This window comes from Roseateles sp. UC29_93 (assembly GCF_042695725.1).
GTDB lineage: Bacteria > Pseudomonadota > Gammaproteobacteria > Burkholderiales > Burkholderiaceae_C > Roseateles > Roseateles noduli_A.
On sequence record NZ_CP170545.1, the window covers coordinates 3,237,716 to 3,293,405 of the forward strand.

The 55,690-nt window shown below is 68.6% G+C and carries 53 protein-coding genes and 3 pseudogenes (2 of these 56 cut by a window edge); 16 read left to right on the top strand and 40 right to left on the bottom strand.

The genetic code is table 11. The annotated features are described in order from the left end of the window. The 7 genes and pseudogenes from ACFJIX_RS15040 to ACFJIX_RS15070 form a co-directional block, all read right to left on the bottom strand. Positions 1-414 carry the 5' portion of a GGDEF domain-containing protein gene (locus ACFJIX_RS15040; protein WP_377161371.1) on the bottom strand. Its footprint begins 333 nt before the window's first position, so only the first 414 of its 747 coding nucleotides appear in the window; its start codon is at positions 412-414; its stop codon lies beyond the left edge, outside the window. 8 nt (positions 415-422) lie between these two features. Continuing rightward, positions 423-1,643: a hypothetical protein gene (locus ACFJIX_RS15045; RefSeq protein WP_377161373.1), complete on the bottom strand. Its 1,221-nt coding sequence runs from the start codon at positions 1,641-1,643 to the stop codon at positions 423-425. A 57-nt stretch (positions 1,644-1,700) separates the two neighbouring features. After that, positions 1,701-2,477 carry a putative bifunctional diguanylate cyclase/phosphodiesterase gene (locus tag ACFJIX_RS15050; protein ID WP_377161375.1) on the bottom strand — a complete coding sequence of 259 codons (777 nt, stop codon included), beginning with the start codon at positions 2,475-2,477 and terminating at the stop codon, positions 1,701-1,703. A 145-nt stretch (positions 2,478-2,622) separates the two neighbouring features. Further along, a pseudogene (locus ACFJIX_RS15055) lies at positions 2,623-3,054 on the bottom strand (diguanylate cyclase domain-containing protein); the annotation flags it as partial. Beyond that, on the bottom strand, positions 3,005-3,340 hold the full coding sequence (locus tag ACFJIX_RS15060; protein ID WP_377161377.1) for a PAS domain-containing protein: 336 nt from the start codon (positions 3,338-3,340) through the stop codon (positions 3,005-3,007). The gene ACFJIX_RS15060 and the pseudogene ACFJIX_RS15055, both read right to left, overlap by 50 nt. Further along, on the bottom strand, positions 3,337-3,906 hold the full coding sequence (locus ACFJIX_RS15065; protein ID WP_377161379.1) for a PleD family two-component system response regulator: 570 nt from the start codon (positions 3,904-3,906) through the stop codon (positions 3,337-3,339). The genes ACFJIX_RS15060 and ACFJIX_RS15065 overlap by 4 nt, the downstream gene beginning before the upstream one ends. Further along, a complete protein-coding gene (locus ACFJIX_RS15070; protein WP_377161381.1) occupies positions 3,903-4,286 on the bottom strand; it encodes an Hpt domain-containing protein in 384 nt (127 codons plus the stop codon). Before ACFJIX_RS15070 ends, ACFJIX_RS15065 begins: the two co-directional genes overlap by 4 nt. A gap of 1,276 nt (positions 4,287-5,562) precedes the next feature. Between ACFJIX_RS15070 and ACFJIX_RS15075 the strand changes: the two are divergent. Together ACFJIX_RS15075 and ACFJIX_RS15080 are read left to right on the top strand one after the other, a co-directional pair. Next, positions 5,563-5,730 (top strand): annotated as a pseudogene (locus ACFJIX_RS15075) (PAS domain-containing sensor histidine kinase); the annotation flags it as partial. 179 nt (positions 5,731-5,909) lie between these two features. After that, positions 5,910-6,251, top strand: a complete 342-nt coding sequence (locus ACFJIX_RS15080) for an ATP-binding protein (protein WP_377161789.1) — start codon at positions 5,910-5,912, stop codon at positions 6,249-6,251. A gap of 45 nt (positions 6,252-6,296) precedes the next feature. On the opposite strand, the gene ACFJIX_RS15085 is transcribed toward ACFJIX_RS15080, so the two are convergent. The 20 genes and pseudogenes from ACFJIX_RS15085 to flgB form a co-directional block, all read right to left on the bottom strand. After that, entirely contained in the window at positions 6,297-6,905 is a 609-nt protein-coding gene (locus ACFJIX_RS15085) for a response regulator (RefSeq protein WP_377161383.1), read from the bottom strand. Positions 6,906-7,016: 111 nt separating this feature from the next. After that, positions 7,017-8,306 (bottom strand): type II toxin-antitoxin system HipA family toxin, encoded by a 1,290-nt coding sequence (locus ACFJIX_RS15090; RefSeq protein ID WP_377161385.1) that lies wholly within the window; start codon positions 8,304-8,306, stop codon positions 7,017-7,019. Next, positions 8,296-8,628, bottom strand: coding sequence for a helix-turn-helix domain-containing protein (locus ACFJIX_RS15095; RefSeq protein ID WP_377161387.1), 333 nt, complete (start codon positions 8,626-8,628; stop codon positions 8,296-8,298). The genes ACFJIX_RS15090 and ACFJIX_RS15095 overlap by 11 nt, the downstream gene beginning before the upstream one ends. An 80-nt stretch (positions 8,629-8,708) precedes the next feature. Further along, a complete protein-coding gene (locus ACFJIX_RS15100) occupies positions 8,709-9,155 on the bottom strand; it encodes an ATP-binding protein (protein ID WP_377161389.1) in 447 nt (148 codons plus the stop codon). A 16-nt stretch (positions 9,156-9,171) separates the two neighbouring features. Beyond that, complete coding sequence (locus ACFJIX_RS15105; protein ID WP_377161791.1) at positions 9,172-9,378, bottom strand: histidine kinase dimerization/phosphoacceptor domain -containing protein; 207 nt, start codon at positions 9,376-9,378, stop codon at positions 9,172-9,174. 76 nt (positions 9,379-9,454) lie between these two features. After that, positions 9,455-10,870 (bottom strand): annotated as a pseudogene (locus tag ACFJIX_RS15110) (PAS domain-containing protein); the annotation flags it as partial. 163 nt (positions 10,871-11,033) lie between these two features. Further along, positions 11,034-11,237 (bottom strand): hypothetical protein, encoded by a 204-nt coding sequence (locus ACFJIX_RS15115; protein WP_377161391.1) that lies wholly within the window; start codon positions 11,235-11,237, stop codon positions 11,034-11,036. A 215-nt stretch (positions 11,238-11,452) separates the two neighbouring features. Continuing rightward, positions 11,453-12,598, bottom strand: coding sequence for an EAL and HDOD domain-containing protein (locus ACFJIX_RS15120; protein ID WP_377161393.1), 1,146 nt, complete (start codon positions 12,596-12,598; stop codon positions 11,453-11,455). 120 nt (positions 12,599-12,718) lie between these two features. Beyond that, on the bottom strand, positions 12,719-13,858 hold the full coding sequence (gene flgL, locus ACFJIX_RS15125; RefSeq protein WP_377161395.1) for a flagellar hook-associated protein FlgL: 1,140 nt from the start codon (positions 13,856-13,858) through the stop codon (positions 12,719-12,721). A gap of 54 nt (positions 13,859-13,912) precedes the next feature. Beyond that, the gene (locus ACFJIX_RS15130) at positions 13,913-14,347 is read right to left on the bottom strand and encodes a flagellar basal body rod C-terminal domain-containing protein (RefSeq protein ID WP_377161397.1); all 435 of its coding nucleotides are present in this window, start codon (positions 14,345-14,347) and stop codon (positions 13,913-13,915) included. Next, positions 14,304-15,890, bottom strand: coding sequence for a flagellar hook-associated protein FlgK (gene flgK, locus ACFJIX_RS15135; protein WP_377161399.1), 1,587 nt, complete (start codon positions 15,888-15,890; stop codon positions 14,304-14,306). The genes ACFJIX_RS15130 and flgK overlap by 44 nt, the downstream gene beginning before the upstream one ends. Before the next feature lie 62 nt (positions 15,891-15,952). Further along, on the bottom strand, positions 15,953-16,840 hold the full coding sequence (gene flgJ, locus ACFJIX_RS15140; RefSeq protein WP_377161402.1) for a flagellar assembly peptidoglycan hydrolase FlgJ: 888 nt from the start codon (positions 16,838-16,840) through the stop codon (positions 15,953-15,955). A 1-nt stretch (position 16,841) separates the two neighbouring features. Then, the gene (locus ACFJIX_RS15145; protein WP_377161404.1) at positions 16,842-17,987 is read right to left on the bottom strand and encodes a flagellar basal body P-ring protein FlgI; all 1,146 of its coding nucleotides are present in this window, start codon (positions 17,985-17,987) and stop codon (positions 16,842-16,844) included. Between the two features lie 45 nt (positions 17,988-18,032). Beyond that, positions 18,033-18,761, bottom strand: a complete 729-nt coding sequence (locus ACFJIX_RS15150; RefSeq protein WP_377161406.1) for a flagellar basal body L-ring protein FlgH — start codon at positions 18,759-18,761, stop codon at positions 18,033-18,035. Positions 18,762-18,911: 150 nt separating this feature from the next. Next, positions 18,912-19,694 (bottom strand): flagellar basal-body rod protein FlgG, encoded by a 783-nt coding sequence (gene flgG / locus ACFJIX_RS15155; protein ID WP_377161408.1) that lies wholly within the window; start codon positions 19,692-19,694, stop codon positions 18,912-18,914. A 61-nt stretch (positions 19,695-19,755) separates the two neighbouring features. After that, positions 19,756-20,484: a flagellar basal-body rod protein FlgF gene (flgF, locus tag ACFJIX_RS15160; RefSeq protein ID WP_377161410.1), complete on the bottom strand. Its 729-nt coding sequence runs from the start codon at positions 20,482-20,484 to the stop codon at positions 19,756-19,758. A gap of 52 nt (positions 20,485-20,536) precedes the next feature. Beyond that, positions 20,537-21,940: a flagellar hook protein FlgE gene (flgE, locus tag ACFJIX_RS15165; RefSeq protein ID WP_377161412.1), complete on the bottom strand. Its 1,404-nt coding sequence runs from the start codon at positions 21,938-21,940 to the stop codon at positions 20,537-20,539. A 77-nt stretch (positions 21,941-22,017) separates the two neighbouring features. Beyond that, entirely contained in the window at positions 22,018-22,677 is a 660-nt protein-coding gene (locus ACFJIX_RS15170) for a flagellar hook assembly protein FlgD (RefSeq protein WP_377161414.1), read from the bottom strand. Positions 22,678-22,716: 39 nt separating this feature from the next. Continuing rightward, positions 22,717-23,133 carry a flagellar basal body rod protein FlgC gene (flgC, locus tag ACFJIX_RS15175; protein WP_067276020.1) on the bottom strand — a complete coding sequence of 139 codons (417 nt, stop codon included), beginning with the start codon at positions 23,131-23,133 and terminating at the stop codon, positions 22,717-22,719. 26 nt (positions 23,134-23,159) lie between these two features. Further along, positions 23,160-23,549: a flagellar basal body rod protein FlgB gene (gene flgB, locus ACFJIX_RS15180; RefSeq protein ID WP_377161416.1), complete on the bottom strand. Its 390-nt coding sequence runs from the start codon at positions 23,547-23,549 to the stop codon at positions 23,160-23,162. Between the two features lie 177 nt (positions 23,550-23,726). Here flgB and flgA point away from each other — a divergent pair, with 177 nt between their 5' ends. From flgA to ACFJIX_RS15195, 3 genes are all read left to right on the top strand, one after another. Next, positions 23,727-24,551, top strand: a complete 825-nt coding sequence (gene flgA, locus ACFJIX_RS15185) for a flagellar basal body P-ring formation chaperone FlgA (RefSeq protein ID WP_377161418.1) — start codon at positions 23,727-23,729, stop codon at positions 24,549-24,551. 120 nt (positions 24,552-24,671) lie between these two features. Further along, positions 24,672-24,995 (top strand): flagellar biosynthesis anti-sigma factor FlgM, encoded by a 324-nt coding sequence (flgM, locus tag ACFJIX_RS15190; RefSeq protein WP_377161421.1) that lies wholly within the window; start codon positions 24,672-24,674, stop codon positions 24,993-24,995. Positions 24,996-25,058: 63 nt separating this feature from the next. Further along, complete coding sequence (locus tag ACFJIX_RS15195) at positions 25,059-25,448, top strand: hypothetical protein (protein WP_377161423.1); 390 nt, start codon at positions 25,059-25,061, stop codon at positions 25,446-25,448. A gap of 209 nt (positions 25,449-25,657) precedes the next feature. Here ACFJIX_RS15195 and ACFJIX_RS15200 read toward each other — a convergent pair whose 3' ends face one another. From ACFJIX_RS15200 to ACFJIX_RS15235, 8 genes are all read right to left on the bottom strand, one after another. Next, positions 25,658-26,098, bottom strand: coding sequence for a DUF1841 family protein (locus tag ACFJIX_RS15200; protein ID WP_377161425.1), 441 nt, complete (start codon positions 26,096-26,098; stop codon positions 25,658-25,660). Between the two features lie 25 nt (positions 26,099-26,123). Continuing rightward, positions 26,124-28,088 carry a glutathione-regulated potassium-efflux system protein KefC gene (gene kefC, locus ACFJIX_RS15205; RefSeq protein ID WP_377161427.1) on the bottom strand — a complete coding sequence of 655 codons (1,965 nt, stop codon included), beginning with the start codon at positions 28,086-28,088 and terminating at the stop codon, positions 26,124-26,126. Next, entirely contained in the window at positions 28,088-28,750 is a 663-nt protein-coding gene (locus tag ACFJIX_RS15210; protein ID WP_377161429.1) for an NAD(P)H-dependent oxidoreductase, read from the bottom strand. The genes kefC and ACFJIX_RS15210 overlap by 1 nt, the downstream gene beginning before the upstream one ends. A gap of 67 nt (positions 28,751-28,817) precedes the next feature. Then, on the bottom strand, positions 28,818-29,648 hold the full coding sequence (locus tag ACFJIX_RS15215; protein ID WP_377161431.1) for a hypothetical protein: 831 nt from the start codon (positions 29,646-29,648) through the stop codon (positions 28,818-28,820). Then, positions 29,638-30,309: a hypothetical protein gene (locus ACFJIX_RS15220; protein WP_377161433.1), complete on the bottom strand. Its 672-nt coding sequence runs from the start codon at positions 30,307-30,309 to the stop codon at positions 29,638-29,640. The genes ACFJIX_RS15215 and ACFJIX_RS15220 overlap by 11 nt, the downstream gene beginning before the upstream one ends. Before the next feature lie 9 nt (positions 30,310-30,318). Beyond that, positions 30,319-31,191, bottom strand: a complete 873-nt coding sequence (locus ACFJIX_RS15225) for a calcium-binding protein (protein ID WP_377161435.1) — start codon at positions 31,189-31,191, stop codon at positions 30,319-30,321. A gap of 59 nt (positions 31,192-31,250) precedes the next feature. Beyond that, positions 31,251-36,167, bottom strand: a complete 4,917-nt coding sequence (locus ACFJIX_RS15230; protein ID WP_377161437.1) for an Ig-like domain-containing protein — start codon at positions 36,165-36,167, stop codon at positions 31,251-31,253. A 25-nt stretch (positions 36,168-36,192) separates the two neighbouring features. Continuing rightward, positions 36,193-37,464 (bottom strand): hypothetical protein, encoded by a 1,272-nt coding sequence (locus tag ACFJIX_RS15235; protein WP_377161439.1) that lies wholly within the window; start codon positions 37,462-37,464, stop codon positions 36,193-36,195. A 444-nt stretch (positions 37,465-37,908) separates the two neighbouring features. Here ACFJIX_RS15235 and ACFJIX_RS15240 point away from each other — a divergent pair, with 444 nt between their 5' ends. The 3 genes from ACFJIX_RS15240 to ACFJIX_RS15250 all read left to right on the top strand — a co-directional run bounded on the left by ACFJIX_RS15240 (position 37,909) and on the right by ACFJIX_RS15250 (position 40,172). Then, positions 37,909-38,574 (top strand): ParA family protein, encoded by a 666-nt coding sequence (locus ACFJIX_RS15240; protein ID WP_377161441.1) that lies wholly within the window; start codon positions 37,909-37,911, stop codon positions 38,572-38,574. A gap of 63 nt (positions 38,575-38,637) precedes the next feature. Continuing rightward, positions 38,638-39,090: a MaoC family dehydratase gene (locus tag ACFJIX_RS15245; protein WP_377161443.1), complete on the top strand. Its 453-nt coding sequence runs from the start codon at positions 38,638-38,640 to the stop codon at positions 39,088-39,090. A 341-nt stretch (positions 39,091-39,431) separates the two neighbouring features. Then, complete coding sequence (locus tag ACFJIX_RS15250) at positions 39,432-40,172, top strand: response regulator (RefSeq protein WP_377161445.1); 741 nt, start codon at positions 39,432-39,434, stop codon at positions 40,170-40,172. 103 nt (positions 40,173-40,275) lie between these two features. Here the strand turns inward: ACFJIX_RS15250 and ACFJIX_RS15255 are convergent, their stop codons facing one another. The 4 genes from ACFJIX_RS15255 to ACFJIX_RS15270 all read right to left on the bottom strand — a co-directional run bounded on the left by ACFJIX_RS15255 (position 40,276) and on the right by ACFJIX_RS15270 (position 44,662). After that, on the bottom strand, positions 40,276-41,151 hold the full coding sequence (locus ACFJIX_RS15255) for a segregation and condensation protein A (protein WP_377161447.1): 876 nt from the start codon (positions 41,149-41,151) through the stop codon (positions 40,276-40,278). 49 nt (positions 41,152-41,200) lie between these two features. Then, entirely contained in the window at positions 41,201-41,404 is a 204-nt protein-coding gene (locus tag ACFJIX_RS15260) for a DUF3460 family protein (protein WP_377161449.1), read from the bottom strand. A 126-nt stretch (positions 41,405-41,530) separates the two neighbouring features. Then, positions 41,531-43,576 (bottom strand): methionine--tRNA ligase, encoded by a 2,046-nt coding sequence (metG, locus tag ACFJIX_RS15265; protein WP_377161451.1) that lies wholly within the window; start codon positions 43,574-43,576, stop codon positions 41,531-41,533. A 93-nt stretch (positions 43,577-43,669) separates the two neighbouring features. After that, positions 43,670-44,662: a bile acid:sodium symporter family protein gene (locus ACFJIX_RS15270; RefSeq protein ID WP_377161453.1), complete on the bottom strand. Its 993-nt coding sequence runs from the start codon at positions 44,660-44,662 to the stop codon at positions 43,670-43,672. A 969-nt stretch (positions 44,663-45,631) separates the two neighbouring features. Between ACFJIX_RS15270 and minC the strand changes: the two genes are divergently transcribed. From minC to minE, 3 genes are read left to right on the top strand one after another with little or no spacing between them, the layout of a single operon-like run. Beyond that, positions 45,632-46,564, top strand: a complete 933-nt coding sequence (gene minC, locus ACFJIX_RS15275; protein ID WP_377161455.1) for a septum site-determining protein MinC — start codon at positions 45,632-45,634, stop codon at positions 46,562-46,564. Between the two features lie 49 nt (positions 46,565-46,613). Then, a complete protein-coding gene (gene minD / locus ACFJIX_RS15280) occupies positions 46,614-47,426 on the top strand; it encodes a septum site-determining protein MinD (protein WP_297526444.1) in 813 nt (270 codons plus the stop codon). Between the two features lie 17 nt (positions 47,427-47,443). Continuing rightward, positions 47,444-47,707 carry a cell division topological specificity factor MinE gene (gene minE, locus ACFJIX_RS15285; RefSeq protein ID WP_088403459.1) on the top strand — a complete coding sequence of 88 codons (264 nt, stop codon included), beginning with the start codon at positions 47,444-47,446 and terminating at the stop codon, positions 47,705-47,707. Between the two features lie 3 nt (positions 47,708-47,710). Here minE and ACFJIX_RS15290 read toward each other — a convergent pair whose 3' ends face one another. After that, on the bottom strand, positions 47,711-49,252 hold the full coding sequence (locus tag ACFJIX_RS15290; protein ID WP_377161458.1) for a methyl-accepting chemotaxis protein: 1,542 nt from the start codon (positions 49,250-49,252) through the stop codon (positions 47,711-47,713). 279 nt (positions 49,253-49,531) lie between these two features. On the opposite strand from ACFJIX_RS15290, the gene ACFJIX_RS15295 reads away from it, so the two are divergent. From ACFJIX_RS15295 to ACFJIX_RS15315, 5 genes are all read left to right on the top strand, one after another. Continuing rightward, positions 49,532-51,202, top strand: coding sequence for a 3-(methylthio)propionyl-CoA ligase (locus ACFJIX_RS15295; RefSeq protein ID WP_377161460.1), 1,671 nt, complete (start codon positions 49,532-49,534; stop codon positions 51,200-51,202). Positions 51,203-51,362: 160 nt separating this feature from the next. Next, positions 51,363-52,565: a branched-chain amino acid ABC transporter substrate-binding protein gene (locus ACFJIX_RS15300; RefSeq protein WP_377161793.1), complete on the top strand. Its 1,203-nt coding sequence runs from the start codon at positions 51,363-51,365 to the stop codon at positions 52,563-52,565. Positions 52,566-52,760: 195 nt separating this feature from the next. After that, positions 52,761-53,705, top strand: coding sequence for a branched-chain amino acid ABC transporter permease (locus tag ACFJIX_RS15305; protein WP_377161795.1), 945 nt, complete (start codon positions 52,761-52,763; stop codon positions 53,703-53,705). 15 nt (positions 53,706-53,720) lie between these two features. Next, positions 53,721-55,115, top strand: coding sequence for a branched-chain amino acid ABC transporter permease (locus ACFJIX_RS15310; RefSeq protein ID WP_377161462.1), 1,395 nt, complete (start codon positions 53,721-53,723; stop codon positions 55,113-55,115). 8 nt (positions 55,116-55,123) lie between these two features. Further along, positions 55,124-55,690: the 5' portion of an ABC transporter ATP-binding protein gene (locus ACFJIX_RS15315; RefSeq protein ID WP_377161464.1), read on the top strand. 222 nt of this gene lie beyond the right edge of the window; only the first 567 of its 789 coding nucleotides appear in the window; the start codon lies at positions 55,124-55,126; its stop codon lies off the right edge, out of view.

The window sequence follows — 55,690 nt, forward strand, 5'->3', positions numbered from 1 at the left end:
GCCGAGGTTGTCGTTGAGCTTCTTGAAGTTGTCGATGTCCAGCAGCGCCAGCGCCAGCGGCTTGGGATCTCGGTCGAGCTTGGCCCGTTCGGTCTCGAAGGTCGCGATCAGGCCGCGCCGGTTGGCCACCTGCGTCAGCTGGTCGGTCTGGACCTCGCTGGACAGCCGGCGCAACTCGCCTTCCAACTGCTCGACGCGCCCGGCGAGTTGCGTCGCACGGTCGTGTTCGTCGCGCAAGCGGCCTTGCGTGTTCTGCACCAGCGACTGCACGCTGCGGCTTTCCTCGACCATCTCGCGCACGACGCCCGCCAGGCTCTCCAGCGAGTCCGCCTGTTCGATCACGGTCGCGTACTTGCCCACGCTGTCGCTGAAGCGGTCGGTGTGCTGGCCGAGTTCGCCGAGCTCCTGCAGCATGCGGTTGATCAGGCCCTTGAGCGCGTCGCGGGCGCGGCCGCGTTCCTCGCGCAGGCTGGCGCCGGCGCTCGCGCGTGCTGTGCAGCAGCTCGCTGACCGAGCGCACGCTGCGCGCCGTCAGGCCCTGCGCCAGCGTCTGGCTCATCGCCTCGCACTGGCCTTGCGCCCAGGAGTCGTCCTCGGCCAGGTCGGTCAGGCTGCCGGTCAGCTCGCCGCAGAGCTTGCCCAGCTCGGTGAACGCGTGATTGCGGTGGTCCAGCCAGCGCCGCGCGCGGATGCACAGCGCATCCATCTGCGCCGAGCGCTCGGGCGTCGCGCCGTCGCGGATGAGCTCCGCATGCGCCACGCCCAGTTCGTCGATCAGTTCCTGCGCCCGCGCGTCGTCCGAGCGCAGTGCGTGCCGCACGGTGCCGTTCAAGTGCGTGCCGACCTCCTGCCACGATTGCAGGCCGGCGTCGGAGGTGGCCGACGTCCCGGTGGCCGCGGTGTCTGCGGTCGAGCCACCCATCAGCGTGTCGAGCGTGCCGTAGCGCCCGCCTTCCGCATTGGGGCGCTGCCGCGGCGCCGGCCTCCGCCGGCGGTTGGGCGATCTCTTCGTCGGTGAAGAACTGCGTCGGCGTGCCGGCGCGCTCTTCGTCCTCGTCGTCATCGTCCTGTGCGACCGATGCGGCCCGCGCCGCGCCGGAGCCGACCGTGGACGGCAATTCATCCAGCGGGGCCGGTTGCGTCTCGACGCGCGAGTCGCCTACGTCGCTGTCCCAGCTCGCGACCAGTTGCTTCAGGCGCAGGGTCAGTCGTTGCGGGTCGCTGCGATTGCTCTGCAGCACGCGCAGCACGCCGTCCTTCTTGCGCGCCAGCGTCCATTGCCGGCCGCCGCGTTCCAGGCCGCGCATCATCCGTTCGATCAGCTGGGCCAGTTGCTCGGCCTGGGCGCCGGGGCCGTGGGTCTGCTGCAGCCCTTCCAGCGCGCGCTGGAGCTCGTCCCACCTGCCTTCGCGCACCTGCGTCGCGAAGCCCTGGCGCTGCTGCGGATCCGGCACGGCCAGGCCCAGCAGCCGCGCCACCGATGCCTGTGCACGTTCGGAACTGCGTGCCCGCGCCGCCGCGGGCGGGCTCGCCGGACTCCTGCGCATAGGCGCGGCGTAGTTCTCGGGGGTGGGTTCCAGCTTGTCCAGCGCCAGCCGGCGCAGGGCCGCTTTTGCCAGGAGAGCGGGGGGCTGCTGCGGCATCGGTCGGAGCTCGGTGAAAACAGGGAAGGGCGCTGACGCTCGCGGCCGGAACCGGGATCAGCGTGTCGGAAGGTCTTCGCCGGCGTCGGACGTCGGCAGGATCCAGGGAGCCTTGCGCGGCAGCACGGTCTGCGCGAGCCAGCGCTCCAGGTCGTCCGGTGGCAGCGGTTTGCTGAACAGGAAACCCTGCATCAGGCTGCAGTCCAGTCTGCGCAGCACTTCCATCTGCCGCAGCGTCTCGACGCCCTCGGCGATGACCTGCAGGCCCAGCGAGCGCGCCAGCGCGATGATCGCGGTGACCACCGCCGAGCTCTGCGGCGTGATGCCCAGGTCGCGGACGAAGCTGCGGTCGATCTTCACTTCGGAGATCGGCAGCGTCGTGAGATACGCCAGCGACGAGTAGCCGGTGCCGAAGTCGTCGATCGAAATCTCGACGCCGACCTCGTTGAGCCGGTGCAGCGACGGGATCACGCTCTGCAGGTCCTTCATCAGGCCGGTCTCGGTGATCTCGAGCTGGATCGCGCGGTGCGGCACGCCCCACTGGCTGACGAACTGGTGGATGTGCTCGACCAGGTCCGAACGCTCGAACAGCCGGTTGGGCAGGTTCACCGCGATGGATTCGCTGAAGCCGAAATTCAGTTGCCAGACCTTGGCCTGGCGCGCGGCCTCGCGCAGCGCCCATTCGGACAGCGGCACGATCAGGCCGGTCTCCTCGGCCAGCGGGATGAAGTCGCCCGGCGGCACCAGCGTGTTGCCGCGCCGCCAGCGCATCAGCGCTTCGGCGCCGACCATGCGGGCGGTGCGGACGTCGATCTTGGGCTGGTAATGCAGCACCAGCTCGTCGCGCTCGATCGCCTTGTGCAGCGCGGATTCGAGCTCGAGCTTCGCGCCCGCGGCCCGCCAGCATCGGCGAGTACAGCGCCGACGCGTTCCGGCCCTGGTTCTTGACCGCGTACATCGCGACGTCGGCGTTGCGCAGCAGGTCGGCCATCGTCAGGCCGTCGCGCGGGTAGAGCGAGATGCCCACCGACGCGGTCACGAAGCATTCCTGGCCGGCGATGAAGATGGGTTCGCGCAGGGCGTCCAGCACGCGCTGGGCGACGCGCTCGGCATCGCTCTCGTCGCCGACCTCGGGCAGCAGCGCGACGAACTCGTCGCCGCCCAGGCGGCCCACCGCCTCCAGCGTGCGGTGCGAGCGCGTGCCGACCGATTCCAGCATCCCCTCCATCACCTGGTCGCTGTGACGCACGCAGGAACGCAGGCGGCGGCCGACCTCCATCAGCAGGTCGTCGCCGGCGGCGTGGCCCAGCGTGTCGTTGATGACCTTGAAGCGGTCCAGGTCGATCAGCAGCAGGCCGACCTCATGACCCATGCGACGGCCGGCCTCGATGGCGCGCTCGGCGCGCCACATCAGCTGGCGGCGGTTGGGCAGGCCGGTCAGCGCGTCGAAGTTGGCCAGCTCGCGGAATGCGGTCCTCCGCCATGCGGCGGTCGGTCACGTCCTGGATGACGCCGGTGTAGCCGCAGGCGTTGCCGTGCTCGTTGAACTCGGGCTCGGCCTCGATGTGGATGACGCGCTTGCGGCCGTCCAGCAGCGTGAACGGCAGGTCGGTCACCAGCACCGAGTTGTGGGCGACCACGTCGCGCAGCAGGCGCATGAAGAGCAGGCGCTCCTCGCGCGGCACCATGCGCATCACGCCGATGAAGTCCAGCGGATCGGCGGGCCCGCGGCCGAAGACGCGCAGCGCCTCGTTGGCCAGCTTGAAGCCGTGGCCGGTCTGCCACTCGAGCCGCCCATGCGGGCCAGGTCTTGCGCGCGGGCCAGCTTGGACTTGCTGCGCTCCAGTTCCTGGCGCGTGCGCGAGCTGCGCAGCATGTAGCGCAGCCGGCCGGCCAGCAGCCGCCATTGGGTGGACTTGACGAAGAAGTCGGTCGCGCCGGCCTGGTAGGCGCGGTTGATCGAGGCCTCGTCGTCGAGGCCGGTCAGCATCAGGATCGGCGCGTTCTCGAAGCCGGGCAGGTTGCGCAGGCGCTCGCAGGTCTCGAAGCCGTCGAGGTCCGGCATCAGCGCGTCCAGCACGATCAGCTCGGGCGTCCATTGCGTGACCAGCTGCAGCGCCTGCTGCCCGCCGGTCAGCGCGGTGACCTCGAAGCCGTGTTCCTGCAGCGCCGCCTCGATCAGCATCAGGTTGACCGCGTCGTCGTCCACCAGCAGGACGCGCGGCCGTTCGATCAGTTCGCCTTCCTTCACGACGCGGCTCATCGTGGGGGGTGAAGCAGTTGTTGCATGGCGAGGCGGGCGGCGGCGATGTCGTCCAGCACGGTCCCGATGAGGTCGGCCAGGCCGTCCTCGCGACCGGCGCGGGCCAGGCCTTCGATCTCGGCGCAGCGCTGCGACAGCACCGTCGCGCCCAGGCTGGCCGCGGCGGACTTCAGGGTGTGCGCCACGTGGCGCAGCGCGTTCAGGTCGCGGGGCGCGTCGCGCCCCTGCGCGAGGATCTGCTCCTGTTGATCCAGCGACTTCAGGAAGGCGGCCACGACACGTTCCAGCAGATGGTTCACGCCGGCCGGGTCCAACTCGCGCAGACGGGCGAGCGCCTGATCGTCCAGCACGGCGGGTTCGGGCTGTGTCCGGGAGGGCATGGTCGTGGCGTAGTCTGGTGACATCTTCTGATCATGGCGCCGCAGGAGGTTCCACGCGGAGTTGCAGACCATTGTCGTTCACCGCAAGGATGCGAGCGTGCGAAAAAGCAGTCAATTCTGGTGTTCTTGGAGACGCCGCTCGGGGTAAGTCCTGGGGTGGGTGTCGCATCCATGCCGCCTGACGCGAAGCGCCGGGCATCCCCGCCCCGCGTTCGAGGCCCGGGGGTCAGCGCTTGCCTGCCTACAATGGTCCGCATGAACAGGTTGGGGGAAGCCGCGGCGCGCCGTCGGCCATGGAAGGGAGCCGCGCTGGCCTTGGGGCTGGCGGTCGTGGTCCTGCTTCTCCTGCTGGCGCTCAACCTCGAGCCCACCGGCCCCGGCCTGGTGCTGACCGCCGTGATGGCGGGCGCCGCGCTGATGATCTTCGTGGCCGCGCTGACCTGGCACCTCGCGGTGCGGCTGGCGCGGGCGCAATTCGGCGAGCTGCTGCGCGAGAGCCGGCAGCAGGCGTCGTCGCTGACGCAGCTGCAGCCGGACTGGCTCTGGCAGACCGACGCGCAACATCACCTCGTGCGCTGGCAGGCGCCGCAGGGCGCGCCCGCCTCGAGCTGGGCCGGCACGGCGATGAACGGCGCCGTGACGCAGCGACTGTGGGAACGTTTTCAGTCCTTGCCCGTCCTGTCCCCCGGGCCGGACGATTCACCGCCGGACGGCCTGCTGCCGGATGTGCGTCGCCATGTCGAGCCGGGACAGAGCTTCGACCGCCTGCGTGTCGTCGACGGTCAGGGCCGCCGCTGGGAACTGCGCGGCCAGGCGACGACCGACGCCGCGGGCCGATTCGCCGGTTATCTCGGCGCGGCGCGCGTGCTCGATGAAGCGTCGGCGACGAGTCCGGACACGGCACCGTCGGGCGCCTCGGCGGGGGCTGTCCCCACCGCCACGACGGACTGGCTGCAGGCACTGCCCGGCCCCGCCTGGCTGTTGAGCGACGGCGGCGGTGCGGGCGGCGGGTCCGGGTCGTCCACGCGCCTGATCGATTTCAACGAGGCGGCCGCGCAGATGATGGGCGGCTCGGAAGCCCGGGGTCAGCTGTGGGCGCGCCTGCGAGGAAAGACTGCCCGAGGAGCTCCGCCAGGCGCTGGCGCAGCCCGACCTGCAATCCGGCAGCGCGTGCGGCGCCTGGTGGCTGTGCCTGACGGCGCTGCCGCATGGCGGCGGCACGCTGCTGACGCTCTGGCCGCAGGGCGCGGTCGAGACCGTGCCGGCGGCGCTCGCGATGCAGGCTGCGGAGCAGGCGCGGGCCGACCAGGCCTCGTTCAGCTACACCGTGTCGCACGACCTGCGCGCGCCGCTGCGCGTGGTGGAAGGCTTCACCCGCATCCTCAAGGAAGACTACGGCCGGCTGCTGGACCGCGCCGGCAACGACCACCTGGACCGGGTGCTCGGCGCGTCGACGCGGATGCACAGCATGATCGACTCGCTGCTGGCGTTGTCGCACCTGTCGTCGCAGGCGCTGCGGCACGAGACGGTGGACCTGTCGCTGCTGGCGTCGCAGGTGCTGGACGAACTCCGCCGCGGCGCCCGAACCGTGCGGTCGATGCCCAGGTTCAGCCGGGTCTGCGCGTGCAGGGCGATCCGACGCTGCTGCGGATGGTGCTGGAGAACCTGCTCGGCAACGCCTGGAAGTACAGCGGCAAGCGCGACCACGCCGAGATCCGTTTCGAATCCGAGCAGCGCCAGGGCGAGCGGGTGTTCGTCGTCACCGACAACGGCGCGGGCTTCGACATGCGTTTCGCGGACCGCCTCTTCGGCGTGTTCCAGCGGCTGCACAGCGCGAGCGACTTCCAGGGCACCGGCGTCGGGCTGGCGTCGGCGCGGCGCATCGTGCGCCGGCACGGCGGCGACATCTGGGCCGAGTCGGAAGTCGGGCAGGGCGCCCGGTTCTACTTCACGCTGCCGAACTGAGCGGCGACAGATCCGCGTCCGTCGGGGGATGAGCCGCCGGGCGGATCAGCTCCCGAGCGCGAGCTGCTCGACCGCCTCGACGATGCGTCGGGCCTGTTCCCCGGTTTCGACCGACTGTTCCGCGGCCATGCGCTCCAGGCGCGACAGCGCCTGCGCGCGTGTCAGCGAGTAGCGGTGCATCAGCACGCCCAAGGCCATCGCCTCGATCACTTCGAGTGACGCGCTCGGCTCGACGGCTGGCGCCGGCGGGGCCGCGACGGTGCGCGCGGGTCGGTTGGCGAAGGCGGCCTCGACGGCGGGGACGATCTGGTGGATGTCCAGCGGCTTGACGAGGTAGGCGAGGGCGCCGAGTTCCTTCACCTTGGCGATGGTGGCCTCGTCGGCGAAGGCCGAGAGGAACATGAAGGGCAGCTGCAGGTAGTCGCGCAGGTAGCCGGCGACGTCGAAGCCGGTCATGCCTTCCATGCGGATGTCGAGCAACGCGAGGTCGGGGCGGTGCTGGCGCGCGATGAGGATGGCGTCGTCGCCGTTGTCGGCGTCGAGCACCTCGTAGCCGGCCTGGGCGAGGCCGTGCGTCAGGGTGGCGAGCACCAGCCGGTCGTCGTCCACGACCAGGATGCGGCCCTTGCCGCTCGCGCCCACGTCCTTGCTCACGCTGTCCACGCTGCTCCCGAATCCAAGGCAACCCCGATCAACGGGGGACTGGAGATTGTCACCGAAATGCCGTGGACGGGTCCGCAGGGGCCGGACCCCGGTTTCGGGTGGTCACAACCGACCCCGCGGGCCGGGCGAAGCGCTGCCGTCGACGTGCGAATCGGGAATGCGTTGCACACACGCGGAGAGTGCCGACACGGATGCGGCGGACAGTCCCTGATCACGGCAACTCTGCGCCCATTGATCGAGCGCGGCCTCTTCGACCTCGTCGATGACGGCGCTGGCGCCCGCCTCGTCGAGGTCGAAGCTCGTGGCGGCGGACAGCATGTTTTCGCGCGTGGCCCACGCGCCGAGATCGCCGACGCCCAACGCCTGTTGACGGACCCTGGGAGGCCGCAGCGCAGGGACGATGTCGTAGGCGGGCGCGAGGCGGAAGGCGTCGGGACGTTCCTCGTCCGCCAGCATGCCGTGATTCCGATCGTGATCGTCACCGTTGCCGACGACGGCGTTGAACACCATGCGCCGGAACAGCTCGCGGCGGTCTGCCGCGCTGCGCGCGGAGAGCCGACCCAACTCGCGCGCAAACCGAGGATACGAGCCGAAGAAGCTGTAGCGCTGGGTCGATTCCCCGCTGGCCAGCAAGGTGCGCGCGCTGAGGAATGCATCGCGTGTCCATCCCCCGTCGCGCGCGGTGCGGTCAAAGCGTCGCACGAGCAGCACGTCGAGCTCCGCGATGGAGACCACTTCATGGACGACTGCCCGGATGCCGCATCGGCTCGCGAGCGTCAACGCCGCGGCTTCCAACCGTGCCATCGGCGCTTGCGCCGAGTCGCGCCGCGACGGGAACTTCACCAGCCACTGCTGACGGCCGTCGGCAATGGTGATCTTCGGTCGCGCGCCGCCGAGGCCCGTGTTGGGCAACAACTGGCGCTCCAGCTCCGGTGGCAAGGGACGTTGGAGATCGAGCGCCGATACGACATGACACGCATCTTCAAGCCAGGACCGATCCCAAGGATCAAGCCATTCAGGCAACCGCTCTGGAGATTCGCTGAACGCCAGATGACCGACATGATCCTGTTGCGATTTCAGCAGGTAGTCGATCGGCGACGATTGCTGACCGTAGGCGCGATCGATGACAAAGCGGCCCCAGTCGTCTGGGGATGCATCGGCGATGACACCGAAGAGTCCGCCGAGCGATGCCGTTGTCTTTGGGGAGTCGTTCAACGGCAGAGCAATTGGATCGATTGGCAAGGCGTCGTTGCGTTCCAGATAGCGACGACCATAGACGAACGCTCCTTGAGCCGATCCATTCGCAACGGCCTCGTGCGTGAACCGGCCGCACAACGTCGGTTGCGTTTCCCCAGGTAGAAAGCACCAGACGTAGGCGGACTTAGAAGTCATTGTCGGTAGCTCTTCTCACACGCACGCGCCGGCCATGTGCGCCGAGTTCGAGCGTGAGTCCGGTGTGGTCCAGACCAGCATCCGCGACCACATCGATCTGTTCGTTGAGTCCGAGCGCCCAGAGCGCGCGTAGATAGGCGCCGAATCCAGTGCCGAGGTCTCCGCGTTCAATCGCCGCGATCGACTTTGTCGACAGGTCCGCCCGGGCGGCCAGGTCTTCCACGCGCCAACCGCGACGAGTGCGTGCGGCACGGACTCGCGCGCCAAGCGCGCTGGCTTGGGCGATGAGTGCGTCTGGATAGGGTCTGGCCGGCGTTCTCACGAAATGACTCCTTCGTGGAATATTAGCCTAGTGCCTTATTTATGGAAATAAAAGCGGTTTAATTGGTTTAATAAAGGGCTTTACAGCGCCTCCAGCAACTGCACCCCCGGCGGCCACAGGCTGAGCTCGCAGACGACCTGATCGCCATCCTGCGTCAAGCCGAGCAGCGCGCTGCGCCTGGGCAGCAGCGCGCGCACCAGACCCAGTCCGGACACGCCGCCGCGCACCTGCGCGAGGTCGAATCCCGCCGGCAGCGTCCCCTGGTTGACGATGCGCAGCACCACCTGCTCGGGATCGAAGCGCAGTTCGCAGCGCACCGGCGTCTCGCCGCCGTGTTTCACCGCGTTGGTGAACAGCTCGTTGAGCGTCAGCGCGATCGGGATCGCCTCGGCCTCGGGCAGGCCCCAGCGGTGCGACTGCTCGGCCATCGCGCCGTCGATCTCGACCAGGATCTCCCGTCCGAACATCCGCTGCACCGAGCCCATCACCGCCTCGACGACCTTGCGCAGCCGCAGCGGTCCCGACATCCCCACCTGCAGCCCGTTAGACCTGCGCGATCGCCTGCACCTGGCCGACGGCCTCGTTGATGACCGTCCGCACCTCGGGCCGTCGGGCGGCGATCTGCTGCAGCAGTCCGGCCACGCCCTGGAGGTTGTTCTTGATCCGGTGGTGGACCTCGCGCACCAGCAGCTCGCGCTGCGCGATCGCGGCCTCCAGACGGGCGGCTTCCTGCGCGCGCTGCTGCGTCACGTCGGTGGCGACCAGCAGCAGCTGCTCCGGCTCCAGCTCGCCGCTCGGCGTCGTTGACGCCGGCCAGATGCAGCAGGCGCGCGTCCCAGATGCGCGCCTGTCCGCGAACGGTCAGCCGGTACTCGCGCTGCAGCACCTCGCTGCTCTGCAGCGCGAATTCCATGTCCGAGCGGATTGTCTCCGCCTCGTCGCCGCTGCCGAAGAGTGCTTCCAGGCTCGCGCCGAGCAGCTCTTCCTCCGGCCGGCCGGCCAGAGCGGCGGCGGCCTGGTTGATCTGGCGCACCTGCAGCGTGCGCGCGTCGTGCAGGCTGATGGCGATGGGCGCGGCCTCGATGATCCGGTGCAGCGAGGCCTGCGCCTGCTGGCTCTGCGCCTCGGCCTGGCGGCGGCGTTCGATGTCGAGCAGCGCGTAGGTCAGCTGGCGCGAGCTGTCCGGCCCGACCGTCGCCACGGCGTTGCCGACCACCCAGAACTCCCGCCCGTCGCGCGCGACCACGCGGCATTCGAAGGTCTCGGCCTGGCCCTCGGGCAAGTCGTCGAGGTAATGCGTCTGGCGGAACGGATCATCCGGCGCCTCGGTCGCGACGCTGCTGATCGGCTGCCCGGCGAATTCCGGCAGGTCCCCGCCGAACATCCGCCGCGCCGAGCGGTTCATCCATTCGATGCCCTGCCGGCCCACCGTCACGATGCCCACGAGCACCGAGTCGAGCACCGCGCGCTCGCGCTCCGTCTGCAGGTTCAGCGAATGCTGCAGCAGCTCGTTGCGCTCCTGCGCCTGCTGGTGATCGGTGATGTCGACGGTCAGCACCGAGGTCGTCTTCTGGCCCGAGGCCAACTGGCCGATCTCGACACGCGTCATCAGCCAGCGCAGTCCGTGCTCGGGATGCCGGACCGCGTAGCGTGCCACCGTCGGCGTCGCCTGCTTCAGCGCCTGCTGGAGCTTCTCGTATTCGGCGCGCGATTCGGGCTCGACCATGTCGCGGTTGACGCCCTGCAGTGCGGGCGCCGGCCGCATGCCCTCGTCGCCGGGCACCGGCGGCGACGGTGGCGCGCCGGTGCCGGGCCGCGACCAGCCGCCTTCCGCCTGGAAGGTCGCCAGCCCGACGCCAGCCGTGTCCATCAAGGTCTGCAACTGCTGCTGCGCAAGCTCCAGATCCTGCTCCGCGCTGCGATCCTCGAGCATCACCAGCGTGCGCGGTCGCGTCCACGGGCCGCTCAGCCGGCGCGCGCGCACGCGGATCCAGCGTCGACGATCGCCGGGCGGCGCGAGCAGTGCGTTGCGGTGCGTTTCCTGGCCGGACTCCGGCGCCTTCGCATGCAGGAGATCGCGCCACTCGGGCGGCAGCTCGTGCAGGCTGATCGGCATCTGCGGACTCAGCCGCCGGCACAGCGCCGCGAATGCGCCGTTGAAGCGCAGCAGCAGGCCCTGGTCGTCGTGCATCAGCGCGGGCAGGGGACAGAGGTCGAGCCACTGGTCGATCTCCGACTGCATCCGTTCCGCGCGTTCCCGCGCCGCGAGTTCGGTGCTGTGGTCCTGCAGCAGCGCCAGGCCCAGCCCGCCGTCCAGCGGATGCACCCAGGCCTGCAGCAGGTGATCGCGGCCCTGGTCGTCGACCAGACGCAACTCCTGCGCCTTGCCGCTGGGCAGCAGGTGCTCACCTTTTCAGGGAGACCTCGCCCATCAGCCCCTGCAGCCGCGCATTGGTCAGCAAGACCTGGCCCTTGGCGTCCAGGACGAAGGCCGGCCACGGTCCTTCCCACAAGCCGGCGAGCAGGTCGGCCAGCGCCAGGCCGCGCGCGGTCAGCAGCGCGCGCAGCGCGTCGAGATCGGGGGAGGCGAGGGGGAGTTGCGTCGACACGGGCCGAGTTTATGCCGGGTGGAGGCCGCCTATCTGCAACGGATTGAGCGTTGGCCGCCAGGTCGCAGGGCCCTGGCGGCAAGCGCCAGAACCCTGCGACCTGCCGTCCCGGACCGCCGTCCTACTTCCACGGTTTTGCGACCGGGGACTGCAATGAAAAAGGCCTCGCGGGGTTGCCGGCGAGGCCTCGTTGCTGTGGGCTTGGAGCCCACTTCTCATTCGAGTTGCGAGGCCTTGTGCAGCGCGCGCAGCACGGCGTGGTTCACCTCGTCCGGGCCCAGCATCAGCGTGTCGAGCGCGGCACGGACGTCGAAGACCGATTCGTTCTCGATCGCCTGCACCAGGTCCAGGTAGCCCTTGTACGGGCCGCTCTGGTCGACCAGCGCCTGGCGCACGCGCTCGGGCACCGGGATCGACTGCAGCAGCTTCTCGAACGGCTGCTTCAGCATGTGGTCCAGCAGCGAGAACAGGCCGCAGATGAACATCTCGTCGCGGACTTCGGAGTCCGTCATGCTCTTGGCCAGCTCTTCCATCACCAGGCCGCGGCGCAGCGCGCCGAACATCACCGGGCGCATCGCGTGATCCTTGCTGGCCGTGGCCAGCAGCAGCGCCAGCCAGCGGCGCAGGCGCGCATAACCCAGCAGCATGATCGCGTGACGGAACGAGGACACCTCGACCGACAGGCCGAAGGCCGCGGAATTCATGTAACGCAGCAGCTTGAAGGCCAGGCTCGGGTCGCGCTTGAGCGTCTGCTCCAGGCGCTCGACGTCCTCGCCCTGGTCGACGCGCGACATCAGTTCGACGATCACCTGCAGGTCGGCCTGCGAGTCGTTGCGGGCAGCCGGGGCGGTAGGCGCCTCGAACTCGCCGTGCACGGTCCAGCCCAGCACGCCGGCCGCGCCGGCATCCAGCGCCTGCTTGAAATCACCGCCGTTGCGGGCGCCGGAGACCAGCACCGACTTGCCCGCCGGCAGCGGACCGCCGCCGAGCTCCTGCAGATCCAGCACCAGTTGCTTGAAGCCGGCCGCGTCGGAGCGACCCTTCAGCAGCGCGCCGCGTGCCTGCGCCTGGGCGGCCAGGTCGGCGTCGGACAGCAGGAAGGCGGGAACCTCAATCTTGAAATTGCCCGGCAGCGGGGCGGCCAGCAGGCCCTTGAGCAGGCCTTCGTGCGCCACGTTCAGCAGCACCGCCTTGGTCGGGAAGGCCTCGGCGAGCGCGGCCAGCAGTTCGCCCGCGTCGGGCGTGCCTTCGGGGCGAAGCGCGAACACCGTGACGCGGGTGGCCTCGATGTCGAAGGACTTGGAAACCAGGGGCGCGTACCCCAGGGCCACTTGGCCCAGCACGGCGTGTGTCGAGTTCATGCAGATCGGCGCATCAGGTGTTGATGTACTGGAACAGCGACATGCGCTGCACCATCGAGTAGGTCTTCAGCGCCGCATCGTAGCCCGTCTGCTGATTCTGGAAGTCGGAAATGCCCTGGGTCATGTCCAGATCCTCTGCGGCAGATTGCTCAGCCTGGTTGTAAACCTTGAGCGTCTGCAGGCGGACTCCGAACCGTCCAGGTTGTTCATCTGCTCGCCCACCTGGCTGCGCACGTTGGCAAGGTTGTTCATCACCGCGTCCAGGTCGCGCAGGTTCACCAGGTTGGACTGCGTGATCTCCGGGCCGGTGCGGCCCGTGGTCTTGAGCGATTCGATGGTGCGGTCCAGCACCTCGAAGAGCTTGAGGTCCGCCGTCGAGGGCTTGACGCTGAAGGTGTCGCCGTCGGACGGCGCGCCGGCGATGGTCATCGCCATGCCGTCGAACTTGACGGTCTGGCCGGCGGCGTAGTTGTCGCTGGCGACCGGCACGTGGCCCTGGGATTCGTTGAAGACCGTGTAGGTCTGCGCCGGGGCCGTGCCGCTGACGACGATGCTGTAGCTGTCGCCCGTCACCAGCGCGGGATCGGTGACGCGGCCGGAGTCGATGTAGCCCGTCGAGGCCTTGCCGGTCAGCGCGTTGGGCGCGGGGCCGGTCTCGAAGGTGCCGTTGCCGCTGCGCGCCTGCTCCCAGGCCTGGCGGCCGTCGACGCTGAGCGGGTAGTTCTCGAGGTTGCCGGTCGTGACGTTGCCGGAGATGCCTTCGAAGCCGACGCCGCCGCCGATGCGGGCGCCCGACGCGTCGCGCTGGACCGGGTTGTCGAGGAAGGGCGTGCCGGAGGTGCCCTGGCCGGAGAACAGGTAGCCGCCCGCGCCATCGGTGCGGTTGGCGATGGACAGCAGCTGGTCGCGCAGGCCCTGGACCTTGGTCGCCAGGCCCTGCCGCTCGGGATCGCTGTAGCTGGCGTTGCCGGCGGCGACCAGCGTCTCGCGGATCTGCTGCATCAGCTCGTTGGCGTCGCCCAGCGCGCTTTCCGCCAGCGTCATGCTGTTGCGGCTGGCGTCCAGCGCGCGCTGGCTCGCGTCGACCTGGCCGAGCGAGGTGCGCGCGCGCTCGGCGCGGGCGGCGCCGGTCGGGTCGTCGCTGGCCTTCTCGACGCGCTTGCCGCTGGTCAGGCGCTGCTGCGCCTCCTGCATCTCCTGCTGGCGGCGTTGCAGCGTCGCGATGCTGGTGTCGAACATGTTGTTGGTCGAGAGTCGCATGGCTGCGTCCTTCAGTGTTCAGGCGATCGGTCGCTTGTCGGGTAGCCGGTCGCGTCAGCGGCCGACCACGCTCAGCAATTGGTCGAACAGGCTCTGCGCGGCCTGCAGCATCTTGGCGGCGGCTTGGTAGCCCTGCTGGAACTGCATCAGCTTGGCCGCCTCTTCGTCGAGGTTGACGCCGGCCTGGCTGGAGCGCGTCTGCTCCGTGTCCGAGGCCACCGTGGTGGAGACCTGCGCCAGGTAATCCGCGCCCTGCACGCGCGAGCCGATGTCGGCCATCGCGGCGGCGTAGGCCTCGTTGACGGTCTGGCCGCGCGACAGCGTGCCGTCGACCTGCAGCTGCTTGCCCAGGAAGGGCTCGCTCTGCATCGCGAGGAAGGCCTTGGCGTTGCCGTTGTTGGTGGCGACCACCTGGTCCGACACCTGCAGCGCGATCTTGTCGCCCTCACGCGGCACGCCGTTCAGGCTCAGCTCGAAGCCCAGGTCCACGCCGTTGGCCGGATCGTTGCCGATCTTGCCGCCGGCTTTCCAGGTGCCGCTGACCTGCGTGTTGTCCGACAGCGTGATCGTGTAGTTGATGCTGTTGTCGGCGTTGACGGCGCCGAACTCGACGGTCGCGGGCTGCTTGCTCTTGTCGAACTTGTCGTTGATCGCGTAGAGCGTGTCGACGGTCGCCGTGCCCTTGTTGTTGATGTTGGTCGTGCCGATGATCGGCGACGCCGCCGCCAGGCCCGCCGGATCGTCCAGCGCGCGCTTGAAGCTGCCCGCCGCGTTGGCCACCGGCTCCAGCAGGAAGCTGTCGCCCTGTTGCATGGTGCCGGTCGTCGACAGGCTGATGCCGTAGGCCGCCTTGATCTGGTCGTTGCTCATGATCGTCGGCTGGCCGCCCGGGCGCACCGCGATCTGGTAGCTGTCGGGCGTGCCGGTCGGGGTCGGGGGTGACCGTGAAGGAGAGCGCCGGCACCAGCGCTCCATCGGTGACGGCGGCGCTGAGCTTGGCGTCGCCGCGGTTGGTCGCCGCCGGGAGCACCGTCGGATTGGCGATCGTGAACAGCGGGCCGCCGGCCTGCGCCTTCAGGTCGATGCCCAGGCTCTGCTGCTCGTTGACGCGCGTCGCGATCGCGGTCGCCATCTGGCCGAGCAGGTTGCGGGCGTCCTGCAGGTGGGTGTTCTGGTAACGCAGCATCGCCGTGAGCGAGCCGCCGGTCAGCGTGCTGTCGTCCAGCGCGCGGGTGCCGCTGGTGTCGGTGATCGAGAGCTGCGCGCGGGCGCCGTCGTACGGGTCGGGCGTGACCGACAGCTGCTGCGCCTGGCCGCCGAGCACCAGCACCTGGCCGCCGCCGATGAACACGCCGGTCGTGCCGTCGCGGGCGTTGGGGACGGTGCTCACCTGCACGTACTGGCTCAGCTGCGAGATCAGTTGATCGCGCTTGTCGAGCAGGTCGTTGGGCGTGTGGCTGGTACCGGCCGAACGCGCGATCTGGTCGTTCGCCGCGGCGATCTGCTTGGCGAGCTCGTTGACCTGCTTGACGTCGGCGTTCATGTCGCTGACGACACCCGACTGCAGGTCGGCCAGCTGCTGGCCGGCGCTCTGGAACCGCGCGGCCAGCGCCTGCGCCTTGCCCAGCACGACCTGGCGCGCCGACGGATCGGAGGGGCGGCTGGCCACGTCGACCAGCGCGTTCAGGAAGTCGTTGGCGGACTGGCCCAGGCCGTCCGAGCCGGTGGGGAAGAGCTTCTCCAGCTGCGCCAGCTGCGACTGCATCGTCGTGTCGGCGAAGGCCTGCGACTTGGCGGCCGCGGCCTCGCGGGTCAGGAACTCGTTGTGCGAACGGGTCACCGTCTGCACGTTGACGCCCTTGCCGAAGTAGCCCGCGCCGGTGAACTGGCCCTCGGGCGTGGTCAGCACCACTTCCTGGCGGGAGTAGCCCTGCGTGTTCGCGTTGGCGATGTTCTGGCCGATGGTCTGCAGCGCCGCCTGGTTGGCGTACATGGCGCGCATGCCGAGCGACAGCAGCGGGGAGGTACTCATGGCGGGGTCCTCGGTCTTTCCTGGGCGTTCTAGGCGTGCAGGACGTACTCAGGGGCGCGCGATCAGGCCAGCGCGCGCTGCACGCGCATCGTGGTGTTGATCGTGCGCGCCAGCTTGGTCGCGTAGTCGGGGTCGGTGGCGTAGCCGGCCTTCTGCAGGCCCTTGGCGAAGCCTTCGGCGCTGCCGGTGTTGGCCTTGGCGACGACGTCGCGGTAGCGGTCGTTGTTGCCGATCAGCTTGGCGTAGTCCTTGAAGGCCTCTTCATAGCTGCCGTAGGCGCGGAACTTGGCCGTCACCTTGGTCGGCTTGCCGTCGACGTACTCGGTGGTCTGCACCTCGGCCACCTTGCCGGTCCAGTTGGCGCCGGCCTTGATGCCGAAGACGTTGAAGCTGCTCGAGCCGTCCTTGTTCAGGATCTCGCGCTTGCCCCAGCCGGACTCGTGCGCGGCCTGCGCGATCATGAAGCTGGCCGGGATGCCGGTCGACGCCTGCGCCGACTTGGCGGCGGCGTCGTGCTTCAGGATGAAGTCCTGCACGTGCGGCTGCACGTTCTTGACGGCCAGCGCCGGCAGTTGCGGCACCTTGGTCGCGTCCTTGGCGGTCGGCAGCTCGCCGTCCTTGACGCCCAGCTGGCGCTGCAGGTGGCGCTCGATGGCCTGCGACAGGCCGCCGGGCAGGCCGGTCATCTTCGCGGCGTACTGCTGGTCGAGCATCTCGCCGCCCATCTGGGTCGCCGAGTTCTCCATCATCCCGCTGTTCATCGTGGCCTGGCGCATGCTCTTCATCACCTCCTGCATGAAGAGGGCCTCGAACTGGCGCGCGGTTTCCTTGACGGCGGCCTTGGGGTCGCGCGACGCGGTGCCCTTGAGCTGCTCGACGGAACGCGTGTCCGACGAGAGACCGTTGACGCCCATGCCGAGCGCGGTGCTGAGGGGGGTGGAGAGGGCCATGTCAGATCACCTCGAGCTCGGCGTTCAAGGCGCCGGCGCTCTTCATCGCCTGGAGGATCGCCAGCAGGTCCTGCGGCGTGGCGCCCAGCGTGTTGAGCGCCTTGACGACGTCGTTCAGGCGCGCGCCGGCCGGCAGCTGGATCAGCGAGCCGGGCTCCTGCTTGATCGAGATGTCGGTCTTCTGCGTGACCGTGGTCTGGCCGCCGGACAGCGCGTTGGGCTGGCTGACCTGCGGCGTGCTGGAGATGGTCACCGCCAGATTGCCGTGCGCGACCGCGCAGGGCTGCAGCGTGACGGCCTGGTTCATGACGACCGAGCCGGTGCGGGCATTGATGACGATGCGGGCGGACGGGATCTCCTGGTCGAAGCTCAGGTTCTCCATGTCGGCCAGGAAGGCGACGCGCGCGTCCGGCGCCAGCGGGGCGCGGACCTTCACGACGCGGCCGTCCAGCGCCATCGCCGTGCCTTCGCCCTTGAACTTGTTGATGGCCTTGGCGACGGCGCGCGCGGTGCCGAAGTCGGAGGCGTTCAGGTCCAGCTGCAGCCACTCGTTCTGCTGCAGCGGCGTGGGCACGCTGCGCTCGACCAGCGCGCCGCCGGGGATGCGGCCGGCGCTCAGGTGGTTGATCTGGACCTTGGAACCGCCCGCGGACGCGCCGGCGCCGCCGACGACCATGTTGCCCTGGGCGATCGCGTAGACCTGGCCGTCGGCGCCGCGCAGCGGCGTGGCGATCAGCGTGCCGCCGCGCAGGCTCTTGGCGTTGCCCATCGACGAGACGACGACGTCCAGGGGCTGGCCGGGTTGCGCGAAGGGGGGGAGCGAGGTGGTGATCATCACCGCCGCGACGTTGCGCGGCTGCATGGTCACGCCCGGCGGGAGCAGCACGCCGAACTGCTGCAGCATCGCGGTGATGCTCTGGCCCGTGAACGGGGCCTGCGTGGTCTGGTCGCCGGTGCCGTCCAGGCCCACGACGAGGCCGTAGCCGGTCAGCGGGTTGGAGCGGACGCCCTGCACCGCGGCGACTTCCTTGATGCGCGTCGCCTCGGCCGGCGTCGCGATCGCGAGCAGGGCCATCAGCGCGAGCAGGCCGGAGGCCAGCAGGCGAGGGGAGCGGGAGAAGAAGCGGGGGAGGGTGTTGGGGTACATCTCGGTCACACGGTTGCAGACTCGTGTGACCGATTGTGGGGAAACTTAAATGGGTGAAAGGTTCAAGAAGAAGCGGGATAGCCAGCCAATTCCATGCGCGTCGGCGACGGCGCCGCGACCGCGCTGCTCGACCCGGACGTTGGCGATGGCCGTCGAGGCGACGATGTTCCCCTGGCGGATCGACTGCGGGTCGACCTGGCCGTAGAAGCGCAGCACGTCCACGTTGGCGTTCACGCCGACCTGCTTCTCGCCCGAGATCAGCAGGTGCCCGTTGGGCAGCACGCCGGTGACGACGGCGGTGATCGTGCCGGAGAAGTCGTTGGTGTTCTCGTTCGTGCCCTTGCCGGTGCTCTTGTTGGACGAGGAGCCCGTCAGCTCGGCCCGGCCGCCGCCGAAGGAGTTGGCGGCGATGCCGGGAATCGCGCTGACGCTGGCGCCGATGGCGCCGTTCTTGTCGAGTTCGGAACTCGACTTCTGCGTCGCGCTGACCTTCTCGGTGATCGTGACGGTGACGATGTCGCCGACCAGGCGGGCGCGGTGATCCTCGAACAGCGGCCGGTAGTTCGCGTTCTGGTAGATCGCGCCGTTGTTGGCGGAGGCCGGGATCGGCTCCGGCATCTTCACCACCGGCGCGGGCTGCATGTCCACGCGCGGCTGCGGGTACATCGTCGAGCAGGCGGTGAGAACCAGCACGGTGGCGCAGGCACTGAGCCGCATCGCCGATCGGGCGAGGCTGGACGTGGGCAACAGGGGCGAGGACGGGAACGAATGCATGAACAACTCCTGGATTCGCGGCGTGTCGGGACGCCGGCCTTGGCACCGGGTGGGTGCGCCGCGCGGGGCCGGCGGGATCTGGACGATGGGACCCTCATCGTCGCCCGGGCGATGCGCGCCCGATCGACCGAAGTGAGCCCGTCAGTCCGGTCAGATCTGCGACAGCTTCTGGAGCATCTGGTCGGTGGTCTGGATCGCCTTCGAGTTCATTTCGTAGGCGCGCTGGGTCTGGATCATCTGGACCAGTTCCTCGACGACGTTGACGTTCGAGGTTTCGACGAAGCCCTGCTGCACGGTGCCCAGGCTGTTCTGGCCGGGCGCGCCGGTCTGCGGCGTGCCGGAGGCGACCGTCTCGGCGTACAGGTTGCCGCCCAGCGACTCCAGCCCCGGCGGGTTGATGAAGTTCGCCAGCTGCAGCTGGCCCAGCGTCGTCGGCGTGGCGCTGGCGGCGGTGGTGACGCTCACCGTGCCGTCGGCGCCGATGGTCAGCGACTTGGCGTCGGCCGGGACGATGATCCCGGGCAGCACCGTGTTGCCGTTGTTGGTGACGACCTGGCCGTTGGCGTCCAGCTGGAAGCTGCCGTCGCGGGTGTAGGCGGTGGTGCCGTCGGGCATCTGCACCTGGAAGAAGCCGTTGCCCTTGACGGCGACGTCCAGGTAGTTGGACGTCTGCGTCAGGCTGCCCTGCGAATGGCTGCGCGAGGTGGCGACCGCGCGCGAACCCAGGCCGACCTGCATGCCGGTGGGCAGCGTGGTCTGCTCGGTGTTGTTGGCGCCGGGCTGGCGCAGCGTCTGGTACATCAGGTCTTCGAAGACCGCATGCGACTTCTTGAAGCCGTTGGTCGAGACGTTGGCCAGGTTGTGGGAAATCACGTCCAGCTGGGTCTGCTGGCTTTCCATGCCGGTCTTGGCGGTCCAGAGCGAACGAAGCATTTGAAGTCTCCTGAATCCTGTTGCTGAAGCGGTTCCGTGCTGCGAACTGTGGGCAGGCGGATCAGCTGTCGGACAGCAGCTTGGAGGCTGCCTGGCCGTGGGTCTGGGCGATCGAGAGCATCTTCATCTGCTGCTCGAACTGGCGGGCGGCGGCGATCATGCCGACCATGGTCTCGACCGGGCTCACGTTGGAGCCCTCGAGGGCGCCCGACTGGAGGCGGGCGGCGGGGTCGGCGGGCAGCGGATCGCCGCCGTCGGCGATGAACAGGCCGTCGTCGCGGCGCGTGAAGCGGCCGTCCTCGGTGACCAGCTTGATCCGGCCGATGTTGACCGGACGCTGTCCGTCGGCCTTGGCGACGACGGTGCCGTCGTCGCCGATCGAGATCGTCGAGTTGGGCGGCACGGTGATCGGGCCGCCGTCGCCCAGCACCTGCAGGCCGTTGCGCATGCGCAGCACGCCGTCCTGGTCGACGTCCATCGAGCCGGCGCGGGTGTAGGCCTCGGTGCCGTCCAGCGCCTGCACGGCCATCCAGGACTTGCCCTTCATGGCGACGTCCAGGTTGCGGTCGGTCGTCGTGATCGGGCCGGCGGTCAGGTCGTGGCCGGTGGTCGTCTCCAGCGCGAACGCGCGGGTGGACGAGCCGTCGCCGCGGATCGGCACCGCGCGGAACGCCTGCAGCTCGGCGCGGAAGCCGTTGCTGTTGGCGTTGGCGAGGTTGTTGGAAAGCACGTCCTGGCGCGACATCGCCGCCTGGGCGCCGCTCATCGACAGGTAGATCATGCGGTCCATCGGAACTCCTCAGCGATCGGCAACGGGATGGGTCAGGACGCCGGTGCCTGCATCAACGCAGGTTGACCAGCGTCTGCAGGACCTGGTCCTGCGTCTTGATGGTCTGCGAGTTGGCCTGGTAGACGCGCTGGGCGGTCATCATGTTCACCAGCTCGGAGGTCAGGTCGACGTTGGATTCCTCCAGCGCGCCGGGGGTCAGCGAGCCGAGGTTGCCGTCGCCCGGCACGCCCACGACCGGATCGCCCGACGAATTCGTGCGCGCCCAGACGTTGCCGCCCAGCGGCTGCAGGCCTTGCGGGTTGCGGAAGTTGGCCAGCTCGACCTGGCCGGCCGGCTTGGATTCACCGTTCGAATAACGGGCGGTGACGATGCCGTTGTCTTCCAGCTTGATGCCGACCAGCTGGCCCGGCGCGTAGCCGTTCTGGTTCAGGTCGGTGACGGCGAAGTTGGAGCCGTTCTCGGTGGCGGAGCGCAGGTCGAAGCTGATGCCCTGCACCGACGGGTCGGACGGGTCGGCCGGCGGCGCCGGGATCGGCAGCGTCGGGGCGCCTTGCGAGTTCGTGCCGGCGGGGATCTTCAGGTTCAGGAACTCGCTCGGGCCGGGCGAGACGGGCTTGCCGCCGGTGGGCAGGAAGGTCATCTGCGTGAACGGCGTCAGCGGGTTGCCCTTGGCGGTGCCGTCGTCGGTCTCGATCGGGTTGCCCTGGGAGTCGAACTGCACGGCGCTGCCGTTGGCCGTCAGGTAGACGTTCCAGACGGTGTTGCCGTTGGCGTCGTCGTTGTTGGCGCGCTGGAAGTACATGGTCAGCGCGGTGGGCTGGCCCTTGGCGTCGTACACCGTCATCGACGTCGCGTTGTTGTACGAGGTCGGGTCGTTCAGCGTGATGCCGGTCTTGTCGATCTTGGGCGAGTTCGGATCGGCCGGATCGGTCAGGTCGTAGGCGGCGGTCGGGCCGGCGCGGGAGTCCAGGTTGAACTCCATCTTGATGTCGCTGGTCACCTTGGGGTCGATGCCGCCGGTGGGCAGCTTCAGGCCCTGCGCCAGACCGGGCTGGATCACGCCGTTGGCGTCGGCGGGATACCCCATCAGCTTCAGCTGATCGTTGTTGACGATGTTGCCTTCCTTGTCGACCTTGAACTGGCCGTTGCGGGTGTACACCGTCGGGCTCTTGCCGTCGGACACCTGGAAGAAGCCGGCGCCGTTGATGGCCAGGTCCATCGGGTTCTCGGTGATCGAGATGTTGCCCTGCGTGAACTGCTGGGCCACCGTCTGGACCTGCACGCCGATGCCGACGTCGCTGGTGCCGGCGCCGTTGAGCGAGGCCGCGTACATGTCGGCGAACTCGGCCCGCGACGACTTGGCGCCGTAGGTCTGCGAGTTGGCGATGTTGTTGCCGATGACTTCCAGGTTCTTGCTGGAAGCATTCAGTCCGGAGAGGCCTTGTTGGAAGCTCATGGTCGTGTCCTTGGGCGATTCAGGCGCGAATCTGCGGGGTCAAGCGGGGGGCGGGGCTGAGGGCGGAAATGCTGGGATCAGCCCAGCGAACGGACCTTGTCGTAATCGACCAGGCCGGAATTCTTCAGTTCGAGCTGCAGCGTGGCGCCGCTCGTATTCACCGCGCGCACCGTGTCGCGGGTGAGGGTGGTCGCGGTGACCGGGGCGCTGGCATTGGTCGCCGTGACGCGGAAGCTCAGGTTGGTGGTCTCGGTCGCCTTGGACGCGTCCCAGGTGTAGGACTGCATGCCGGCCTTCATCTTGCCGAGGTCCTGCGTGGAGATCACCTCGCCGGCGCCGTTGAGGATTTCCAGCTTGACGGCGTCGGCGGCGCCGCCGAGGTCGAAGCTCATCGTGGATTTCCCGTCGGCGACGCTGATCTTGTTGCCGGGGACGGTGACGTCGCGGCCGACCAGGCTCACGCTCTGCAGCGCCTGCATCTGGCCGAACTGGCTGCCCAGGGCCTGGATGCTGCTGTTGAGCGTGCTCACGCCGGTCACCGTCTGGATCTGCGCCATCTGCGTCGTCACGGCGGCGTTGTCCATCGGGTTCATCGGGTCCTGGTTCTGCAGCTGCGCGACCAGCAGCTTCAGGAAGCGGTCCGAGGTTTCCTGCGCGCTCGTGCCGGTGGCGCTCGCGGCGGCCGTGTTCGAGGCGGCGCCGGTCTTCGTGTTGGCGTTCAGGGCGGTGAAGTCCATGATGGGCGTTCCGTTCGGTTATTCGGGAGGAGCGGGCGATCAGCCCTGGCCCATCTGCAGGGTCTTGAGCAGCAGCGACTTGGCGGTGCCCATGACCTCGAGGTTGTTCTGGTACGAACGGGAGGCGGAGATCATGTTGACCATCTCCTCCACGCTGTTGACGTTGCTGTACGTGACGTAGCCGTCGGCGTCGGCCAGCTGGTGGCTGGGATCGTGGATGCGGCGGCCGGGGGTCTGGTTCTCCTGGACGCCCACCACCTGCACGCCGACGTCGGTCTGGTCCGTGCCGTTCTGGGCCAGCACGCTCTGGAAGACGACCTGGCGCGCCTTGTAGGCCTGGCCATCCGGGCCGGCGACGGTGTCCGCGTTGGCCATGTTGCTGGCGACCGCGTTCAGGCGCTGGCTCTGCGCGCTCACCGCGCTGCCGCTGATGTGGAAGATGCTGAACATCGACATGACGGGCTCCTTGCTTCAGCGCTCGATCAGGAAGCGTTCGGCGACTTCATCGCGTCCAGCATGGTGCGGATGGAGCCGTTCAGGAATCGCAGCGAGGCCTCGTACTTCACCGTGTTGTCGGCGAAGCTGGCGCGCTCGCGGTCCATGTCGACCGTGTTGCTGTCCATGCTGGTCATCGAACTCAGGCTGCTCTGCAGCGCGGCCTGCGTGCGCTGGGTCAGGGTCTGGTTGGAATCCGAGGGATTGGCCGCCGGGGAGGTCGCCGCGCGCAGCGCCTTGGCGAAGTCCATGTCCTTGGACTGGTAGCCGGGGGTGTCGGCGTTGGCGATGTTGCTGGCCAGCAGACGCTGACGCTCCGCCCGCAGGGTCAGCGCCTGGGACTGGAAGCTCATCGCGTCGGTCAGTTTGTTCAGCATCTCGTTTCTCCTTCGGACGGGGCGGGGGCATCGGGACGCGGCCCGTTGGCTGTCACCCGGTTTTGTCACGTTCGAGCATTGTGTTCAGCAGGTCCGAAAACATGAGCGCGATAAGACGGGTGATCCCGGCGCATTTCGAAGCCACCGGCGAGCCCCGGATCCGTACAGTTCCGACCCATGCCGCAAAGCTGCCACTCCACCCATGCCCGCCACGCGCAGGCGCTGCCCGCCCTGCTGGCGGGTGCGCTGATGTCCGTGTGGCTGATGTTCGGGCTCGTGGACGAAGCCGATGCGCAGCCCGCGGCGCCCGTGCAGGTCGCGGTGGCGCCCAACATTTCGATTAGCGAACCAGGGGGCTCAGGCCTCGGCGCGCTGGACGCGACGCTGGAAGACCGTCTGCAGACGCTGGCGATGGCCGGCGCCCGCCAGGTGGCACCGAACCAGGCCCGCGTGGAGATCGAGATCGGCAAGCTGGATCCGCGCCTGCGCCTGGCGCCGTGCGCGCAGATCCAGCCCTACCTGCCGCCCGGCACCAGGATGTGGGGCCGCAGCCGCCTGGGCCTGCGCTGCGTGGCCGGCGTGACCAAATGGAATGTGACGCTGCCGCTGACCATCAAGGTCTACGGCCAGGCCTTCGTCGCGGCGGCGGACCTGCCGACCGGCACGCTGCTGACTCAAGAACATCTCCGGCTGGCCGAAGTAGATATTGCCGGTGAGGCCGGCGCCATCTATACCCAAACGGATGGCTGGCTCGGACGTCATCTGGCAAAACCGGTCGCGGCCGGTCAGGCACTGCGATCCGTGGACCTGAAGCTGCGCCAATGGGTGCAGCCAGGCGACCGGGTGCAGGTCATGGCGACCGGCGACGGTTATGCGATCGCCGGCGAAGGCCAGGCGATGGGCGTCGGGCTGGAAGGCCAGGATGTCCGTGTACGTTTCGACAATGGCCGCATGGCCACCGGGCGTACGATCGGTGAACGACGGGTGGAGGTGGTACTGTGATGCCCTTCACCGAGAGATCTGTCTAATTTGTGAAGCTCGCCCCTCAAGTTCCGTCCAGGCAGGTCGATAAACCCGCTAATGGAAGGGATCCGGAAGTCCTCGGGCCCATGGAGAATTGCCATGAAGATCGGTAACAACGCTGACATCAACGCCTACTCGAAAGTCGGCGGCACCGCTGCCGGCGCGACCGAGGGCGGAGCCAAGACCGCCAAGGGCGGTGCCGCGGCCCCCTCGAACGAGGGGTCCAAGGTCGAGCTGTCAAGCACCGCGAGCAGCCTGATCTCGGGCACCGGCACGGACGACGGCAGCTTCGACGCGGAGAAGGTCGCCCGCATCGCCAGCGCGATCGAGAAGGGCGAGTTCAAGATCAACGCCGACGCGATCGCCGACAAGCTGATCGCCAACGCGTCCGAGATGCTGGGCCGCACCCAGCAGTCGCACTGAACCGCTCCGTCGAAAGACGCTGAGCTGTAGCGAGCCAAGACCCCAGCCTTTCCGGTGACGCCCATGACCGCCACGCCTCTGACCACGACCCCCGTCGACCTGGAGCAGCCGCTCCAGGACGTCGAAAGCTGCCTGAACCTGCTGGGCGACGCGCTGCATCGACGCGACTCGCAGGCGATCGAGCTGCACGCGGCGTCGTTGCACGCGGCACTGGCACGGGCGATCGAACAGTTCAGCGCGGCCGCTCGTACCGGCACCGTGCCGCAAGGCTTGCGCACCCGCCTGATGCAGGCCGGTGGCCGTGTGGCCGCGCAGCGTGAGTCGCTGGCTCGTGCCACCGCGGCGCTGGACCGCGCCATCGACGTGCTGATGCCCGGCGAGCCCAGCGGTCTGTACGGCGCTTCCGGCAAGAGCGAGCGCAAGTCGGGACTGGGTGGAGTGATCCAGGCTTGAGCCCGGTTTCTCGAATGACGAAGGCCACGCAGTGCGTGGCCTTTTTGCTTTTGGGGAACTCGCGTGCGGAGGGCGGTGCGTTGGCCGCCAGTGCAGGGGGCCTTGGCGGCAGGCGCCAAAACCCCCAGCACAGCCGTCCCCAACCATTCGCGTCCTTCGACGGATTTGCGACCGAGGACCTTGGGCGAGGAGGGGGAGGTGTGGGGCGGTCAGGTCGGCGTGCGCGTCGCCTTGCGACGCAGGCAGTCGAGGTAGACGTGGCCGTCCGGCGGCAGCCCGCTGCGCTGCGAGGTCCAGATCATCTCGCCCAGGCACTCCATCGCCTCGTGGTGGGCGTCGTGGAGCGACTGGCGGCGGGCCGCCAGCAGGTCCAGCGCCTGGCGCACGCCGGTCGGCTGGTCGATCTGGTGCTGCTCCATCAGGCTGAGGTGCATGGACAGGTGCAGGAACGGGTTCGTGCGGCCGTCCTCGACCGTGTAGACCGCCGCCAGCGCGGCGTCTTCATCGGCGAGTTCGTCGTGGTACTCCGGATGCTGCTCGATCCAGTCCGAGGCGATCGCCTCCATCGGCGTCAGCGGCAGCTTGTCGCGGTACTTGCGGAAGGTCTGGCAGAAGAAGCGCCGGACTTCGAGTTGGGATGGGGCAAACATAAGCGCGTGATTGTCGTCGCCCGCGTCAGGCCTTGTCGGGTTGGGGATGCTCGGACGAAGGCACCGGCGCCGCGCCCGGGGCGGCGCCGGGGGCCAGGTGCGGCTCCTGCCAGGGGTTGCGGGCCTTGCCTTCCGCCAGCGCCTTGCGTTCCGCCGCCAGCCGCTCCTCCAACTGTTCGCGACCGCGCTTGGACATCGCGATCAGCGTGTCCAGGTCGCCGCGGTGCGGGCGCAGTTCTTCGGTCTGCTCGACGGTATGCCGCCGGAAGCGCCACGCCATCTGCCGCGCCGCGTGCGGCTCCCAACCGAGCTGCTGCAGCACGCTGCGCGCGCTCATGAGCGCGGAGTCCAGCGTCTCGCGCTCGATCAGCTCGACGCCCAGTTCGCGCAGCGCGTAGTAGTGCTGGACGTTGCGCGCCCGCGCGACGATGGTCAGGTGCGGGAAGTGCTGGCGCGCGATCTCGGCGATCTTGACGCTGTGGTTGAAGTCGTCGACGGCCAGCACCAGCACCTGCGCATGCTGGGCGCCGGCGGTGCGCAGCAGTTCCAGCCGCGTCGCGTCGCCCCAGAACACCCGCCAGCCGAAGCGCCGCAGCGATTCGACGGTGTCGGCGTCGTGGTCCAGCACCGTCGCCGGGATGCCGTTGGCGAAGAGCATCCGCCCGACGATCTGCCCGTAGCGACCGAAGCCCGCGATGATCACCGGCGACTCCTGCTGTTCGGTGAGCTCGTGCGGGGACTTGCGCTCGATCTGGCCGGCGCGCCGCTGCGCCCAGGCCAGCAGTGCCGGCGTCAGCGCCAGCGACAGCGCGACCGCCGCCACCAGCACCGAGCGCTGCCCCGCGTCGAGCAGCGTGGCCTGTTCCGCGAGCTGGAAGACGACGAAACCGAACTCGCCGCCCTGCGCCAGCAGGATGACGAAGACCGCGCGCTCCGGCCGGGGCAGGCCCATCGCGCGGCCCAGTACCGCCAGCACCAGGCCCTTGCACAGCCAGAGCGCGGCCAGCAGGCCGAGCACCGCGAACGGCTTCTGCCACAGCACCGTCAGGTCCAGGCCCATGCCCACGGCGATGAAGAACATCCCGAGCAACAGGCCCTTGAACGGCTCCAGGTCGGCCTCGAGGGCGCGGCGATATTCGCTTTCGGCGAGCAGCACGCCCGCCGCGAACGCGCCCAGCGCCATCGACAGCCCGACCTTCTGCATCAGCATGGCCGCGGCCAGCACCAGCAGCAGCGAGGCGGCGGTGAAGATCTCCGGCGTGCCGCTGCGCGCGATCCAGCGCAGCAGCGGTCGCAGCAGCAGCCGGCCGCCGAGCACGATCAGCACCAGCGCACCGAGCGCCAGCCAGATGCGATATCCGGAGTGCCCCGCCGCGGGCCGCCCCTGGCTCGCGAGGATGGGCACCAGCGCCAGCACCGGGATCGCGGCGATGTCCTGCAGCAGCGCGACGCTGATGACGCTCTGTCCGGCGCGCGTGTTGCCGAGGTTCTTCTCGCTGAGGGTGGCCAGCGCGACCGCCGTCGACGACATCGCCAGCCCCAGCGCCGCGATGACGGCGGCATGCCAGTCGGCGTCGAGGAAGAAGGACGGGATCAGCAGCAGCGCCGCGCAGCCCAGCATCTGCGCCGAGCCCCAGCCGAAGATCGGCCGGCGCATCGCCCACAGCCGCTTGGGCTCGAGTTCCAGGCCGACCAGGAACATCATCAGCACGACGCCGAATTCACCGACCTCCAGGACGGTCGCCGGTTGGCTGATCAACCCGAGCACCTGCGGGCCGAGCAGCACGCCCGCCACCAGGTAGCCCAGGATCGAGCCCAGCTTCAGCCCGCGCGCCAGGGGCACCGCGAGCACCGCGGCGGCCAGCAGGACGAGCGGCGTCAGCAGCCAGTTGCCATGGGCGCCATGCGCCGCGGCTTCCGTCGCGGTCACGGCGGCGGAGGCGGCGGTCATCGCGGCGGACGCCGCGGACATCGGGGTGGAGATGTCCATCAGACCGGCGCTCCTTCCTCGCGCACCGGGCGCTCGTCGTCGGGGACCGTCTCCTGGGCGGGGTCGGGCTGGTGCTCGCACCAGGCGGGCAGGGCGCGGAGCCCCTCGATGAAGGCCTGCGCATGGGCCTGGATCTGTTCGGCCGGCGCCTTCTGCGCGCCGTGCAGGATCAGCGGCGGCAGGAAGCGCATGCCGCAGAGCGCGGCCGTCTGCGCATAGGGCAGCAGGAAGTCGCCGACCGGATGGCGGTTGTAGCCCTCCGCGCTGTAGGAGTGCTCGCTCCCCCCGGCCGACGTCACCAGCCACAGTTCCTTGCCGTGCAGCGCGTGACCGGTCTGGCCGTAGGCGAAGCCCACGCTCAGCACCTCGTCCACCCACAGCTTCATCAGCGCGGGCATGCCGTACCAGTGCAGCGGATGCAGCCAGACCAGCATCTCCGCGTCGCGCAGCGCTTCCTGCTCCGCATGCGTGTCGATGGCGTAGTCCGGATACAGCGCGTAGAGGTCGCGCACCCGGACGTTGGGCAGCCCGTGCGCGGCGGACAGCATCGCCCGCGTGACGCGGGAATGGGCCAGGTCAGGATGCGCGGCCAGGATGAGGATCGGCGGCGCGCCAGGGGCGGAGGAGGGGGAGGTGGGAGGGGTCGGGGCTGACGAGCTCATGGAACCGGAGTATCCGGCACCTCTGCCGCCGCCGGGCCTCCCCGGAGGGAGACCCGGCGGGGGCTCGTCACGGCGTTGCGGACGCCGTCGCAGAGGATGTCTCAGCGGGCGCCGCAGGGGACGCTTCGGACATCTCCCGTATCCAGACCGTGCCGCCTCGGCGCTCGGGCCATGCGCCGCCAGGCAGGAGGCGGATCTCGATCCTCGCCGGCGCGTGGCCCAAGGCGACCAAGGCATCGCGGACGGCGATCAGGCGGCGATAGGTGGCTTGGCGAGCCGTGGTCTGTTCGAGGTCGGTGGAGGCGGCGATCTGGATCGTCCGGTCCCGCCGTTCGGACGTCATCCAGCGTGCCAGCGTCGCGCTCGCGGCCTCATCCAATCCCAGCGCACCAATCGCAAAGCTGACCTGCAGACGCCATCCGCCAGCGGGCAGGGCAACCTGCTCGATGCGGACCGGCGTTGCCTCGACCGGAGACGCGGAGGACGACCGGACGTGCAGCGTGAGCGTCGGCAAGCCGGGAGGACCGTTCTCCAGCGCGGGCGCGGTGGTACCGCGAGGCGCCGGCGATTCGTCTTCGCGTATGGGTGCCTCGCTCAGGTCGATCTCGCGCGTTGCTGGCCGGACCGGCGTCGCGGACGTCTGCGGAACCTGCGGAGCCGGCGCGACGAGTGCCGCTTCGACGGCGGAAGACTCCACGAGGCCCGGCTCGACGAGAGCGGGCGTCACGGCCACGGGAGGCGGCTCGCGGACCCGCGAGGGGCTCGCGATCTGCAATCCGGTGGCCAGCAGGCCGCCACAGAAGATCGACACCACGAACAGCAGGTTCAGCACCACGTTGATCAGCGCGTCGACGTAGCCGGGCCAGAAGTCGATGGTGTCCGAGCGTTCAGCGTGCATGGTGTTCTCCTTCGATCGCGGCGGGGAGCGCCTCGATCACGACGGTTCGCGCGCCGGGTTCGGCTGCGGACGGGCCGGACGGCGCGCCGGCCTCGTCCAGCGCGAACTGGATGCGGCCCGCCGCGATGTCCAGGTCCAGCAGCGCGTTGCGCACCGCCATGAGTCGGATGTAGGCGGCGCGGCGGGTGGTGCCCGACGCGTCGACGGGCACGACGGCGGTGAGCCGCACACGTCGCTCCGCAGGCAGCGAGGACAGCGCGGTCCGCAGCGATGCGCGGACCTCGTCGTCCAGCGCGTGGGCGTCCTCGTCGAAGGTCAAGGCGATGCGCCCGGCGGGCGTGGATGGGCGCGGCGCGCGGAGGCTGGACGGGCCCGGAGGCGGTGATGGCGCCGCCGCCGACACGGTGGGCCAGTCCCTGCGCGGCGGCTCCGGCACCGGCGCGCCCGCATTGACGGGCTCAGGCGGCGCCGCCGCCAACGGCGACTGGCTGGCCGGATCGTCGTCGCGATCGGCCGGGGGCAGTTCATGCATGGCCGCCTGGCTTACGAGGAACAGGTTGCCGCCCAGGATGGCGATCACCAGCAGCAGGGTGATCGCCAGCCCGGCGACGGCGGCGACGTAGCCCGGCCACACGTTGGGGCTTCTGGAGGACGCTCGCATGATGGACGCTCAGAGGACGCTGCCGTTGCTGACCAAGGTCTGCACGTCGGTCGTGGCCAGCGTGACGCCGCTCAGGTAGATCTGCTGCAGCACGTGGCCCGGCCCGTCACCGTCCACGTCGATGACGATCAGTGCGCCGGACGTGCCCGCGTCCGCGCCCGCCACGCCGGCGGGTGCCGCCGCGTTGTTGAAGACCTTGATCCATGCCGAGAGGTCGTCGGCCGGTCCTGCGCGGCCCTCCAGCATCGGCAGCAGGGACAGCCGATCCTTGTTGCCGTCACTGGCGCCGAAGTCCCGGATCACGTCGATGGCGCCGGTGGTGCCCGCGTCGCCGCGGTGCCAGGCGAAGAGGTCGTTGTCCGTTCCCGCGGCCGTCGAACCGCCGCGGCCGTACAGGATGTCGTTGCCACGACCGCCGGTGATCAGGTCGTCCCCGTTGCCGGCCATGATGGCGTCGTCGCCGGCACCGCCATCGATGGTGTCGTTGCCGACGCCCATGCGTTGGGTGAACAGGCGGTTTTCGCCGTTGCTGCCGCCGGGGCCGTCCAGGAAGGCGGCGCGCGCACCGGCGATGGCACTGTCCGCCGAGCCGGTGTTGTCGTACTGGTGCAGCGCGGCGTTCTGGGCGCCGTCGAACTCGGCGGTGTACTGGGTGCTGCCTCCTCCAACGCTGGCGCCGCCGCCGCCGGTGATGAAACTGCCCCGGGTGGTACCGGCGCCGCCGCCCAGTGCCACGCCGAGCGTGTTCGGGTTGACCGTTGACGGCCGAGCCCTCCTGGGTCCCGCCGTCGCCGGCGCCAACACCGCCGAGGCCACCGACACCGGCGGTGTAGTAGCTTCGGCCATTGCCACCGCCACCACCGCCGCCATACCCGCCGGCACCCGCGGTACTGGTGGTATCGCTGCCGGAGAAACCGTCCCCGAAGAGGACGTCGTTGCCGTCACCTCCGGAGATCACATCGTTCGCGCCGCCCGCTTGACCGCCGTGTTGCGGGAATCCCGCGTATTCGAGACGCTCCCGCGCCACCGCCCGAACCATCGCCGAAGATCAGATCGCCCTGGCTGGTGCCGAGCAGCTGGTCCGCCTGCGCGGAGCCGGCTTGTGCGGTGAAGGTCGGATCGGTGTTGTTGTTGGATCCCGCGTGGCCGTAGCCGGACCCGTCGCCATAGGCAACGATCCCGCCGCCGTCGTGGAGGATGCCGAAGTTGAGCGAGCCGCTCGCCGTGTCGGTCGTCGCGCCGGGCTTGGACACGTCGAAGCCCGCTGAGGCGAAGACACCGCCGGATTGCAGCGACGCGTTGTCCTGGCTGTAGGCGATGCCGACATGACCGTCCATCACCTGCTGCAAGGAGACGCTGCCACCGCTGGCCAGCGTGACGCCGTCGACGCTGAGGGTGACGTTGGTCGTCTGCCCGAAGGTGATCAGCACCTCCGCGGGCGCAGGGTCGGACAGGCCCAGGTGCTCGGCCGTCAGGCGCTCGGTCCCCAACGGCGTGTTGGGCAGCAGGCTGTCGTTCCCATCGGTGTTGGCCAGCGAACGCCCATCGAGCTCGAGGGTCCGGGCCGCCACGAAGGTCGGCAGCGAATGATTGATCGTCAGCGTGTACGGCGTGGCCGCGCTCACGTTGCCTGCAGGATCGTGGGCGGTGATGCCCAGTGCGTGCACGCCTTCGTGCAGCGAGACCTGGACCTCCGTCGTGGAACCCGTCAGCGCGCCGGTGGCCAGCAGCTCGCCCGCGTCCATCACGCCGTTGCCGTTCCGGTCGTCGAAGAGGTCGAAGCGGGCGCCGGCGGCCCCTGTGATCTCCAGCGCGACCGATTCCAGCGTGGTCACCTGGTCGCCAGCCGTCCCCGTGTCGCTGCCGACCGCGAGCTGCACGGTGGGCGCCGCGGGCGCCTGCTGATCCAGCGTGATGGCGAGGTCAGCCCCGGCGGCGCTCTTTCGCCCGAGCGAGTCCACGGTGTAGGCGTGGAGGTGGTTGACCCCGTCGACGAGCTGCACGGCCCCGCTGCCGTGCGCATCCCGTGCGGAAAGGACGATCGAGCCTGCGGACTCGCCGACATCCTCCTTGCCGTTCTGGTTGAAGTCGTTGAAGAGCTTCACCGTCGTGCCCGCCGTGCCGTCCACCTGGATCGACACGGTGCGCTGGTTGGTGAGGAGGTCGCTGCTGCTGTCGCCGGTATCGTCCGCCGCCGCGAGGCCCAGCGTGGGGGCGATCGGAGCGGACGCCGCGACCGAGAGGGTCTGGATCGCCGACACGCTGCGGTTGCCCGCGACGTCGGTCGCCAGGACGCGCACCTCGTAGCTGCCGTCGGCCAGCGCGACGGCGCTGGCGATCTCGTCACGAGCGCCGATCTGCAGGTGATCGGCGATCAGCGTCCGCTCGCCCGCGTCGATCTGGCCGTTGCTGTTCAGATCCTCGAAGACGCTCACGCGGCTGCCCTTGTCGGCGGTGATCTCGAACAGCGGTGTCGCCGACGTCGATACCGGCACGCCATTCAGGGTCGTGCTGTCGGGCCCGCCCAGTTCCGGCTTGCCCACGGCCGGCGCGGTCCGGTCGATGACGACCGTCCGCGGCGCGGAGACGTTGCCGGACAAGCCGTTGATGTCCTGCTGATAGGCCCGCAGCACATGGCTCCCCTCCGCGAGGCTGAAGACCAGCGCGGCCTGGGCGTTCCCGTCCTGCACGGGCGCCGACGCCAGCAGCTCGCCGTCGTCCTGCCTGCCATTGCCGTTCAGGTCGTCGAACAGGTAGACGGTGTTGCCCGCATCGCCGCTCACCTGCGCATGGAGTGTCGAGCGGCTGGTGATCAGGTCGTCGGCGCGGTCGCCGGTGTCGTCCGCCGGCGCCAGCGTCCATGACGACGTGGCGATCGGCTTGCTGAGGATGCCGATGGTCTGGATGTCGGAGACGCTTCGATTGCCCGCGGCATCGGTCGTGATGACGCGCAGGTCGTGGCGGCCTCCGCTCAGGCTGATGTCGCTGTCGACCTCGTCCTGGCCGCCGAGCTGCGTGTGCTCGGCCAGGGTCTGTTCGTCCGCGCCCTGCGCGCCGTCGCCGTTCAGGTCCTCGAAGACGAGCACGCGGGCGCCTTTCTCCGCAGTGAGCTCGAAGGTCGGCATCGCGTTCAGCGACACCGGCAGGCCGTTGACGGTCAACTGCTCCGAGCCGCCCAAGGCCAGCGTCGCCTGAGCGGGGGCGGTCTTGTCGACCACCACGATCTGCGGCGTCGACAGGTCGCTGGTGAAGCCGTTGTCGTCCTGCTGATAGGCCATCAGCACGTGGCGACCCTCGGCCAGGCTCGCCGGCAGCGACACCGGCGTTCCTGCCTGAGCGGACGCCGGTCCCTGCCCGATCAGTTCGCCGTCATCCAACTGGCCGTTGCCGTTGAGATCGTCGAACACGAACACGGTGTTGCCTGGCTCGCCGCTGACCTGCAGATGCAGCAGGGACTTGCTCGTGATGCCGTCCGAATCCTTGGCGCCGCTGTCTTCCTGAGGCAGCAGGCCGACCCGGGGCGCCGGCGGCGGCGTGGTCGCCACGCCGATGGTCTGGAGGTCCGAGACGCTGCGATTGCCCGCGGCATCGGTGCTGAGGATGCGCAGCGGATGCATGCCGTCGCCCAGCGCGACGGTGCTCTCGACGGTGTCCATGGACCCGGTCTGGAGGTGGGTGAGCAGCGTCGGCTCATCGTCGTTCTGCACGCCGTCGCCGTTGCGATCTTCGAAGACGGCAACCTGGCTGCCCCTTTCCGCCGTGATCGAGAAGCTCGGATGCGCCACCAGCGAGAACGGCATGCCGCCGCGCGTGACCTGGTCCGGGCCGGTCAGCAGCAGCCTGGCGCCGACAGGGGCGCTGTTGTCGACGACCACGGTAAACGGCGCGGAACTGGCACCCGTCAGGCCGTCGGCATCCTGCTGATAAGCCAGCAGATCGTGTCGCCCTTCCTTCAGGGTGACCGTCAGCGTCGCCTCCCTGGCGCCGGGCGGGATCAACGCTTCACCCAGGGCCTCGCCGTCGTCCGGCTTGCCGTTGCCGTTCAGGTCCTCGAACAGATGGACGGTGTTGCCCACGCTGCCCGAGAGGGAGACATGGAGGAGCGAGGACTGGGTGATGCCGTCGTCCGACCGGAGCCCCGTGTCGTCGGCCGCGCCCAAGCGCACGCCGACCCCGGGGAGGAGGGTGCCTACCGCGATGGGATGGGGCTGATCCGCGACGGGAAGCGCGATGGCGACCGCATTGCCGGCGGCATCCACCAGCTTGTCGAGATCATCCGCAGTCACGCCGACGACGCTGATCGTGCCCGAAGCCGCATAGTCGGTCGGCTGCACGTCGTACTCGAACACCAGCCGGCCGTCGGCCGTCGTGGCCGTGTAGGCAGCCTGGACCGTGTGGCCGCCGAGGTCGAGACCCAGGGTCGGCGAACCGACGACGAGCGTCGATTCATCCGTCGACAGCGTGACACGCAGCTTGTCGCCGGACACCAGCTTGCCGGTCTTGTCATCGCCATGGCTGTCGATGCCGGTCAGCGTGACGCTCCGCATCACCGGCGCGATCGTGTCGCCGCTCGCGCCGAGGGCCTTGTTCAACGCGACACGCAGGTCGTCCGTGCGACTCGTCCCGGGCAGGGCGTTGAACGCCTGGGCCAACTGCGCGGACAGCGGGGGCTGGTCCGGTGCGCCGGCCTTCCACTGGTAGTCCGTTCCCGAGGTGTCGATCTGGCCCAGCAGTCGCGACATCGCGGCATCGTCGCCGCCATCGGTCGACGCGGCACCGGACAACAGCGCCAGCACGCGTCCGTAGTCGTTCGAATGGCCGCTGATGCTGCCGTCCTGAAGGATCACGGGGCTGGCGGTGCTGGCCGTGATGTCGGAATCGCCCAGGCCGAGCAGTCGCGACAGGGCCGTGTTGGCGTGCGTCACGGCGGCGCTGTCGGCCGGGAGCTTGCCATCGGTCGGCGCCAGCACCCGCACCGCGAGCTCGGTGACGGCGGTGACGTTGACCTGCAACTGGGTGTCGTTGCCGCGCACCGCCGCGGCCCTCAGCGGCGCGGCCAGGTCCTTGCCGGCGTGCGTGGCCACGTCCACGTAATCGACGTTGCCGCCCGTGCTGAAGACCGTCACCAGCAGGGGACCGGCGTAGGCGCCGTTCAGGCCGTTGATCTGGTAGCGCCCGTTCGCATCCACCGTGGACGCGCCGAGCACGCGACCGCTGGTGTCGCGGACTTCGACGCGCAGGTCGTTGCTCGGCAGCACCGGCCCCGCCGTGATCGTCCCGAAGACCGAGAACGGATCAGCTGTCGCGCCGGCCGGCGACGACGCGGCCGAGGCCATCGACGCGGTCGAGGTCGAGCTTCCGCCATGTCCTTTCGACGACCCCATGGCGACGGCGAGCAGCGCGCCGCCCGCGGCGACGATGCTGGCCAAGGGCCCCCAATGCTCGGAGAAGCTTTTCGGTTCCGGTGCGGACAGGGCGCTGAGCTTGCCGCCGAGCGGGTCGGCCGTCCCCGTGGCCTCCGCGACCGGCGACGGCCCGCCGTTGAGCCAGACCGCGGCATCGTCGGGCGGCGGCGTGCTGACGGCCACCGACGCCAGATCGCCGATCTCCATCCGGCCGGCCTGGCGCAGCAAGGCGCTGCCGGCGACCTCGGTATCGTCGAACTGGAGGGTGAACTCGGGATCCATCATGGCGCGGATCGCGCCGTCGGGGACCACGGCCGTCTTGCCGGACTTCAGGACGATCACCAGGTCGGTGTCCATCAGCCGGATGTTGTGGATGTCGGCGAGCGAGGCCTGGACCTTGATGACGGTCTTCTTGCCGGGGGCGGCAGCGGGAGTGAGGGAAGTGTTAGCCATTGCGCGGCTCCATGGAGAGTGGGGATCAGCTGGCGTTCGAGGCCAGCGCGACATCCGGTGCGGGGTTCACGGGGGGACGGACGTTCGTGTCGACGGCAGCCGCGAGCCGATCGGCCTGATCGAGCTGCAGGGCGAGCACCGAGCGCAGCCGCCCGGCCACGTCCTCGAAGGCCAGCCGGCACTCCTGCAGGGCGTGCCGCAGGTCGACGCCGGCCTGCGCGTCCTGCGCGGTGGACTGCGTCATCAGGGCGTGCATCCCGGCGGTCGTCTCGGCGACGCGCTCGACGGTCCGCGTCTGATCGCGCAGCGATTGCAGCAGGGCCTGGGACGTGCTGACTTCCTGCGCGCGCAGCCGGGCCAGTTGCTCATTCATCTGCGACCAGGCGTCCAGCCACAGCTGCGGATGGCGCAGCCCGGCCAGGGCGGCGACCTGCTCGTCGAGCTTTCGGGTCAGCGACAGCAGGGCCGACACGAAGCGTTCGGACGCCAGGTCCCGGTCGTCCCGATGGTCCCCATGGTCCCGGTCATCCGAACGGCGGACGCGGGCCGGCGTGGCCAGGGCGATGCCGTTGAAGGCATCGAACATCGCGTCATGGACCGTGGCGTTGACACGCAGCCGGACGTTGTTCACCGCCACCAGCGTGAGACCGAGGATGAGCGAGCCCAGCAGGCCGTACAGGGAAGCGATGAACGCGGTGCCCATGCTCTTCATGGGGGCCTGGAGCTTGAGCAGCATGCCGCTGAAGAGGCTGGCGGGATCGCCGCCGGAAGCGGCGCTCATGCCGGAGAAGAGGGCCGCCAGGTCCTGCAGCGCGCCCAGCAGGCCGATGAAGGTGCCGACCAGGCCCAGGCCCACGAGCGCTCCGGCGATGAAGCCCGGCAGGGACAGCCGCTCCGCATAGGCGAGTTCGGCAGCCTGGAGCCGGCGCTCCAGTTCCTGCCGGTTCACCTCCTTGGGGTGAAGCGCGTGTTCTGCCACGAGCGCATACGCATCGCGGTACGGCGACCGGAGCGCCGTGAAGCCCAGGCGCGACGCGAACTGCTCCGGAGCCGCATCGCGCCACGCGCGGGCCGTCTGCGCTTCCCGGGTCAACTGGTGCAGGACCAGCCAGGCGAGCGCGACGGCGGCGGTCAGGGCCCCCAGGATGATGTAGACCAGGGCCGGGTGGGGCGTGTTCCGGATCGAGCGTAGGATGTCGTCGCCGAACCACAGAGCGCCGCCGCCGGCCACGAGGGTGAATGGCCATGCCGCGCGAAGCCAGTCGCCGGCGGTCATCAGTTTGAATCGAGTATTCATGGCTGTTGCCTGTTCAGGAATTTCTGGAAGGGATATGGAATATGGATACCTGTGGTCCCGGGGTATGTGATCCGGTTTTCTGGGGCTCGTGGGTGATTGGTGCCGGGCCGGTGTTTTGAGCTGGCGGTTTCAAGCCGCTCCCTCGGGACGAGGAGGCTCAAGCGGCTCGAATGCACAAGAAAATTCCCGATGGACATTCCGAAGACGAATTGTTCAGCTCGAAATTCGTATTTGAATGACACGAGTTGGCGCCAAAACTCGGGAGTGCGCAGCTATGGGCTGGTCAACCAGCAATATTGGGTGGGAAGTTGCCGCTCATGATTTGTCGGATGACAACCCGGCGGCTGCGGCGGACGCGAGGGCGTATTTGCCGGCCGCCTGATTTTTGCGGTCGCGGATCACCTAAGATTCCCGCGTTTCTTCATCCGAACGAAGGGTGCTGCGATGCCGGTGATCCTGGTGGCCAATCCCAAGGGTGGGGTGGGTAAGAGCACGCTCGCGAGCAATATCGCGGGGTATCTGGCCCATCGTGGCCGTGCGGTGATGCTCGGCGACATCGATCGCCAGCAGTCCTCCGCGCGCTGGCTGGCGCAGCGTCCCGCCCAGGTGCCGGCGGTCCGGGGCTGGGAGCTCGCCTCGACCGAGCAGTTGCGAGCCCCCAAGGGCGTCTCGCACGCGGTGCTCGACACCCCCGCCGGCCTGCACGGCAAGAAGCTGACGCAGGCGCTCAAGGTGGCGGACCGCGTCGTCGTGCCGCTGCAGCCCAGCCTCTTTGACATCCAGGCGACATACGACTTCGTGCGCGAACTGCAAGATGCGTCCCAGGATCGCGGCAAGCCCGGCGACAAGTCCAACGGCGGGCCCGACATCGGCCTGGTGGCGATGCGGGTGCGCGAGGGGACGCTGTCGCAGCAGCAGTTGCACCAGTTCATCGAGCAGCTCGGGCTGCCGCTGCTGGCCGAGCTGCGCGACACCCAGAACTACGTGCAACTGGCCGCTCGCGGCCTGACGCTCTGGGACATCGCCCCCGGCCGGGTGGCCCGCGATCTGGAACAGTGGCAACGACTCTGCGCCTGGCTGGAGCGGCCGGTGAAGGAAGGCAAGGCCTGACCCCTTGCCTCCCGTTCCCGGGACCTGCCGGCGCTGAAGTTTTCAGAACGACAGGAGACCGGGATGCGGATGTTCGAGAAGCTGGAAGACCTGGCGCCCCTGGTGGGGCAGGAAATCGGCGTGTCCGACTGGATCGCGGCGGACCAGCCGCGGATCCAGGCCTTCGCCGACGCGACCGAGGACCAGCAGTGGATCCACACCGACCCGGCGCGCGCCGCGGAGGGTCCTTTCGGTACCACCATCGCGCATGGCTTCCTGACGCTCAGCCTGCTGCCGCGCTTCTACGAGACCGCCTTCCGCGTGAGGGAGGTCCGCATGGGCATCAACTACGGACTGGACCGCGTGCGTTTCCCGGCACCGGTGCCGGTCGGCAGCCGGCTGCGGGGGCGCTTCGTGCTCAAGCGCCTGGAGCCGGTCGACGGTGGGGTGCAGATGATGGTCGAGGTGACCGTCGAGCGCGAGGCCGGCGGGAAGCCGGTCTGCATCGCGGAATCGCTGACGCGCCAGTACCGCTGATCTGCCTCTCCAACGAGTCTCCGACGGGTCTCCGACGACTCGCCGATGACGCCCAGACCGGCGGGCGATGACCGCCCGTCGGTGGCATTTCCATCATTTCAGACGCTGGATTTTTCCGCCGTCACACTCGACGGACGGCCTTCACACGTCGATACCGCGATGTGCGAATACAAAAATGTCAGTTTGCCAATAGAACTTTCTACTGTTTCAGATGCCACCGTAAGGGGGAGTGCCTGCCTGGAGGCGCCCGCCTATGATCGCGCCCTGATTCGAAAGTTATTCGGTGCGGCCGGTGGGGAGTCTCCCCTCGTCGAAGTCCGACCATCCAAGGAGAGACACCCGTGAGGGTTTTGCTGATCGACGACCACCCGCTGATCCTGGCCGCGCTCCAGACTGTGATTCAAGGCCTGGGAGAAGATGTGCAGGTGCTGGGCGCCGACAGTGCGGCTCAGGCGCGCGACACGCTGAAGTCGCGCCAGGACTTCGACCTGGTGCTGCTGGACCTGAACCTGGGCGACGCCAGCGGATTCGACGTGCTGGAAGAGTTCCGCGCGCAATACCCGTCGCTGCCGGTGGTGGTGATTTCCGCCTCCGACCGCGCCAGCGACGTGATCCGCGCGATCGACCAGGGCGCGATGGGGTTCATCCCCAAACGCACCAGCAACGACGTGCTGGCGCAGGCGCTGAAGCTGGTGATGTCGGGCGGGATCTACGTGCCGCCGATGTCGCTGGGCTCGGACGTGGCGCCGGAACCGGAGCCCGTCGCCATCGCCGACGCCACGTCGGGGAACGCCAAGCTGCATCAGGTCCAGGCGCTGGCCAGCCAGGCCGGCTACCAGACCACGGCCGGGCTGGAGAGCCTGCAGCTGACGCCGCGCCAGACCGATGTGCTGGCGCTGCTGCTGCAAGGCAAGCCGAACAAGATCATCGCGCGCGAACTGGGCGTGTCGGTCGAGACGATCAAGGACCACGTCGCCGCGGTGTTGAAGGCGCTGGGGGTCAGCTCGCGCACGCAAGCCGTGCTGGCGGTGGGGCAGATGGTCCAGCGGCAGCCGAACGCCGCGTTCACCACCTTCCGCTGAGACCGGTTCAGACGTCCCCGCGACGCTCGCCGAAGCAACAACGCCGGGCTTGACCCGGCGTTTTCCATGGCTGACGGCCATCGCTGGCGAAGGTCGCCGGCAGTCAGCTCGGTGAGTAGGCCAGCCGCACGTAGATCGGCGCGAAGGCTTCCGCCTGCGTGATCTCGACGAGGCGCTCGCGCGCCAGCTCAAGCATCGCGATGAAGGACACGACGAGCACCTGCGGGCCCTTGTCCAGGTCGAACAGGTCCTCGAACTCCACGAAGCGCTCGCCCTGGAGCCGGCGCAGCAGGTGCGACATGTACTCGCGCACCGACAGCTGTTCGCGCGAGATCTTGTGGTGCTGGTTGAGCTTGGCGCGACGCATCAGGTCCGCCCAGGCCGCGCGCAGGTCGTCGACGTGCACGTCCGGCAGCCGCGGCGCCAGCGACTGCTCGATGTGGATCTGCGCCCGCAGGAAGTCGCGGCCCAGCACCGGCATCTGATCCAGCCGCAGCGCCGCCTGCTTCATCTGCTCGTACTCGAGCAGCCGGCGGACCAGTTCCGCGCGCGGATCCTCGACCTCGCCGCCGTCCTCGGACTTCTTGGGCGGCAGCAGCATCCGCGACTTGATCTCGATCAGCATCGCGGCCATCAGCAGGTACTCGCTCGCCAGCTCGAGGTTGTGCTTGCGCAGTTGCTCGACGTAGCTGAGGTACTGCCGCGTGACCTCGGCCAGCGGAATGTCGAGGATGTTGAAGTTCTGCTTGCGGATCAGGTACAGCAGCAGGTCCAGCGGCCCCTGGAACGCTTCCAGGAAGACCTCCAGCGCGTCCGGCGGGATGTAGAGGTCCTGCGGCATGGCGAACAGCGGTTCGCCGTACAGCCGCGCGACGGCGACATGGTCGACCGTTTCAGGCGTGGAAGCGTCGCCGCCCTGATCCGCCGGGGGATCCGGCAGCGTCAGGGCGGTGTCACGGTGGTCGTCTGCGCTGCTCACGCGGGGAACGACGGGCGGGCCGGACGGGGCGGGGAGGCCGCGGTCCCGCTTATTCGGACTTGGTCTGGTAGACGTAGGGCTGCTGCGACACGCGCGCGTCGTTGTAGCCGGCTTGCGCCTGGCGGTCCTGCTCGCGGTCCCACAGCAGGGCGCGGCCGGCGCGCTGTTCGGCTTCCAGCGTCGGCTTCTGGGCCTTCAGTCCGTTGATGAACTGTGTGACTTCGGATTCGTACTTCTTCCAGAACAGCGGCATGGCGAATTCTCGTGTGTGAACAGTGAATCTTAAGGTATTGACCAGGCAGAGTCCGAGGCGCCGGCTCCGCCGGGCCTTCGGGCTCGCCCCCTTGAGGGGGCCGGCGTCAGCCGGCAGGGGGTGGGCTTATCGCACGCGCATGCCCGGCTGCGCGCCCGGGAAGGGTTCCAGCACGAAGATGCCGGGATTGGCTTTTTCATCCGCGTGGCTGGCGGCCAGCACCATGCCTTCGGACACGCCGAACTTCATCTTGCGCGGCGCCAGGTTGGCGACCATCACGGTCAGCTTGCCCTCGAGCTGCTCCGGCTGATACGCGCTGCGGATGCCGCTGAACACGTTGCGCAGGCGGCCCTCGCCGACGTCCAGCGTCAGGCGCAGCAGCTTGTCCGAACCGTCGACCAGCTCGGCCTTCACGATCCTGGCGATGCGCAGGTCGACCTTGGCGAAGTCGTCGATCTTGATCTCGGGCGCGAGGTCCTCGCCGCCGGGCACGACCTTGGGCGGCGCGGGCGGCTCGAACAGCGCTTCCAGCAGCTTCGGGTCGACGCGCTGCATCAGATGCTCATAACCGCCGATCTGGTGCGCGCCCAGCGCGCGATCGGCGTCGACGAAGGTCATCGGCGCGACCTGCAGGAAGGCCTCGACCTTGGCGACCAGCGCCGGCAGCACCGGCTTCAGGTAGATCGACAGCAGGCGGAAGGCCTCGATGCAGACCGTGCAGACGTCCTGCAGGACCTGGTCCTTGCCTTCGAGCTTGGCGAGGTCCCAGGGCTTGTTCTGGTCCACGTACTCGTTGACGCGGTCGGCCAGCAGCATGATCTCGCGCAGCGCCTTGCCGAACTCGCGGGTCTCGTACAGCTCGACGATCGTCGCCTTGTGCGCGCGCAGGCCGTCCAGCAGCGCGCGGCCCTCGACGCCGACATCCGCCGACAGCTGGCCGCCGAAACGCTTGGACAGGAAACCCGCCGCGCGGCTGGCGATGTTGATGTACTTGCCGACCAGGTCCGAGTTGACGCGGGCGACGAAGTCCTCGGGGTTGAAGTCGACGTCCTCGACCCGGCTGTTGAGCTTGGCGGCCAGGTAGTAGCGCAGCCACTCCGGGTTCATGCCCAGCGACAGGTACTTCAGCGGATCCAGGCCGGTGCCGCGGCTCTTGGACATCTTCTCGCCGCCGTTGACGGTCAGGAAGCCGTGCACGAACACGTGGTTCGGCGTCTTGCGGCCGCTGAAGTGCAGCATCGCCGGCCAGAACAGCGTGTGGAAGTAGGTGATGTCCTTGCCGATGAAGTGGATCTGCTCGGTGGACTCGTCCTTGATGAAGGCGTCGAAGTCGCGGCCGATCTTGCCGAAGTAGTTCTTCAGCGAGGCCAGGTAGCCGATCGGCGCGTCCAGCCAGACGTAGAAGTACTTGCCCGGCGCATCCGGGATCTCGATGCCGAAGTAGGGCGCGTCGCGGCTGATGTCCCAATCGCCCAGTCCGCCCTTGCCGTCCTCGTCCTTGGCGAACCATTCCTTGATCTTGTTCAGCACTTCCGGCTGCAGCCGGCCGGGCGCCTGCGTCCACTGCTCGAGGAAGTCGACGCAGCGCGGATCGGACAGCTTGAAGAAGTAGTGCTCGGAACTCTTCATCACCGGCGTCGCGCCGGTCAACACCGAGAACGGGTTCTTCAGCTCCGTCGGCGTGTAGACCGCGCCGCAGACCTCGCACGAGTCACCGTACTGGTCCTTCGCGCCGCACTTCGGGCACTCGCCCTTGATGAAGCGGTCGGGCAGGAACATCGACTTCTGCGGGTCGAAGAACTGCTCGATCGTCTTGACGGCGATCAGCTCGTTGGCGCGCAGCGACTTGTAGATCTCCTTGGACAGCTCGTGGTTCTCCGCGCCGTCGGTGGAGTGCCAGTTGTCGAAGCTGATGTGGAAGCCGTCCAGGTATTGCTTGCGCCCCGACGCGATGTCGGTGACGAACTGCTGCGGGCTTTTGCCGGCCTTCTCCGCCGCGATCATGATCGGCGCGCCGTGCGCGTCGTCGGCGCAGACGAAGTGCACCTCGCTGCCCTGCATCCGCTGGAAGCGCACCCAGATGTCGGCCTGGGTGTACTCCATGATGTGGCCAATGTGGAAATTCGCATTGGCGTACGGGAGGGCGGTGGTGACGAAGATCTTGCGTGTCATGGCGCGATGGGGCCTGCTTTGGGGCTGCGGTTCTCCTCCCCACGCCCGGACCCTGGATGGGCCGTGCGGTCGCGCGAGGGGGAACCGGCCATTTTAGGCGCCGGATGGCGGAGATGGGCGCGCCGCGTAGCGCTGGGCGAGCCACGAGCACAGGATCAGCTGCAGCTGGTGATAGAACATGATCGGCAGGACGATCACGCCGACCGCCGGATGCGCGCCGAACAGCAGCTTGGCCATCGGCACGCCCGAGGCCAGCGTCTTCTTCGAGCCGCAGAACACCGCGGCGATCTCGTCCTCGACCGGCAGCCCCATCGCGCGGGCCGCGAGGCGGCTCAGCACGATGACGACCGCCAGGAACAGCGCCGCGCCGAGGGCGGCCTTGACCAGCAGTTCCGCGCCGTGGTCGCGCCACAGGCCCGAGGCCACCGAGTCGCTGAACGCCGACAGCACCAGCAGGATGATCACCCAGCGGTCGATCAGCGTGATCCGCGACTTGTGGCGCGTGTAGAAGCCCAGCAGCACCGGACGCAGCAACTGGCCGGCGACCAGCGGCAGCAGCAGCAGCTGGGTCAGTTTCCAGACCGCCTCGCCGAAGGGCAGCGTCGCGCCGCTGGTGCCGGCCATCAGCGCCACCAGCAGCGGCGTCAGCACGATGCCGAGCAGGCTGGAGACGCTGGCGTTGAAGATCGCGGCCGGCACGTTGCCCCTGGCCAGCACCGTCATCGCGACGGACGACGAGATCGTCGACGGCAGCGCGCAGAGGTAGGCGAAGCCGAGGGCCAGGTCTTGCGGCAGCCAGCGGCCGAAGAGGGCGCTGAATCCCCACCACAGCAGCGGGAAGAGGGCATAGGTGCTGAGCTGCACCAGCACGTGGACCTTCCACTTGAGGGCGCCGTCGCGCAGCGCCGCGGCGGACAGGCCCAGCCCGGTCAGGAAGAACACCAGCGCCACGCCCCAGTTGCTGACCACCTCCAGCCGCAGCCACCCGCCGCTGCGGCCCAGCTCCGGCCAGAAGCTGGCCAGCGCCACCGCGCCGACCAGCGCCAGCAGAAACCACTCCTTGCGGAGCCAGGACCGGATGCCCATCGCGAACCTTTCGCCAGCGCGCGGCCGGCACGTCACCACCATCGGGGAGCAGGAGACCTGACGGAGGCCAAGCGTGGCCCGAGCAGGAAGAAAGGCAGGGACTCTATCGGGACCGTGACTTGCCCGCCTGTCATTGGCCTTGCCGTCCCCCGATTTGACCGCTTGCTGAAACGCTGGTCGCCCCGGATGTCGGATTCGTGACGCGGCCTGGTGCATTCGTGACGGCATTCGCCCAGCGGGGCGCGGCCGTCATCGGCAGATCTGACCGGATTTGTAACGGTACGGGGGCCTGTCGCAGCGCCCGGACACCCCTCGGCACCCCGTCGAAGGGGTGTCCGACCTCGTCCTGCGGTTCAAGCAAGCGCGCTAAATGCTTGATTTCAAAGACCGCCGAAAGCTATCCACCGAGACTGTGGATAACTGTGTGGGAAACCTGCCGGGGACTGCTCTAAACCCTTGATCGACGGACTCTCGAGGTTCCGTGCCTCATTTCCGGGCAAGCGAAATCGCGCTATATGAATCAATGACTTGGCGGCGTCCCGGGAAAACGAGCAGCTGCGACGCAGCAGCGGGCTCCGCCGGACCCGTGGAGCGGCTCAATGGGGATAAGTCAAGCCCCGCATCCTCGATTTTTGGGTTGACAACCCTCCGATGACGCCGGAAGAGGCGACCGGCGGAACCGGCCGTCGTCCCTCCGAACGGACGATCTATCCCCCGCCCCTGTGGACAAGCATGTGTGTCACCTGGCGATGACGCTTGCAAGTGCTTGTCACGACCGGTATTCCGGTGGTTTGCTCGAAAATGAGGCGACCCGTGGCCGGTTCGTGACGACGCGGGGACGGAACATGACAAGCCTGCGATGGGGCACTGATGGGTTTCAGCACCGCGCGGGCGGGCAGGCCCCTAAAGGGAGGACCTCGCCGCACCGCTAAAATCCGCGACTTTGCAAACGCATTCCTCATTTCTTTCATGACGCAGGCAGTGGCGGGCAATTCATCGGGGCGGTCGGCCGCCGGCAAGTCCCCGGAACTTTTTGAACTGAAGAGCGCCTCGCTGAGCCTGCTCGCCCTCGTCCTGAAGACGGCCGATCCGGCCGCGCTCGACGCGGAACTCCAGGCCAAGCTGGGCGAGACGCCCGACGCGTTCCACCACGACCCGCTGCTGCTCGACCTGAGCCAGCTGCCGGCGGTGGCGGACGCCGCCGAGGCGACGGAGCAGCGCGCGGAGCCGGTGCCGGCGATCGACGGGCAGGGGCAACTGAGCCTGGAGGCCGAGAGGCCGACCGACACGGCCGGCACGGCCGGCGAGGCCGCCGAACCCGTCGCCCGCGTGGACATCGCCGCGCTGCTGCCGCTGCTGCGCCGTCACCGCCTGCAGCCGGTGGGCGTGGTCGGCGCGAACGCCGCGGAACTGGCGCAGGCGGCCCGACTGGGCCTGGCCGAGGCGCCCGACCTGCCGGTGCGCGCCGAACGCGAGTCCCGTGAGCCTCGTGTCGAGAAGGTCGTCCAGCAGGTGATCAAGGAAGTCGTCGTCGAGCGTCCGGTGGAAGTGCCGGTGCCGACCGAAACCAAGACCGTCTACGTCGACAAGCCGCTGCGCTCCGGCCAGCAGGTCTACGCCAAGGGTGCCGACCTGGTCGTGCTGGCGGCGGTGAACCACGGCGCCGAGGTGATCGCCGACGGCAGCATCCACGTCTACGCGCCGCTGCGCGGCAAGGCGATCGCGGGGGCACGCGGCAACACCGACGCGCGGATCTTCGCGCAGCAGCTCGAGGCCGAGCTGATCGCCATCGCCGGCATCTATCGCACCAGCGAGAACCCGCTGCCGGACAACGTCCGCGGCAAGGCCGCGCAGGTCCGCCTGGACGGCGAGAAGCTGCTGATGGAGCCGCTGGGCGCCTGAGCCCGCGGACCATCCCCCACCAGACACTCTGAAAAAAGGACCTCGACCCATGACCAAGATCGTTGTGGTGACTTCCGGCAAGGGCGGCGTCGGCAAGACCACCACCAGTGCCAGCTTTGCCACCGGCCTCGCGATGCGCGGCTACAAGACCGCGGTGATCGACTTCGACGTCGGCCTGCGCAACCTCGACCTGATCATGGGCTGCGAGCGCCGCGTCGTGTACGACCTGATCAACGTCATCAACGACGAGATCAAGCTCAGCCAGGCGCTGATCAAGGACAAGCAGCTGGACAAGCTCTTCATCCTGGCCGCCTCGCAGACGCGCGACAAGGACGCGCTCAAGCAGGAAGGCGTCGAGCGCGTGCTGGAGGAGCTCAAGGCGATGGAGTTCGACTTCATCGTCTGCGACTCGCCGGCCGGCATCGAGACCGGCGCGCTGATGGCCATGCACTACGCCGACGAGGCGCTGGTCGTGACCAACCCCGAGGTCTCCTCGGTGCGCGACAGCGACCGCATCCTGGGCATGCTCAACAGCAAGACCAAACGCGCGATCGAAGGCAAGGAGCCCGTCAAGGAGCACCTGCTGATCACGCGCTACAACCCCAACCGGGTCGAAGGCGGGCAGATGCTTTCGCTCGAGGACATCCACGAGATCCTGCGCACGCCGCTGATCGGCGTGATCCCGGAAAGCGAAGTGGTGCTGCAGGCCTCCAACCAGGGTCTGCCGGCGATCCACATGAAGGGAACGGATGTTGCCGAGGCCTACGCCGATGTCATCGCCCGCTTCCTGGGCGAGGACAAGCCGATGCGTTTCGTCGAGGCCGTGAAGCCGGGCTTCTTCAAGCGTCTGTTCAGTCGCTGACACCCAAGGGAGAGACCATGGGATTCATGTCCTTCTTCCTGGGCGAAAAGAAAAGCACCGCCAGCGTCGCCAAGGAGCGCCTGCAGCTGATCCTCGCCCATGAACGCAACGGTCGCGGCGCAAGCCCCGACTACCTGCCGCAACTGCAGCGCGAGCTGCTCGCGGTCATCTCGAAGTACGTCTCCATCAACCCGGACGACATCAAGGTCCACATGGAACGCCAGGACGACCTCGAAGTCCTCGAGGTCAAGATCGAGCTGCCGGAAGGCCGCAAGCTCTGACCCTCACAGCCTGAAGACAGCGACCGCCTGATTCAACTGGGCGGCCTGCTGCTTCAGGCTCTCGGCCGCGGCGGCCGATTCCTCGACGAGCGCGGCGTTCTGCTGCGTGACCTGATCCAGCTGCGTGATGGCGTCGCCGACCTGGTCGATGCCCTGGCTCTGTTCGGCGCTCGCGTTGCTGATCTCCGCGATCAGGACCGAGACCTGCTGCACCTGGTCGACGATCTGGCCCATCGTCTCGCCCGCCGAACCCGCGATGCGCGTGCCGGCCTCGACCTTGGTGCCGCTGTCGCTGATCAATGTCTTGATCTCCTTGGCAGCCGCCGCGCTGCGCTGCGCCAGCGCGCGCACCTCGCTGGCCACGACCGCGAAGCCGCGTCCCTGCTCGCCGGCGCGTGCCGCCTCGACGGCTGCGTTCAGCGCGAGGATGTTGGTCTGGAACGCGATGCCGTCGATGGTGCCGATGATGTCGGTGATGCGACGCGAGCTCTCGTCGATCTGACGCATCACCGCCACCACCTGCTGCACCGCCTGGCCGCCCTCGGCCGCGACCGTGGAGGCGCTCTGCGCCAGTTGCGTCGCCGTGCGCGCGGTCTCGGCGTTCTGCTTGACCGTCGCGGTGAGCTCTTCCATCGACGCGGCCGTCTGCTCGAGGTTCGCCGCCTGCTCCTCGGTCCGCTGCGACAGGTCGGCGTTGCCGCTGGCGATCTCGCCGGTGCCCGTCGCGATCGAGTCGCTGCTCATCCGCACCTGACCGACGATGCGGGTGAGGCTCTCGTTCATCCGCTGCAGCGCGCCCAGCAACTGTCCCGTCTCGTCGCGGCTGTCGACGCGGATCTGCGAGCGCAGATCGCCGGCCGCGACGGCCTCGGCGACCTTCACCGCCTGCGCCATCGGCGTCACGATCGCGCGGCTCAGCAGCCACGCGGTGAACAGCCCCACCGCCGCGATCACGACGGCGCCCAATCCCGCCTGCCAGCGCAGCGCCGTGCGCGCGTCGGCCGCAGCCTGTCGCGCCTCCTCCGCATGGCCTTCCTGCATCGCGACGAACTGTCCGATCGCGTCGAGGTAGACCTTCACCGACGGCACGTACTCGTTCTGCACGATGCGGCTGGTGGCGCTCCAGTCGCCGGACGCGCCGGCCTCGCGCGCCTTCTTGCTGGCCGCGAGCAGCGTCTGCCCCAGCCCGACGATCTCCTTGAGCTTGGCCTGGTCCTCCGGCCGCTTGGCCTCCGCGGAGATCCGCTCGCGCAGCTTGGCCACCTCCGGCGCGTCGTTGGCGATGTTGGCCTTGAAGAGTTCGCCCACCGCCGGGTCCGAACTGATCGCGCTGGCCATGCTGCGCGCCACCGCCGTCTGCGTCATGCCGTGCCACTGGACGGACTTGCGGATGATGTCCTGCGCATCGTGGATCGCCGCGGTGGACTCGCTGGTGATGCGATCGCTGCGCCAGAGCGTGAACATGCCCACCACGAGCATCGCCACGATCAAGAGCACGATCGCGCCGTTGAGCTTGCTGGTCAGGGGAAGGTCGTTGAGCCGCATCGTTGTCTCCTGGAGGTTCTGGTTTTTCGATGAGAGGACCTGGACGCACCGATTCTGAGCATCGCTTCGTGACGCTGCCAAGAGTGATTGCGCCCGTCGCGGTCCCGTGTAATCCCCTATGCCGGAAACGCCGCCGCGTCACTAGGGTGACGCGAGGCGCCCGGGGGCGGTCGATAGACTGACTCGAACAGCCGAAATCAAGGCGCCCGTGCGCTCCCGGATCGCGTCCCGCGCGGCCCGGCAGCCGAGAGGCACCGGCCACAATATCCAGGAGACGACATGGCACTGATGGGCCAGATGATGTCGATGCCCTTGCTGATCTCATCGTTGATCCAGCATGCGGCGCGCCATTCCGGGGATACCGAGATCGTCAGCAAGCGGGTCGAGGGCGACCTGCATCGCACCACCTGGGGCGCGGTGGAGTTCCGCGCCCGGCAGCTCGCGCAGGCGTTCGCGCGGCTCGGGCTCCAGCCCGGCGAGCGCGTCGGCACGCTGGCCTGGAACGGCCACCGCCACCTCGAGATCTACTACGGCACGTCCGGCTCCGGACTCGTGTGCCACACGATCAATCCGCGCCTGTTCCCCGAGCAGATCGCCTGGATCTCCGGCGACGCCGACGACCGCGCGCTGTGCTTCGACCTGACCTTCCTGCCGCTGGTCGAGAAGATCGCGCCGCAGCTCGGCCAGGTGCGCCACTTCATCCTGATGAGCGACCGCGCCCACATGCCGGCCGAGTCCTCGATCCCGAACCTGCGCTGCTACGAGGAACTCGTGGACGCCGAGGACGGGCATTACGTCTGGCCCGAGTTCGACGAGAACACCGCCTCCAGCATCTGCTACACGAGCGGCACGACCGGTCATCCGAAGGGCGCCGTCTACAGCCACCGCAGCTCGGTCCTGCATGCCTACGGCGCGGCGTTGCCGGATGCGATGGCCGCTTCGCGGCGCGACGTGATCCTGCCGGTGGTGCCGATGTTCCACGTCAACGCGTGGGGGCTGCCCTACAGCACCGCGCTGGTCGGCTGCAAGCTGGTGCTGCCCGGGCCGCACCTGGACGGCAAGTCGCTCTATGAGCTCTTCGAGACCGAGAAGGTCACCTTCAGCGCCGGCGTGCCCACCGTGTGGCTGGGGCTGCTGAACTACGTCGGCGCCAACGGCCTGAAGTTCTCGACCTTCAAGCGCACGGTGATCGGCGGCTCCGCCTGTCCGCCGGCGATGCTGCGCACGCTGATGGACGACTACGGCGTCGACGTGATCCACGCCTGGGGCATGACCGAGATGTCGCCGCTGGGCACGCTGTCGCGGCTCAGCAGCCGCCAGCTGGAACTGCCCCAGGAACAGCAGCGCCGCCTGCTCGAGAAGCAGGGCAAGGCGATCTACGGCGTGGACATGGCCGTCGTCGACGACGGCGGCCGCGCGCTGCCGTGGGACGGCAAGAGCTCGGGCAACCTGGTCGTGCGCGGTCCCTGGGTGATCGACAGCTACTTCGGTCATGAGGGCTCGCCGCTGATCCGCGTCACCGGCGAGGACGGCCGCGATGCCGGCCTGTGGTTCCCCACCGGCGACGTCGCCGCGATCGACGCGGACGGCTTCATGCAGATCACCGACCGCAGCAAGGACGTGATCAAGTCCGGCGGCGAATGGATCAGCTCGATCGACGTCGAGAACATCGCGATGGCGCATCCCGCCGTGCACGAGGCCGCCGTCATCGCGGTCGCGCATCCAAAGTGGGACGAGCGGCCGCTGCTCGTCGTCGTGCGCAAGCCCACCGACGCGGGCGCGGCGCTCACGCGCGAGGACGTGATCGGCTTCTACGAGGGCAAGATCGCCAAGTGGCAGGTGCCCGACGACGTCGTCTTCGTCGACGAGATCCCGCACACCGCCACCGGCAAGATGCTCAAGCTCAAGCTGCGCGAGCAGTTCAAGGGCCACAAGCTGCCGGGCTGCTGAGCCCCCGCCTTCCCGCGACCCCGCGCGTCATCGGGATCCCTGCGATTTCCTTGCTGTTCAGCGTCCTACATCAACAACATCTCCGGAGACAGACATGAACCAGACCCGCAAGCTTTCGACCTTCGTCACGCCGCGCCGCACGGTGCTCGCCGCGGTCGCCATGAGCGCGCTGTGCGCCGCCACCGGCGCCTACGCGCAGAAGGGCGAGACGGTGAAGATCGCCTGGATCGATCCGCTGTCGGGCCTGATGGCGCCGGTGGGCCAGAACCAGGTGAAGTCCTTCCAGTTCTTCGCCGAGAAGTTCAACGCCACCAACCCGGCCGGCGTGAAGTTCGAGATCATCCCGATCGACAACAAGCTCAGCCCCGCCGAGTCGCTCAACGCGCTGAAGTCCGCGATCGACCAGGGCGTGCGCTACGTGACGCAGGGCAACGGCTCGGGCGCGGCGCTGGCGATCATCGACGCCGTCAACAAGCACAACGAGCGCAATCCCGGCAAGGAGGTCGTGTACCTCAACCACTCGGCCGTCGATCCCGACCTGACCAACAGCAAGTGCAGCTACTGGCACTTCCGCTTCGACGCCGACACGTCGATGAAGATGGAAGCGATCACCACCTTCCTGAAGGACCAGCCCGACGTCAAGAAGGTCTACCTGCTCAACCAGAACTACGCGCACGGCCACCAGGTCGCGAAGTACGCGAAGGAAGGGCTGGCCAAGAAGCGGCCGGATGTCCAGATCGTCGGCGAGGACCTGCACCCGCTGGCCCAGGTGCGCGACTTCGCGCCCTACGTCGCCAAGATCAAGGCCAGCGGCGCGGACACGGTCATCACCGGCAACTGGGGCTCGGACCTGGCGCTGCTGGTGAAGGCCGCCTCCGAGGCCGGCTACAACGGCAAGTTCTACACCTACTACGCCGGCGTCACCGGCACGCCGACGGCCATCGGCGCCGCGGGCGCGGGGCGTGTCTACCAGGCGGCCTACAACTACAACAACATGGGCGGCCAGATGGACACCTGGGCCAACGAGTTCAAGGCCAAGTTCAACGACGACTTCTACACCGGCAGCGTCATCCACATCTACTCGGCGCTGGGCGCGGCGATGGCCAAGGCCAAGAGCACCGATCCGGTGAAGGTGGCCGCGGCGCTCGAAGGCCTGAAGTTCAAGTCCTTCAACGGCGACGTCGAGATCCGCAAGGGCGACCACCAGCTGCAGCAGCCGATCTACATCTCGCGCTGGGAAAAGGTCGACGCCAAGCGTCCGTACAACGTCGAGAACACGGGCTTCAACTTCGCCGTCGTGAAGACCTACGACGCGTACGTCAGCTCCACGCCGACGAGCTGCCAGATGAAGCGCCCGGGTTGACGCGTCTCCCTGCTGCGCGAGCCGATCTCTGGCCTGCAGTGCTCGCCGTACAGGAGTACGGCTCCGCGCTTCGGCCCGACCTCGGCCCGCTCGCGACGGGATCCACGCCAACCCGGCTCGTTGAATGAGGATGATGTCTTGGAACAGATACTGATCAACCTGCTGAACGGCCTGTCCTCCGGACTGCTGCTGTTCATGCTGAGCTCCGGCCTCACGCTGATCTTCAGCATGATGGGCGTGCTGAACTTCGCGCATGCCAGCTTCTACATGCTGGGCGCGTACGTCGCGTACTCCATCGCCGGGTGGATCGGGTTCTGGCCCGCGTTGTTCCTCGCGCCGCTGGTGGTGGGCGGCCTCGGGGCCGTGTTCGAGCGGGGCGCGCTGCGGCGCGTCCACAAGTTCGGCCACGTCCCCGAACTGCTGATCACCTTCGGCCTGTCGTATGTCGTGCTGGAGCTGGTCCAGCTGGTATGGGGCCGCACGGCGGTGCCGTTCCCGCCGCCGCCGTCGCTGCAGGGCGCGGCCTTCACGCTGGTCCACGCGCCGGGCCAGGCGCTGCAGCTGGCCTGGGGCGACGCGCCGGCCGCGGTCTGCGCCGCGGCCAGCTGCTCCAAGTTCCCGCTGACACGCGCCTTCATGATGCTGGTCGCGCTGTTCATGCTGCTGTCGCTGTGGCTGCTGCTCACACGCACCCGCATCGGCCTCGTCATCCAGGCCGCGCTGACGCATCCGGAGATGGTGGAATCGCTCGGCCACAACGTGCCGCGCGTGTTCATGCTGGTGTTCGGCAGCGGCTGCGCGCTCGCGGCGCTGGCCGGCGTCATCGGCGGCGTCACCTTCGTCACCGAGCCATCGATGGCGGTGCTCGTCGGCTCCATCATCTTCGTGGTGGTCGTCGTCGGCGGCATCGGCTCGCTGGCCGGGGCCTTCGTCGCCTCCATCGTCATCGGGCTGCTGCAGACCTTGCCGCTGACCATCGACGCGTCGCTGGCCCAGGTCTTCAAGCTCGGCCCGGACACCTTCGGCTACCCGCTGCTCAAGCTCTCGCTGGCGCAGGTCGCGCCCATCCTTCCCTACCTGCTGATGGTGCTCATCCTGATCTTCCGGCCCAAGGGCCTGCTCGGCACGCGGGAGGGCTGATCGATGTCCGTGGTCATGCCTTCCTCCTCCGCGCCCGCCGTTCCGCCGACGGCCTCGTCTCCGGGCCCGTCGTCCGCGACCCCGTCCGGCGGCGCGCATCGCGTCCATGCCCGCGCGAAACGCGGCGAGACCTACCACTTCAAACCGCACAACGTCGGCCGCTGGCTGATCTGGGGCTTCTACGCGCTGGCGCTGTTCGTCGCGCCGCTGATGTGGACCAGCGGCCTGGCGCAGACGATGCTGTCGCAGATGGGCATCGCGATCATTGCGTGCCTGTCCTACAACCTGCTGCTCGGGCAGGGCGGCATGCTGAGCTTCGGCCACGCCGTCTACACCGGGCTGGGCGCCTACCTGGCGATCCACACGCTCAACGTCGTCGGCGCCGGTCAACTGGCGTTGCCGGTCGGGCTGGTCCCGATCGTCGGCGGCTTCGCGGGCCTGTTCTTCGCGGCGCTGTTCGGCTACGTGTCGACGAAGAAGTCGGGCACGCCCTTCGCGATGATCACGCTGGGCCTGGGCGAGCTGATCTGGTCGATGTCGCTGATGCTGCCGGAGTTCTTCGGCGGCGAGGGCGGCGTCTCCTCCAACCGTGTCGTCGGCAAGGCCGTGTGGGGCATCACCTTCGGTCCCCAGATCCAGGTGTACTACCTGATCGCGATCTACGCCTTCGTCTGCACGGCGCTGCTGTTCGCGTTCACGCGCACGCCGCTGGGCCGCATGCTCAACGCGGTGCGCGACAACCCCGAGCGCGTCGAGTTCATCGGCTACGACACGCAGTGGGTGCGCTTCCTGGCGTTCCTGATCGCGGGCTTCTTCGCTGGCGTGTCGGGCGGGCTGTCGGCGCTGAACACCGAGATCGTCAACGCCGAGGTCGTCGGCGCGGCGCGGTCGGGCGCCTACCTGCTGTTCACCTTCCTCGGCGGCGCGACCTTCTTCTTCGGACCCATCATCGGCGCCGTGCTGATGGTCGTGGCGACCGTGCTGCTGTCGGAACTGACCAAGGCCTGGCTGCTCTACCTCGGCCTCGTGTTCCTGTTCATGGTGATGTACGCGCCGGGCGGCATCGCCTCGCTGATCATGATGAACCTGCGGCTGGCGGCCTTCGGCAAGCTGCGGTCGTTGTGGCCCTCGTATCTCGGCCTGGCCGGCGCGGCGCTGACGATGCTGGTGGGCGGATCGGCGATGGTGGAGATGCTCTACCACCTGCAGCTCAACGAGGCGCTCGGCCCGCAGATGAGTTACCTGGGCGTGGCGTTGAATGCGAAGAGCGTCGAATCCTGGTTCGGCGCGGGCTTCGTGCTGCTGACCGGCCTGGGCCTGTTCGAACTCGTGCGCCGGGAGTTCCGCGCCGAGTGGGACCGGGCGCAGGAAGAGATCGAGAAAGAGATCAAGCGGAGGGAGAGCCTGTGAGCGAGACCATGACTGCTTCGGCTCCCTATGCGCTGGAACTGAAATCCGTGCGCAAGAGCTTCGGCAAGAGCGAGATCATCCGCGGCGCGGAGCTGGCGGTGAGGCCGGGCGAACGCGTCGCGATCATCGGCCCCAACGGCGCCGGCAAGTCCACGCTGTTCAACCTGATCAGCGGCCGCTTCGCGCCCACCAGCGGTGAGATCCGGCTCTTCGGCGAGCGCATCGACCAGCTGGCGCCGTACCAGATCAACCGCCGCGGGCTGTCGCGCAGCTTCCAGGTCTCCAACCTGTTCACGCGGCTGTCGGTGTTCGAGAACATCCGCTGCGCGCTGCTGTGGTCGATGGGGCACAAGTACGCGTTCTGGAAGTTCCTCGCCGGCATGGACGACGTCAACGACCGCGTCGAGGAGTTGCTGGAGATGCTTCACCTCGACAAGAAGCGCGACGTGCCGGCGGTGAACCTGACCTATGCCGAGGCGCGCGTGCTGGAGATCGGGATCACGATCGCCGGCGGCGCGCAGGTGATCCTGCTGGACGAGCCGACGGCGGGCATGAGCAAGAGCGAGACGAAGCGC

Bases quoted from the DNA above. Each gene is read 5' to 3' on its own strand.
- ACFJIX_RS15045 (WP_377161373.1), bottom strand. From the start codon at position 1,643: ATGCCGCAGCAGCCCCCCGCTCTCCTGGCAAAAGCGGCCCTGCGCCGG.
- flgE (WP_377161412.1), bottom strand. From the start codon at position 21,940: ATGAGCTTCCAACAAGGCCTCTCCGGACTGAATGCTTCCAGCAAGAAC.
- ACFJIX_RS15295 (WP_377161460.1), top strand. From the start codon at position 49,532: ATGGCACTGATGGGCCAGATGATGTCGATGCCCTTGCTGATCTCATCG.
- minE (WP_088403459.1), top strand. From the start codon at position 47,444: ATGGGATTCATGTCCTTCTTCCTGGGCGAAAAGAAAAGCACCGCCAGC.
- ACFJIX_RS15070 (WP_377161381.1), bottom strand. From the start codon at position 4,286: ATGCCCTCCCGGACACAGCCCGAACCCGCCGTGCTGGACGATCAGGCG.
- ACFJIX_RS15120 (WP_377161393.1), bottom strand. From the start codon at position 12,598: ATGAACTCGACACACGCCGTGCTGGGCCAAGTGGCCCTGGGGTACGCG.
- ACFJIX_RS15305 (WP_377161795.1), top strand. From the start codon at position 52,761: ATGCTGAGCTCCGGCCTCACGCTGATCTTCAGCATGATGGGCGTGCTG.
- ACFJIX_RS15240 (WP_377161441.1), top strand. From the start codon at position 37,909: ATGCCGGTGATCCTGGTGGCCAATCCCAAGGGTGGGGTGGGTAAGAGC.
- flgK (WP_377161399.1), bottom strand. From the start codon at position 15,890: ATGAGTACCTCCCCGCTGCTGTCGCTCGGCATGCGCGCCATGTACGCC.
- flgF (WP_377161410.1), bottom strand. From the start codon at position 20,484: ATGGACCGCATGATCTACCTGTCGATGAGCGGCGCCCAGGCGGCGATG.
- flgJ (WP_377161402.1), bottom strand. From the start codon at position 16,840: ATGGCCCTCTCCACCCCCCTCAGCACCGCGCTCGGCATGGGCGTCAAC.
- minD (WP_297526444.1), top strand. From the start codon at position 46,614: ATGACCAAGATCGTTGTGGTGACTTCCGGCAAGGGCGGCGTCGGCAAG.
- ACFJIX_RS15220 (WP_377161433.1), bottom strand. From the start codon at position 30,309: ATGCGAGCGTCCTCCAGAAGCCCCAACGTGTGGCCGGGCTACGTCGCC.
- flgA (WP_377161418.1), top strand. From the start codon at position 23,727: ATGCCGCAAAGCTGCCACTCCACCCATGCCCGCCACGCGCAGGCGCTG.
- ACFJIX_RS15200 (WP_377161425.1), bottom strand. From the start codon at position 26,098: ATGTTTGCCCCATCCCAACTCGAAGTCCGGCGCTTCTTCTGCCAGACC.
- flgL (WP_377161395.1), bottom strand. From the start codon at position 13,858: ATGCGACTCTCGACCAACAACATGTTCGACACCAGCATCGCGACGCTG.
- ACFJIX_RS15150 (WP_377161406.1), bottom strand. From the start codon at position 18,761: ATGCATTCGTTCCCGTCCTCGCCCCTGTTGCCCACGTCCAGCCTCGCC.
- ACFJIX_RS15230 (WP_377161437.1), bottom strand. From the start codon at position 36,167: ATGGCTAACACTTCCCTCACTCCCGCTGCCGCCCCCGGCAAGAAGACC.
- ACFJIX_RS15245 (WP_377161443.1), top strand. From the start codon at position 38,638: ATGCGGATGTTCGAGAAGCTGGAAGACCTGGCGCCCCTGGTGGGGCAG.
- flgC (WP_067276020.1), bottom strand. From the start codon at position 23,133: ATGTCGATGTTCAGCATCTTCCACATCAGCGGCAGCGCGGTGAGCGCG.
- ACFJIX_RS15195 (WP_377161423.1), top strand. From the start codon at position 25,059: ATGACCGCCACGCCTCTGACCACGACCCCCGTCGACCTGGAGCAGCCG.
- ACFJIX_RS15210 (WP_377161429.1), bottom strand. From the start codon at position 28,750: ATGAGCTCGTCAGCCCCGACCCCTCCCACCTCCCCCTCCTCCGCCCCT.
- kefC (WP_377161427.1), bottom strand. From the start codon at position 28,088: ATGGACATCTCCACCCCGATGTCCGCGGCGTCCGCCGCGATGACCGCC.
- ACFJIX_RS15145 (WP_377161404.1), bottom strand. From the start codon at position 17,987: ATGTACCCCAACACCCTCCCCCGCTTCTTCTCCCGCTCCCCTCGCCTG.
- flgG (WP_377161408.1), bottom strand. From the start codon at position 19,694: ATGCTTCGTTCGCTCTGGACCGCCAAGACCGGCATGGAAAGCCAGCAG.
- ACFJIX_RS15065 (WP_377161379.1), bottom strand. From the start codon at position 3,906: ATGAGCCGCGTCGTGAAGGAAGGCGAACTGATCGAACGGCCGCGCGTC.
- ACFJIX_RS15260 (WP_377161449.1), bottom strand. From the start codon at position 41,404: ATGCCGCTGTTCTGGAAGAAGTACGAATCCGAAGTCACACAGTTCATC.
- ACFJIX_RS15300 (WP_377161793.1), top strand. From the start codon at position 51,363: ATGAGCGCGCTGTGCGCCGCCACCGGCGCCTACGCGCAGAAGGGCGAG.
- ACFJIX_RS15235 (WP_377161439.1), bottom strand. From the start codon at position 37,464: ATGAATACTCGATTCAAACTGATGACCGCCGGCGACTGGCTTCGCGCG.
- minC (WP_377161455.1), top strand. From the start codon at position 45,632: ATGACGCAGGCAGTGGCGGGCAATTCATCGGGGCGGTCGGCCGCCGGC.
- ACFJIX_RS15310 (WP_377161462.1), top strand. From the start codon at position 53,721: ATGCCTTCCTCCTCCGCGCCCGCCGTTCCGCCGACGGCCTCGTCTCCG.
- ACFJIX_RS15090 (WP_377161385.1), bottom strand. From the start codon at position 8,306: ATGACTTCTAAGTCCGCCTACGTCTGGTGCTTTCTACCTGGGGAAACG.
- flgB (WP_377161416.1), bottom strand. From the start codon at position 23,549: ATGCTGAACAAACTGACCGACGCGATGAGCTTCCAGTCCCAGGCGCTG.
- ACFJIX_RS15215 (WP_377161431.1), bottom strand. From the start codon at position 29,648: ATGCACGCTGAACGCTCGGACACCATCGACTTCTGGCCCGGCTACGTC.
- metG (WP_377161451.1), bottom strand. From the start codon at position 43,576: ATGACACGCAAGATCTTCGTCACCACCGCCCTCCCGTACGCCAATGCG.
- flgM (WP_377161421.1), top strand. From the start codon at position 24,672: ATGAAGATCGGTAACAACGCTGACATCAACGCCTACTCGAAAGTCGGC.
- ACFJIX_RS15100 (WP_377161389.1), bottom strand. From the start codon at position 9,155: ATGTCGGGACCGCTGCGGCTGCGCAAGGTCGTCGAGGCGGTGATGGGC.
- ACFJIX_RS15290 (WP_377161458.1), bottom strand. From the start codon at position 49,252: ATGCGGCTCAACGACCTTCCCCTGACCAGCAAGCTCAACGGCGCGATC.
- ACFJIX_RS15170 (WP_377161414.1), bottom strand. From the start codon at position 22,677: ATGGACTTCACCGCCCTGAACGCCAACACGAAGACCGGCGCCGCCTCG.
- ACFJIX_RS15270 (WP_377161453.1), bottom strand. From the start codon at position 44,662: ATGGGCATCCGGTCCTGGCTCCGCAAGGAGTGGTTTCTGCTGGCGCTG.